Origin of the sequence: Polaromonas sp. (genome assembly GCF_030689685.1) — a bacterium.
In the GTDB taxonomy this organism is placed as follows: domain Bacteria; phylum Pseudomonadota; class Gammaproteobacteria; order Burkholderiales; family Burkholderiaceae_C; genus Polaromonas.
Genome location: NZ_JAUYEY010000063.1, coordinates 1 through 57,018, shown reverse-complemented (window position 1 = coordinate 57,018; position 57,018 = coordinate 1). Strand labels below are relative to the sequence as shown.

The 57,018-nt window shown below is 61.7% G+C and carries 49 protein-coding genes and 1 pseudogene; 27 read left to right on the top strand and 23 right to left on the bottom strand.

The features are described 5' to 3' along the window. Nucleotides 1-71 precede the first annotated feature (71 nt). The 10 genes from Q8O29_RS14965 to dapC form a co-directional block, all read right to left on the bottom strand. Nucleotides 72-812 carry an HNH endonuclease gene (locus Q8O29_RS14965; protein WP_305564151.1) on the bottom strand — a complete coding sequence of 247 codons (741 nt, stop codon included), beginning with the start codon at nt 810-812 and terminating at the stop codon, nt 72-74. Between the two features lie 45 nt (nt 813-857). Then, a complete protein-coding gene (locus Q8O29_RS14960; protein WP_305564149.1) occupies nt 858-1,268 on the bottom strand; it encodes a hypothetical protein in 411 nt (136 codons plus the stop codon). Continuing rightward, nucleotides 1,265-1,552, bottom strand: coding sequence for a hypothetical protein (locus Q8O29_RS14955; protein ID WP_305564147.1), 288 nt, complete (start codon nt 1,550-1,552; stop codon nt 1,265-1,267). The genes Q8O29_RS14960 and Q8O29_RS14955 overlap by 4 nt, the downstream gene beginning before the upstream one ends. Before the next feature lie 78 nt (nt 1,553-1,630). Then, nucleotides 1,631-2,134 (bottom strand): hypothetical protein, encoded by a 504-nt coding sequence (locus tag Q8O29_RS14950; RefSeq protein ID WP_305564145.1) that lies wholly within the window; start codon nt 2,132-2,134, stop codon nt 1,631-1,633. A gap of 62 nt (nt 2,135-2,196) precedes the next feature. Beyond that, nucleotides 2,197-4,218 carry an ABC-F family ATP-binding cassette domain-containing protein gene (locus Q8O29_RS14945; RefSeq protein WP_305564143.1) on the bottom strand — a complete coding sequence of 674 codons (2,022 nt, stop codon included), beginning with the start codon at nt 4,216-4,218 and terminating at the stop codon, nt 2,197-2,199. 54 nt (nt 4,219-4,272) lie between these two features. Then, a complete protein-coding gene (gene prmB / locus Q8O29_RS14940; RefSeq protein ID WP_305564157.1) occupies nt 4,273-5,106 on the bottom strand; it encodes a 50S ribosomal protein L3 N(5)-glutamine methyltransferase in 834 nt (277 codons plus the stop codon). Nucleotides 5,107-5,159: 53 nt separating this feature from the next. Next, nucleotides 5,160-6,353 (bottom strand): succinyl-diaminopimelate desuccinylase, encoded by a 1,194-nt coding sequence (dapE, locus tag Q8O29_RS14935; RefSeq protein WP_305564141.1) that lies wholly within the window; start codon nt 6,351-6,353, stop codon nt 5,160-5,162. Nucleotides 6,354-6,355: 2 nt separating this feature from the next. Further along, nucleotides 6,356-7,501, bottom strand: coding sequence for a PilT/PilU family type 4a pilus ATPase (locus Q8O29_RS14930; protein WP_305564139.1), 1,146 nt, complete (start codon nt 7,499-7,501; stop codon nt 6,356-6,358). Between the two features lie 45 nt (nt 7,502-7,546). Further along, nucleotides 7,547-8,374, bottom strand: a complete 828-nt coding sequence (gene dapD, locus Q8O29_RS14925) for a 2,3,4,5-tetrahydropyridine-2,6-dicarboxylate N-succinyltransferase (protein ID WP_305564137.1) — start codon at nt 8,372-8,374, stop codon at nt 7,547-7,549. A 9-nt stretch (nt 8,375-8,383) separates the two neighbouring features. Next, nucleotides 8,384-9,583, bottom strand: a complete 1,200-nt coding sequence (gene dapC, locus Q8O29_RS14920) for a succinyldiaminopimelate transaminase (protein ID WP_305564135.1) — start codon at nt 9,581-9,583, stop codon at nt 8,384-8,386. A gap of 345 nt (nt 9,584-9,928) precedes the next feature. On the opposite strand from dapC, the gene smc reads away from it, so the two are divergent. Genes smc through ligA form a run of 3 tightly spaced genes read left to right on the top strand, consistent with a single transcriptional unit; the run spans nt 9,929 to nt 16,817 of the window. Further along, nucleotides 9,929-13,471, top strand: coding sequence for a chromosome segregation protein SMC (gene smc, locus Q8O29_RS14915; protein WP_305564133.1), 3,543 nt, complete (start codon nt 9,929-9,931; stop codon nt 13,469-13,471). A gap of 13 nt (nt 13,472-13,484) precedes the next feature. Next, nucleotides 13,485-14,564, top strand: a complete 1,080-nt coding sequence (locus Q8O29_RS14910) for a cell division protein ZipA C-terminal FtsZ-binding domain-containing protein (protein WP_305564131.1) — start codon at nt 13,485-13,487, stop codon at nt 14,562-14,564. 18 nt (nt 14,565-14,582) lie between these two features. Continuing rightward, nucleotides 14,583-16,817 carry an NAD-dependent DNA ligase LigA gene (gene ligA / locus Q8O29_RS14905; RefSeq protein ID WP_305564130.1) on the top strand — a complete coding sequence of 745 codons (2,235 nt, stop codon included), beginning with the start codon at nt 14,583-14,585 and terminating at the stop codon, nt 16,815-16,817. Here ligA and Q8O29_RS14900 read toward each other — a convergent pair. Continuing rightward, nucleotides 16,814-17,272, bottom strand: coding sequence for a YbaN family protein (locus Q8O29_RS14900; RefSeq protein WP_305564128.1), 459 nt, complete (start codon nt 17,270-17,272; stop codon nt 16,814-16,816). The two genes, ligA and Q8O29_RS14900, sit on opposite strands and share 4 nt — an antisense overlap. Before the next feature lie 132 nt (nt 17,273-17,404). Here Q8O29_RS14900 and Q8O29_RS14895 point away from each other — a divergent pair, with 132 nt between their 5' ends. From Q8O29_RS14895 to def, 3 genes are read left to right on the top strand one after another with little or no spacing between them, the layout of a single operon-like run. Continuing rightward, complete coding sequence (locus Q8O29_RS14895; RefSeq protein WP_305564126.1) at nt 17,405-17,695, top strand: nucleotidyltransferase family protein; 291 nt, start codon at nt 17,405-17,407, stop codon at nt 17,693-17,695. After that, complete coding sequence (locus Q8O29_RS14890; RefSeq protein ID WP_305564124.1) at nt 17,679-18,047, top strand: DUF86 domain-containing protein; 369 nt, start codon at nt 17,679-17,681, stop codon at nt 18,045-18,047. The genes Q8O29_RS14895 and Q8O29_RS14890 overlap by 17 nt, the downstream gene beginning before the upstream one ends. After that, complete coding sequence (def, locus tag Q8O29_RS14885) at nt 18,044-18,583, top strand: peptide deformylase (protein ID WP_305564122.1); 540 nt, start codon at nt 18,044-18,046, stop codon at nt 18,581-18,583. The genes Q8O29_RS14890 and def overlap by 4 nt, the downstream gene beginning before the upstream one ends. A 4-nt stretch (nt 18,584-18,587) precedes the next feature. Here def and Q8O29_RS14880 read toward each other — a convergent pair whose 3' ends face one another. The 3 genes from Q8O29_RS14880 to map form a co-directional block, all read right to left on the bottom strand. After that, nucleotides 18,588-19,118, bottom strand: coding sequence for an OmpA family protein (locus Q8O29_RS14880; protein ID WP_305564120.1), 531 nt, complete (start codon nt 19,116-19,118; stop codon nt 18,588-18,590). A gap of 235 nt (nt 19,119-19,353) precedes the next feature. Then, on the bottom strand, nt 19,354-22,050 hold the full coding sequence (locus Q8O29_RS14875) for a [protein-PII] uridylyltransferase (RefSeq protein WP_305564118.1): 2,697 nt from the start codon (nt 22,048-22,050) through the stop codon (nt 19,354-19,356). 32 nt (nt 22,051-22,082) lie between these two features. Then, nucleotides 22,083-22,937 (bottom strand): type I methionyl aminopeptidase, encoded by an 855-nt coding sequence (gene map, locus Q8O29_RS14870; RefSeq protein ID WP_371134252.1) that lies wholly within the window; start codon nt 22,935-22,937, stop codon nt 22,083-22,085. 128 nt (nt 22,938-23,065) lie between these two features. On the opposite strand from map, the gene purL reads away from it, so the two are divergent. After that, nucleotides 23,066-27,253, top strand: a complete 4,188-nt coding sequence (purL, locus tag Q8O29_RS14865) for a phosphoribosylformylglycinamidine synthase (protein ID WP_305564114.1) — start codon at nt 23,066-23,068, stop codon at nt 27,251-27,253. 59 nt (nt 27,254-27,312) lie between these two features. Beyond that, nucleotides 27,313-28,284 (top strand): tripartite tricarboxylate transporter substrate binding protein, encoded by a 972-nt coding sequence (locus Q8O29_RS14860; RefSeq protein WP_305564112.1) that lies wholly within the window; start codon nt 27,313-27,315, stop codon nt 28,282-28,284. Between the two features lie 28 nt (nt 28,285-28,312). On the opposite strand, the gene Q8O29_RS14855 is transcribed toward Q8O29_RS14860, so the two are convergent. From Q8O29_RS14855 to Q8O29_RS14845, 3 genes are all read right to left on the bottom strand, one after another. Next, nucleotides 28,313-29,917, bottom strand: coding sequence for a gamma-glutamyltransferase family protein (locus Q8O29_RS14855; RefSeq protein WP_305564110.1), 1,605 nt, complete (start codon nt 29,915-29,917; stop codon nt 28,313-28,315). Nucleotides 29,918-30,030: 113 nt separating this feature from the next. Next, entirely contained in the window at nt 30,031-30,825 is a 795-nt protein-coding gene (locus tag Q8O29_RS14850) for an ABC transporter substrate-binding protein (RefSeq protein WP_305564108.1), read from the bottom strand. Beyond that, nucleotides 30,825-31,655, bottom strand: a complete 831-nt coding sequence (locus tag Q8O29_RS14845; protein ID WP_305564106.1) for a metal-dependent hydrolase — start codon at nt 31,653-31,655, stop codon at nt 30,825-30,827. The genes Q8O29_RS14850 and Q8O29_RS14845 overlap by 1 nt, the downstream gene beginning before the upstream one ends. A gap of 200 nt (nt 31,656-31,855) precedes the next feature. On the opposite strand from Q8O29_RS14845, the gene Q8O29_RS14840 reads away from it, so the two are divergent. Then, nucleotides 31,856-34,261, top strand: coding sequence for a catalase (locus Q8O29_RS14840; protein ID WP_305564105.1), 2,406 nt, complete (start codon nt 31,856-31,858; stop codon nt 34,259-34,261). A gap of 68 nt (nt 34,262-34,329) precedes the next feature. Here the strand turns inward: Q8O29_RS14840 and Q8O29_RS14835 are convergent, their stop codons facing one another. The 5 genes and pseudogenes from Q8O29_RS14835 to Q8O29_RS14815 form a co-directional block, all read right to left on the bottom strand. Next, nucleotides 34,330-35,115 carry a peptidylprolyl isomerase gene (locus Q8O29_RS14835; RefSeq protein ID WP_305564103.1) on the bottom strand — a complete coding sequence of 262 codons (786 nt, stop codon included), beginning with the start codon at nt 35,113-35,115 and terminating at the stop codon, nt 34,330-34,332. A gap of 68 nt (nt 35,116-35,183) precedes the next feature. After that, nucleotides 35,184-35,462 (bottom strand): annotated as a pseudogene (locus Q8O29_RS14830) (BolA family protein); the annotation flags it as partial. Between the two features lie 2 nt (nt 35,463-35,464). Continuing rightward, nucleotides 35,465-36,079: a septation protein A gene (locus Q8O29_RS14825; protein WP_305564101.1), complete on the bottom strand. Its 615-nt coding sequence runs from the start codon at nt 36,077-36,079 to the stop codon at nt 35,465-35,467. Between the two features lie 128 nt (nt 36,080-36,207). Further along, on the bottom strand, nt 36,208-36,633 hold the full coding sequence (msrB, locus tag Q8O29_RS14820) for a peptide-methionine (R)-S-oxide reductase MsrB (protein ID WP_305564099.1): 426 nt from the start codon (nt 36,631-36,633) through the stop codon (nt 36,208-36,210). 33 nt (nt 36,634-36,666) lie between these two features. Next, on the bottom strand, nt 36,667-38,145 hold the full coding sequence (locus Q8O29_RS14815) for a YdiU family protein (RefSeq protein ID WP_305564097.1): 1,479 nt from the start codon (nt 38,143-38,145) through the stop codon (nt 36,667-36,669). Nucleotides 38,146-38,352: 207 nt separating this feature from the next. Between Q8O29_RS14815 and Q8O29_RS14810 the strand changes: the two genes are divergently transcribed. From Q8O29_RS14810 to Q8O29_RS14730, 18 genes are all read left to right on the top strand, one after another. Beyond that, nucleotides 38,353-39,981 carry a 3-(methylthio)propionyl-CoA ligase gene (locus Q8O29_RS14810; protein WP_305564155.1) on the top strand — a complete coding sequence of 543 codons (1,629 nt, stop codon included), beginning with the start codon at nt 38,353-38,355 and terminating at the stop codon, nt 39,979-39,981. Nucleotides 39,982-40,138: 157 nt separating this feature from the next. Further along, entirely contained in the window at nt 40,139-41,371 is a 1,233-nt protein-coding gene (locus Q8O29_RS14805) for a branched-chain amino acid ABC transporter substrate-binding protein (protein WP_305564095.1), read from the top strand. An 88-nt stretch (nt 41,372-41,459) separates the two neighbouring features. Continuing rightward, the gene (locus Q8O29_RS14800; RefSeq protein WP_305564093.1) at nt 41,460-42,494 is read left to right on the top strand and encodes a branched-chain amino acid ABC transporter permease; all 1,035 of its coding nucleotides are present in this window, start codon (nt 41,460-41,462) and stop codon (nt 42,492-42,494) included. A 3-nt stretch (nt 42,495-42,497) separates the two neighbouring features. Further along, nucleotides 42,498-43,787: a branched-chain amino acid ABC transporter permease gene (locus tag Q8O29_RS14795; RefSeq protein WP_305564092.1), complete on the top strand. Its 1,290-nt coding sequence runs from the start codon at nt 42,498-42,500 to the stop codon at nt 43,785-43,787. Nucleotides 43,788-43,887: 100 nt separating this feature from the next. After that, nucleotides 43,888-44,658, top strand: a complete 771-nt coding sequence (locus Q8O29_RS14790) for an ABC transporter ATP-binding protein (protein WP_305564090.1) — start codon at nt 43,888-43,890, stop codon at nt 44,656-44,658. An 87-nt stretch (nt 44,659-44,745) separates the two neighbouring features. After that, the gene (locus Q8O29_RS14785; protein WP_305564088.1) at nt 44,746-45,441 is read left to right on the top strand and encodes an ABC transporter ATP-binding protein; all 696 of its coding nucleotides are present in this window, start codon (nt 44,746-44,748) and stop codon (nt 45,439-45,441) included. Between the two features lie 303 nt (nt 45,442-45,744). Next, nucleotides 45,745-47,844, top strand: a complete 2,100-nt coding sequence (locus Q8O29_RS14780) for a 3-hydroxyacyl-CoA dehydrogenase NAD-binding domain-containing protein (protein WP_305564086.1) — start codon at nt 45,745-45,747, stop codon at nt 47,842-47,844. 23 nt (nt 47,845-47,867) lie between these two features. Next, nucleotides 47,868-49,043, top strand: coding sequence for an acetyl-CoA C-acyltransferase (locus Q8O29_RS14775; protein ID WP_305564084.1), 1,176 nt, complete (start codon nt 47,868-47,870; stop codon nt 49,041-49,043). 17 nt (nt 49,044-49,060) lie between these two features. Beyond that, the gene (locus Q8O29_RS14770) at nt 49,061-49,561 is read left to right on the top strand and encodes a hypothetical protein (RefSeq protein ID WP_305564082.1); all 501 of its coding nucleotides are present in this window, start codon (nt 49,061-49,063) and stop codon (nt 49,559-49,561) included. Further along, a complete protein-coding gene (locus tag Q8O29_RS14765; RefSeq protein ID WP_305564080.1) occupies nt 49,554-49,772 on the top strand; it encodes a hypothetical protein in 219 nt (72 codons plus the stop codon). The genes Q8O29_RS14770 and Q8O29_RS14765 overlap by 8 nt, the downstream gene beginning before the upstream one ends. Before the next feature lie 269 nt (nt 49,773-50,041). Next, nucleotides 50,042-50,530: a GFA family protein gene (locus tag Q8O29_RS14760; protein WP_305564078.1), complete on the top strand. Its 489-nt coding sequence runs from the start codon at nt 50,042-50,044 to the stop codon at nt 50,528-50,530. A 117-nt stretch (nt 50,531-50,647) separates the two neighbouring features. After that, nucleotides 50,648-50,866 (top strand): DUF433 domain-containing protein, encoded by a 219-nt coding sequence (locus tag Q8O29_RS14755; RefSeq protein ID WP_305564076.1) that lies wholly within the window; start codon nt 50,648-50,650, stop codon nt 50,864-50,866. Then, on the top strand, nt 50,850-51,176 hold the full coding sequence (locus tag Q8O29_RS20405; protein ID WP_371134251.1) for a DUF5615 family PIN-like protein: 327 nt from the start codon (nt 50,850-50,852) through the stop codon (nt 51,174-51,176). The genes Q8O29_RS14755 and Q8O29_RS20405 overlap by 17 nt, the downstream gene beginning before the upstream one ends. Nucleotides 51,177-51,310: 134 nt before the next feature. Beyond that, entirely contained in the window at nt 51,311-51,991 is a 681-nt protein-coding gene (locus tag Q8O29_RS14750; RefSeq protein WP_305564074.1) for an SDR family oxidoreductase, read from the top strand. Nucleotides 51,992-51,996: 5 nt separating this feature from the next. Further along, nucleotides 51,997-52,488, top strand: a complete 492-nt coding sequence (locus tag Q8O29_RS14745; RefSeq protein WP_371134250.1) for a deaminase — start codon at nt 51,997-51,999, stop codon at nt 52,486-52,488. A 148-nt stretch (nt 52,489-52,636) separates the two neighbouring features. After that, nucleotides 52,637-53,614 carry an MDR family oxidoreductase gene (locus Q8O29_RS14740; protein WP_305564072.1) on the top strand — a complete coding sequence of 326 codons (978 nt, stop codon included), beginning with the start codon at nt 52,637-52,639 and terminating at the stop codon, nt 53,612-53,614. Nucleotides 53,615-53,648: 34 nt separating this feature from the next. Next, a complete protein-coding gene (locus tag Q8O29_RS14735) occupies nt 53,649-55,592 on the top strand; it encodes a propionate--CoA ligase (protein ID WP_305564070.1) in 1,944 nt (647 codons plus the stop codon). 462 nt (nt 55,593-56,054) lie between these two features. After that, the gene (locus Q8O29_RS14730) at nt 56,055-56,321 is read left to right on the top strand and encodes a hypothetical protein (protein WP_305564068.1); all 267 of its coding nucleotides are present in this window, start codon (nt 56,055-56,057) and stop codon (nt 56,319-56,321) included. 15 nt (nt 56,322-56,336) lie between these two features. Here Q8O29_RS14730 and Q8O29_RS14725 read toward each other — a convergent pair whose 3' ends face one another. Then, on the bottom strand, nt 56,337-56,906 hold the full coding sequence (locus Q8O29_RS14725) for a hypothetical protein (protein WP_305564066.1): 570 nt from the start codon (nt 56,904-56,906) through the stop codon (nt 56,337-56,339). Nucleotides 56,907-57,018: the final 112 nt, after the last annotated feature.

The window sequence follows — 57,018 nt, the reverse complement described above, 5'->3', positions numbered from 1 at the left end:
TTGGGATTGGATTGTGAGCTCCTTGATTACTTCATTTATGAAGTAGAAATGGAATTACTCCGACCTACTCACTACGCATCAGATAAAGGCCGAGCGCCCTTGCCTGAATTGCATTTGGCGCAGGCGGTAACGAGATTCGATATGTCATCGGTACCCCCCGCCGCTACTGGCAGTTTGTGATCGACTTCAAGCTCCGAATCACGGGCAGTTACGCCGCAGTACACACAGCGAAAATTATCATTGCTAAAAACCTTGAAGCGCAGTTTTGGCCCCAATGAGCCAATTCGGAGCTTTGTTTTCGTTTGTTTGGAGTTCCGGTTGATCGGCCAACCATAAACTGCAAATTCATGGCATTCGCAAAAATGTTTTGGCTCAATGACCATCCAAGTCCAGCGATGATCGTCTTTTGCTACGTTCTCTTTCTCTAGTATTTGATGCGCTTCAATGCGTGCGTCGTCATCTGGATAACTTCTTAAATCTGAACAAAACAAACCAAAAATACGAGCTGTAACTTCAGGACAAAAATTGGAAACACCGCGCAGCGATCCACTTTTTTTTGTGACCCAGGTGCCTACTGTTAAATCCATCGAAGAAAATACATCAGAGGTTTCCCATTGGGTGTTTAACCTTAACGCGACTTCGGGGGATAATTCTTGCGATGCGGCACCAAGCAATGCAGCATTGGTTTGACTAACGAAGTATCGAGGGCATTTGTCATTTGCCGCTATCGAGCAGTGATTCGAGACTCCTCGTTTTGTACTCTGACTTGAATACCAGTCTTCGTCGGGAAGTGTGAATTTGGAGGCTGTCATAGTGTAAATATTTTTCAAACTGAAAATAGATTTCAATTCGATGACTCACTCAGCCAACGCGCGAAACGCTGCCTGCACCGCCAGCACCAGCGATGCGTGAAGCGTGCCGAGCTTGGGTGTTTGACCGTGAGGCGTAGCAGGCGGCACGGAGAACCACTCGGTGGTGTAAGGCAGGTCTATGGCTTGCCTCAGGTCAAATTTGGTGTCGTAACTCAGCCCCGCTGCCTCAAAGGCGGCTGGATTGCGTTCGCGAAGTACAGCAAACTCGCCTCGGTGCAAGCTTGTGGTTTTCTGACTGGTGCCATAGGCTACTCGAACGTAAAAATGGGGTGCATCATCATCAAAAACAATCAGAATCAACGCGGGTCGCGGTTTGGGGTGTGGATTGACATCGTCCGGAAAGTGACACCAAACGATATCGCCAGCGGTGGGTTCTGCCCACCATAGAGGGGTCATGCGGGTTCTGTGTCGAACAGACTTGATCGCACCGAGCGCTTGCCGCCTTGCGGGATGCGCTTTTTGATTTGCCGTACCTGAGCGGCTGTTAACGAACCATCATCGGCTTCGTACTGAGGCAGCATTCTTACTGCGAGTTCGTGCAGAGCCCGGTGAATAGCCTGCGTTTCGTCCACGCCCAGCTGCTCGGCGAGGCGTTTGGCGGTGTCGCGAGTAATTCCGGTAGCACTATCGATCGTGCGGTAGCGGAAGGCGATCTGGTCAGATGGCGTGCGTGCAGTCATGGGGGGGGGCTTTGGTTAATAGATATCTTTAAGATATCTTATTGCGCTTGAGTGGTCAAGTCGAAATATCAAAAAACTTCAGCCCGTATACCCCAGCAACGGCACTTCCAGGTGTGCCTCCCGCGCGACGCGGATGCAGTCCTTCATGTGCTCCTCGCCGAGGTAACGAATCGCCGCATAACCGACAGCAGCCGAAACAATCTGGCCGGCAAAGGGCACGTATTTGGCGAGCTGTTTGGTGGTCAGGCGCATGCCGATTTTGGTGGCGGCCTTGATGACGAGGTCGCGGCTGATGAGTTTGCCTATCAGGACCGATCCGACCATGGTGACGGCCTTCTGCACCTGGTCGCGCTTTTTCGGCTCCAGCCTGTCGAGTTGCTGTGGGGTCAGGCCAAACTCCTTGTTGATCTCGGGGATCAGGCGGGAGAGCATGGCGGCATCCACCGCCCAATCAAGCCCCGGGACCGGGACGGCGCTGGCGGCGGCGGCCACCATGGCGCGTTTGTTCAGGAGTTTGCGGCTGCGGGCGACGGCGGCCAGCAGGGCTGCGTCGTCAGAGGCCATTTGAAGTGCGGTGGGCATGGCGCCACTTTAGCCCGAAATTCCGCACAGCGATGTAGGTGGGCGGCGCAAACCGCGCGCCCTCAGGCCGTGGCGGTTTCTATCTGATCGGTCAGTTCCAGCCAGCGTTCTTCGAGTGTGTCCAGCTCGCTGTCAATTGCTTTGAGGCGCTTGCCGGTCTGCGCCAGCTCAAGGGCGGCGGTCGTGCCAGCCAGTCCGGCCTGCAGCTTGTCGCGCTCGATGGTGAGGGTTTGCATCTGCTGGTCAATCTTTTCCAGCTCCTTGCGCAGCGGCTTGGTGCTGTCCGATTGTTGCTGGCGGCGCTGGGCATCACCTTTTTTGTCAGCTGGTTTCTTCGCGTCCAAAGTGGCTGAAGCCCCCGTCGGTTGTGCGCTGGCAGCGACTGATGTGCCAGCGTCTGCCGCTGCAGCGGGGGTGTTGCCGGCCTTCTTGGCTTCCTCGCGCTGGCGCTTGGCGTAGTCCAGCAGGTACTTCTGGTAATCGTCCAGGTCACCGTCAAACGGTGCCACACCGCCTTGCGACACCATCCAGAATTCGTCGCACACCGCACGCAGCAGCGCCCGGTCGTGGCTGACCAGCATGACCGTGCCTTCAAACTCGTTGAGCGCCATCGACAGCGCCTCGCGTGTGGCCAGGTCCAGGTGGTTGGTCGGCTCATCGAGCAGCAGCAGGTTGGGGCGCTGCCAGACGATCATGCACAGCACCAGCCGGGCTTTTTCGCCACCGCTCATGCTGCCGACCGATTGCTTGACCATGTCGCCACTGAAGTTGAAATTGCCCAGGAAGCTGCGCAGGTCCTGCTCGCGCGTCGGCTGATTGCCCATCTTGCCGGCGGCGGTGACTTCCTTGACCAGCCGGATCATGTGCTCCAGCGGGTTGTCGGCCGGGCGTAACACGTCGAGCTCCTGCTGGGCGAAGTAACCGATGTTCAGGCCTTTGCCTTCGGTCATCTCACCACTGATGGGGGTCAAGGCTCGCGCAATGGTTTTGACCAGGGTCGATTTGCCCTGGCCGTTGGCGCCCAGAATGCCGATGCGCTGGCCGGCCAGCACCGACTTGCTGACGTTTTGCACGATGGTGGTGGGTGGCGTGCCTTCAGGCGCGTCCTCCGGCGCCGGGTAGCCGAAGAAGGCGTTCTGCATCGACAACATCGGGTTGGGCAGGTTCGCGGGTTCCTTGAACTCGAAGGTGAAGTCGGCTTCGGCCAGCAACGGCGCGATTTTTTCCATGCGGTCCAGCGCCTTGACCCGGCTTTGCGCCTGTTTGGCCTTGCTGGCCTTGGCCTTGAAACGTGCAATGAATTTCTGCAGGTGGGCGATCTTGTCCTGCTGCTTGGAGTACGCGCCTTGCTGCAACGCCATCTGCTCGGCCCGCAGGTCCTCAAACTTGCTGTAGTTGCCGCCGTAACGCGTGAGTTTGGCGCGTTCGATGTGCACGGTGACATCGGTCACGGCGTCGAGGAACTCGCGGTCATGGCTGATGACCAGCATGGTGCCCTGGTAACGCTGCAGCCAGGCTTCCAGCCAGACCAGCGCGTCCAGATCCAGGTGATTGGTCGGCTCGTCCAGCAGCAGCAGGTCGGACGGGCACATCAGCGCGCGCGCCAGCTGCAGCCGCATGCGCCAGCCACCGGAAAAGCTGTTGACCGGATTCTCGAGCTCGCTGACCTTGAAACCCAGGCCGAGGATCAGGGCCTGGGCGCGTGCCTGCGCGTCGTGCGCGCCCGAGTCGTAGAGGTCCATATAGGCATGCGCCATGCGGTCGCCATCGCCGCTGGCCTCGGACGCATCCACCTCGGCCTGTGCGGCCAGCAGCACCACATCGCCCTCGACGACGTAGCTGGTGGCGCTTTGTTCGGTCTCGGGCATGTCCTGGGCGACCTGCGCCATGCGCCACTGGGCCGGGATGTAAAACTCGCCGCCGTCCTCGTGCAGGGTGCCGTTGAGCATGGCAAACAGCGAAGACTTGCCCGCGCCGTTGCGCCCCACCAGGCCGATTTTTTCACCGGGGTTCATGCTGACAGACGCGCTGTCGAGAATCACTTTGGCGCCGCGACGCAGCACCACGTTTTTAAGGGTAATCATTTAAAACAGACAAATTGTTCGGCATTCACAGCCGTGAAAGCCAGGACGCAGGTTTCAGGCCAGTTGCTGGCGCGTGAGAAGCAAGACCTGGTCAGGGCCTGCGCTGGTCTCAAACCACAGGGGTTCAAGCTCGGGAAAGGCGCGTTCAAAATTCCCGCGCTCGTTGCCGATTTCCAGCACCAATACCGCATTTTCGCTCATATGGGCGGCGGCGTTTAGAAAAAGGCTTCTGATGAAGTCCATGCCGTCCTCACCGCCGGCCAGTGCAAGGGCCGGTTCAGCCCTGAATTCGGCTGGCAGCGCGGCCATGGTGGCTGCATTGACATAGGGCGGATTGCACAGAATCAGATCATACGGACCGGGGCAAGCGGCCAGGCCGTCAGAGGCGATCAGGGTGATGCGCGATTGCAACGCATGGACGTCGATATTGATGCGCGCAACGGCCAGCGCGTCGCTGCTGATGTCGGCGGCATCCACCGCCACCTCAGGCCAGGCCATGGCGGCCAGAATGGCCAGGCTGCCATTTCCGGTGCACAAGTCCAGTACGCGGTGGGTGGCTTCGCTGAGCCAGGGGTCTATGCTTTCATCGACCAGCAGCTCGGCAATCAGCGAGCGCGGAATGATCACGCGTTCATCAACATAAAAAGGCACGCCCTGTAACCAGGCCTCGCGGGTCAGGTAGGCGGCAGGCCGGCGTGTGCTGATGCGTGCTTCCAGAAGTGTAGCTACCTGTGCAACATCGGCGGGGGCTACAGGCTGATTTTCCACTTCGTCAAGCTCGTCCAGCGGCAGACCCAGGCGCCACAGCACCAGCCAGGCGGCTTCGTCAAAGGCGGTGAGGGTGCCTTGGCCGAAGCCGTCGGCCTGGCTGAGTCCGGCGACTTCCATGCGGTCAGCCCAGTGTTCGACCAGGCCCAGAACCGTCACGGGCGCCGCATGGCTCACAGCGCCGCCAGGCGCGCCAGCACGCCTTTGTAGATGTTTTTGAGCGGGTCCAGCGAGCTGACCAGTACATGTTCATCAATCTTGTGGATAGACGCATTGATCGGGCCAAACTCGATCAATTGCGGACAAATGCTGGCGATAAAACGTCCGTCGCTGGTGCCGCCTGTGGTGGACAGTTCAGTCAACACGCCCGTTTCGGCCTTGATCGACTCGGTGATGGCCTGGACCAGTTCGCCGGGTGTGGTCAGAAAGGGCTGGCCGCCCAGTGTCCATTTCAGGGCGTAGTCCAGCTTGTGTTTCTGCAACACCGCTTCCAGCCGCGCTTTCAGGCTGTCAGCGGTTGATTCGGTCGAAAAGCGGAAGTTGAAATCCAGCACCAGCTCGCCCGGGATGATGTTGGACGCGCCAGTGCCACCGTGCACATTCGAGACCTGCCAGCTGGTGGCCGGGAAAAATTTGTTGCCTTTGTCCCATTCGGTGGCGACCAGCTCGGCCAGGGCCGGCGCCAAGTCATGAATCGGGTTTTTAGCCAGATGCGGGTAGGCAATGTGGCCCTGCAAACCCTTGACGGTCAGTTTGCCGCTCAGGGTACCGCGCCGGCCATTTTTGATCATGTCGCCGAGCTGGTCCACCGAGGTCGGCTCGCCGACGATGCAGTAGTCCAGCACCTCACCGCGCGCCTTCAACTGCTGCACGATGACGGCTGTGCCGTCCACCGACGGGCCTTCCTCGTCGCTGGTGATCAGGAAGGCGATGGACAAGTTGGGCTGCGGGTGGGTGGCCAGAAACTCCTCGACAGCGACCACCATGGCGGCAATTGAGGTTTTCATGTCGGCGGCGCCGCGCCCATACAACACACCAGCGCGATGGGTGGGCGAGAAGGGCGGGCTGGTCCACTGCTCCAGCGGGCCGGTCGGCACCACATCGGTGTGGCCGGCGAAGACGAGGGTCCGGGGCGCTATTAAATCAGGAGCTGCTTGGGCACGTCCCGTATGGGCTACAGGGCTAAAACCCTTAAATTTTGCCCACAGGTTGGTGACGCGAAAGTGGTCGGGCCCGCTGATGATGGTTTCGCAGTCAAAACCCAGGGCCAGCAGCCGGGCCGCGAGTATGGACTGGCAGCCCGCGTCGTCGGGGGTGACGGAAGCGCAGGAAATCAGTTGCTCGGCGAGGTGCAGCGTTCTCGACATGTCTAGTGCTTGACGTCCAGTGTGATTTCGGTGAACGAGGGCTCGTCATCCGGGTCGTCTTCCGGCTCCACCACCTTGGCCGCGTTGGCGAAGTCGTTCTCCAGGCGCCACATCAGGTTGGTTGGCGAGTCGGAATACAGCAGGCCTTCCTTGCGCGTCACGGAGCCGTCCACAATCAATCGGGCAATGTCCTGTTCAAAGGTTTGTGAGCCCTCGGCCATGGATTTTTCCATGGCTTCCTTGACGCCGGAAAAGTCGCCTTTTTCAATCAATTCAGAAATCAGCTTGGTGTTGAGCATGACCTCGACCGCCGGCGCCCGGCCGCCGGCCTGGGTGCGCAGCAGGCGCTGCGAGACGATGGCTTTCATGGCAGCGCCCAGGTCGCCCAGCAGGGTGTTGCGCACCTCGACCGGGTAAAAGCTCAGGATGCGGTTCAGCGCCTGGTAACTGTTGTTGGCGTGCATGGTGGCCAGGCACAGGTGGCCGGATTGCGCATAGGCAATCGCCGCAGACATGGTTTCGCGGTCGCGAATTTCGCCGATCAAAATCACATCGGGCGCCTGGCGCAGCGCGTTTTTCAGCGCCACCTGCAGCGACTGGGTGTCGCTGCCGACCTCGCGCTGGTTCACCACCGAGCGCTTGTTGGTGAACAAAAACTCCACCGGGTCTTCAATCGTCAAAATATGGCCGGGTGCAGTGGCGTTGCGGTGGTCCATCATGGCTGCCAGGGTGGTGCTTTTGCCGGCGCCGGTGGCGCCCACCATCAGCAGCAGGCCGCGTTTTTCCATGATCAGGCTGGCCAGTATGGGCGGTACCTTCAGGCTTTCCAGCGGCGGGATGTCCGTGGGTACAAAGCGGATCACAGCCGCATAGGTACTGCGCTGCCTGAAAGCGCTGATGCGGAAGTTGCCAACCCCAGCCACCGGAAAAGCCATGTTGAGCTCACCGAGTTCTTCCAGCTCCTCGATGCGCGCTGGCGGAAGCACCTCGGCCAGCAGGTTGCGCGGCGCGTCCGCGGGCAAAACCTGGTTGTTGATCGGAACGGCTTCGCCGTTGATCTTGATCAGCGCCGGTGAGTTGGCCGACAAGTAAACGTCGGAAGCCTTTTTCTCGGCCATCAACCGAAGAATTCTCTCCATTGTGCTCATGCTTGCGCCTTTCGCTGCCGGGGTAAGTGCTTCAGCCATCGCGGATCAATCGCGCAGCAAGTCGTTCAGGCTGGTCGTGGCACGAGTTTTGGCGTCCACTTTCTTGACGATGACCGCGCAATACAGGGAGTATTTGCCGCCGGCCTTGGGCAGGTTGCCCGAGACCACCACAGAACCCGCCGGTACGCGGCCATAAGTCACGGTGTCCGCTTCGCGGTCGTAAATCGGCGTGCTCTGGCCGATGTAGACACCCATGGAGATGACCGAGTTTTCCTCCACAATCACGCCCTCGACCACTTCGGAGCGGGCGCCTATGAAGCAGTTGTCTTCAATGATGGTGGGATTCGCCTGCAGCGGCTCCAGCACACCGCCCAGGCCGACACCGCCGGACAGGTGCACGTTTTTGCCGACCTGGGCGCAGCTGCCCACCGTGGCCCAGGCATCGACCATGCTGCCTTCATCCACATAAGCGCCGATGTTCACATAACTGGGCATCAGGATCGCACCCTTGGCGATGTAGCTGCCACGCCGTGCCACGGCGGGCGGCACCACGCGCACACCGCTGGCTTTCATCTCCTGCTCGCTCAGGTGTGAAAACTTCGTGGGCACCTTGTCAAAAAAGCCAAGGTCGCCGGCACGCATCAGCACGTTGTCTTTCAGGCGAAAGCTCAGCAACACGGCTTTCTTGATCCACTGGTGGGTGGTCCACTGACCCACACCCTGGCGCGTGGCGACACGCAGGCGGCCGCCATTGAGCTCGGAAATCGTGTGCTCCACCGCGTCCTGGATTTCTTTCGATGCGGCTTGCGGCGACAGATTCGCGCGGTCCTCCCAGGCGGCGTTGATGATGCTTTGCAGTTGGTCTTGGTTCATTTTGGAAGATCAGGTGGATTGGATAAATTGAACAATTCTCTGGGCGGCCTCAACACATTCAGCGGTTTCGGCCACCAGCGCCATGCGGATACGGCCAGCGCCCGGGTTGTGGCCCTGGGCGTCTCTGGCGAGGTAGCTGCCGGGCAACACCACCACATTGTAAAAGCCAAGCAACTCGCACGAAAACGCGGCGTCGTCGCCGTGGAAACGTTCGGGAATTCCGGCCCACAGGTAAAAGCCGGCGTCGGGCAAGGCCACGTCCATCACGGCGGCCAGCAGGGGCGTCACCTGGGCAAACTTGGCGCGGTACAGGGCGCGGTTATCCAGCACATGTTGCTCGTCGTTCCAGGCGGCGATGCTGGCGCTTTGTACCACCGGGCTCATTGCACTGCCGTGGTAGGTGCGGTAAAGCAAAAAAGGTTTGATCAGGGCCGCGTCGCCAGCCACAAAGCCGCTGCGCAGGCCCGGAACATTGCTGCGTTTGGACAGGCTGGTCAGCGCGATCAGGTTTTTGAAGTCCTGGCGGCCGAGTTGCGCGGCGGCTTGCAGCGAGCCCAGTGGCGGCTCGTCCCGGAAATAGATCTCGCTGTAACACTCGTCCGAGGCGATAACGAAGCCATACTGGTCGCTGAGCTCGAACAGCAACTTCCATTCATCCAGTCCCATCACCGCGCCGGTCGGGTTGCCGGGGGAGCAGACAAACAGCAGCTGTGTTTTTGCCCAGACCGCCTGCGGCACGGCGGCCCAGTCCACCGCAAAGTTGCGCGCCGGGTCGCTGGGCGCAAACCAGATTTTTGTGCCAGCGAGCAGCGCTGCACCCTCGTAAATTTGATAAAACGGATTCGGGCAAACCACGGTGGCGCCGTCCCGCGTGGGATCAATCACCGTCTGCGCCAACGCAAACAAAGCTTCGCGTGAGCCGTTGACTGGCAGGATTTGCGTCAGCGGATCCAGCGCCAGGCTGTAGCGGCGTTGTAGCCAGTCTGCCATCGCCTGGCGCAGTTTTGGCTCGCCAGCGGTGGCTGGGTAGCTGGCCAGCCCGGACAGGCTGGCATTGAGCGCGGTCTTGATCAGCTCGGGTGTGGCATGTTTGGGCTCGCCGATACCCAAGCTGATCGGGCGGAAGGCCGGGTTGGGGGTGATGCCGGCGTGTAGCTGGCGCAGCCGCTCGAAAGGGTAGGGCTGCAGGCGTTTCAACAGGGGATTCATCGCCCGGATTATCCGGTGTCGCGCGACAGGTTGGCCTGGCATTGCCAAGTCGTCCATCAATTGCTCCTGAAATGATAGCTGCTCACGCCTGCCACACAAGGGCTGGAAGCCGATTTGATGCATGACCCTCAGGCTACAGGCGGTTTTGCTTCCCGCCCGGCAGCAAGCCACACGCCAGCTTTGAACAAAGACACCCTTTTTTACAGCGGACTGCGCCCCGCGCTCGGGTAACATTGCGCTCTTGTGGGTTGCCTGCCGCGAGTGAGGTGTGTCAGAAAAGCGCCATACAAATCAACAGCTTAGCTTCGGAAGTTTCCCAGCACCAAGAAAAAAACAGGGTCCGCCGTGCGTCTCAATTCGATCAAGCTATCCGGGTTCAAGTCGTTTGCTGAACCCACCAATTTTGTCTTGCCGGGCCAACTGGTCGGTGTGGTCGGTCCCAACGGCTGCGGCAAGTCCAACATCATGGATGCCGTGCGCTGGGTGCTTGGTGAAAGCCGCGCCTCCGAGCTGCGCGGCGAGTCCATGCAGGACGTTATTTTCAACGGCACCAATTTGCGCAAACCGGCCAGCCGCTCCAGTGTTGAGCTGGTGTTCGACAACGCCGACCACCGCGCCGGCGGCCAGTGGGGCCAGTTTGCTGAAATCGCCGTCAAGCGCGTGCTGACGCGCGACGGCACCAGCAGTTACTACATCAACAACCAGCCGGTGCGCCGCCGCGACGTGCAGGACGTGTTCCTCGGTACCGGCCTGGGGCCACGTGCCTACGCCATCATCGGCCAGGGCACGATCAGCCGCATCATCGAATCCAAGCCCGAAGAGCTGCGCCTGTTCCTCGAGGAAGCCGCCGGCGTCTCCAAATACAAGGAGCGTCGGCGTGAAACCGCCAACCGCCTGAGCGACACGCGCGAGAACCTGACCCGCGTCGAGGACATCCTGCGCGAACTCAATGCCAACCTCGAAAAGCTCGAGAAGCAAGCCGAGGTCGCGCTGCGCTACAACACGCTGCACGCCGATGCCACACTCAAGCAACATCAGTTGTGGTTTTTGAAGCGTGCCGAAAGCGAGGCTGATCAGGCCAAGGTGAAAGCCGACGCGGAAAAATCGGTCAACGATCTCGAAAGCCGCATTGCTGATTTGCGCCACATCGAGGCCGACCTGGAGACCATTCGCCAGGCGCATTACGCCGCCGGCGACCAGGTCAACCAGGCCCAGGGCAAGCTGTACGAAGCCAGCGCCGAAGTCGGGCGCCTGGAGGCCGAAATCCGTTTTGTGGTCGAAGGCCGGCAGCGCGTCGAGCAGCGTCTGCAGCAGCTCAAGGAGCAGACCGCGCAATGGGCCGCCCGCAAGGATGACGCGGCGCTGGAAACCGAAAACCTCGCCGTCCAGGCGCTGCAGGCTGAAGAGCAGTCGGAATTGCTGGCCGCGCAAAGCGAAGACCAGGCCGGCCAGTTGCCGGCCCTTGAAGAAGCGCTGCGCGCCGCGCAGTCCAAAGCCAATGAGCAACGCAGCAGCGTCGGCCAGGTGCAGCAGCAGATCCAGGTGCTGGCCGCCGACCAGCGCAACATCGAGGAGCAGTCGCGTGCCCTGGGCCTGCGCCACGAGCGCCTGAGTGCCGACAAGAATGCGCTCAATGCGCCTGACGAAGCGCGCCTGGCCAAGCTCAACACCCAGTTCAGCGCGGCGCAGGAAAACCAGGAAGTGGTCGAGGCGCGTCTACACGAACTGACCGACAGCGTGCCGCAACTCGACGAAGACCGGCGCACCAAGCAACAGGGCGTGAACACCGAATCGGCGAAACAGGCCGAGCTGTCGGCGCGTTTGGAAGCGCTCAAGGCCCTGCAGGAAAAGGTCAAGACCGACGGCAAGCTCAAGCCCTGGCTGGCCAAACACGGCCTGGACGGGCTGCAGGGCCTGTGGAGCCGCATCCACATTGAGCAGGGCTGGGAAAACGCCCTCGAAGCCGCCCTGAGAGAGCGGCTCGGCGCGCTGGAGGTTTCGCGTCTCGACATGGTGCGCGGCTTTGCCGGCACCGATGGTCGCAGTGACAGTGAAGGGCCGCCGGCCAAACTCTCGTTTTATTCACCACCTTCAGCCGCAGCGCCGGCTCCGGCGTCTCGCACCAGCCTCAAACCGCTCGCCAATTTACTGCGCCTCAATGATGCCAGCCAGTCCGCGCTGCTGGGCGACTGGCTGCATGGCTGCCTGACCGCCGCCAGCCTGGACGAAGCCCTGGCCGCGCGCCAGCAATTGCAGGCTGGCGAGGTGATTTTTGTCCAGACCGGCCATGCCGTGACGCAGCACAGCGTGAGTTTCTACGCGCAGGACTCAGAACAGGCCGGCCTGCTCGCGCGCGCGCAGGAAATTGAAAACCTGGAGAAACAACTGCGCGGCCAGGCGCTGATCAGCGACGAGGCACGCAGTGCCCTGATCCGCGCCGAAGCGGCCTATGCCGATGCCGCTCAGCGTCAGGCGACGGCGCGCCGCGAAGCCGCCGAAGGCCAGAGCCGCACGCACGAGCTGCAGGTCGAGGTCTTGCGCCTGACGCAACTGGCAGAACAGACCCGCGCCCGCAGCGAACAGATCAACGCCGACCTCGGCGAGATCGATGCCCAAATGGCTGAGTTGCAGGAACGCAAGGTCACGGCCGAGGCGCGGTTTGAAGAACTCGACATGCAACTGGCCGACAGCCAGGAGCGCCACGCCCAGCTCGACGACCGCGTGATCGAGGCTGAGCGCAAACTGAACGAATCGCGCGAGCAGCAACGCGCGCTGGAGCGTCAATCACAGGAGGCGCAGTTTGCGCTGCGCAGCCTGGCTTCGCGCCGTGACGAACTCACGCGCTCCATAGACATCGCCGCGCAGCAGGCCGCGTCGATTTCCAGCGAAGAAGAACGCGCCAAAGAGGAGCTGTCGCGCCTGAGTGACGTCGCCGCCAAGGCTGGCCTGCAGGATGCGCTGGCCGTGAAGCTGGAGCGCGAGGCCGATCTGGGCGCCAAACGCAGCCAGTACGACGACCTGACCACCAAGCTGCGGGCAAGTGATGAAAGGCGACTCGCACTGGAGCGCGAGCTTGACCCGCTGCGCCAGCGCATCACCGAATTCCAGCTCAAGGAACAGGCCGCGCGTCTGGGCTTCGAGCAGTATGCGCAGTTGCTGACCGATGCACAGGCGGATCTGGCTGCGGTCGAGCAGTCGATTCAGACCGGCAATGTGCGCCTGACCGGGCTGCAGGGCGAGATTGACCGCATCAACCGCGAGATCCAGTCACTGGGCGCCGTGAACCTGGCCGCCCTCGACGAGCTGGCCAGCGCGCGCGAACGCAAACAGTTCCTCGACGCACAGTCGGCTGACCTGAACGAAGCCATGAACACGCTGGAAGACGCGATCAAGAAGATCGACGCAGAAACGCGTGAGCTGTTGTCATCGACCTTCGAGACGGTGAATCGCCATTTCGGCGAGATGTTCCCGCGCCTGTTTGGCGGCGGCAACGCCAAACTGATGATGACCGGCGAGGAAATTCTGGACACCGGCGTTCAGGTGCTGGCCCAGCCGCCGGGCAAGAAAAACCAGACCATCCATTTGCTGTCGGGTGGCGAAAAGGCGCTCACGGCAATTGCGCTGGTGTTTGCAATTTTCCAGCTCAACCCCGCGCCGTTCTGCCTGCTCGACGAGGTCGACGCGCCGCTGGACGACGCCAACACAGAGCGTTATGCCAAGCTGGTGACCAGCATGAGCAAGGAAACGCAGTTCCTGTTCATCAGCCACAACAAAATCGCCATGGAAATGGCCGAACAACTGATTGGCGTGACCATGCAGGAGCAGGGCGTCTCGCGCATCGTCGCCGTGGACATGGAAGCGGCGCTTGGTTTCGCGGAGGCCGCATGAGTACGGAGAAAGAATGAGCACACTCCAGATCAGTTTGGCGATCATTGGCGGCCTGCTATTGGCCATCGTGGTGGCCCACAGCGCCTGGTCGGCGCGTAAAAACCTGCCCATGCAACCCTCGCCCGACCCGGTGGTCCCGGCCATTGAACCCGCCGGTGGCGACCTGCCGCCCCATGGCCAGGAGACCCAGCCCGCGCGCCTGGAACCCGGCTTCGATACCGACTCCAGCCTTGATGCCCTGACGGCGCTGACCGTGCCCGAGAAAAAACCAGGCCTGGACGCGCTGATCGACGTGATCGCGCCCATCGTCATTGATTCGGTGGTGTCCGGCGAGGCGGCACTGGCCGCCATGCCCGGCTCGCGCCGCGCTGGCAGCAAACCGTTTGCGGTGGAGGGCCTGAGCCTGGCCAGCGGCGCCTGGGAAACCCCGGCCGCCGGCCAGCGTTACAGCGCCTTCCAGGCCGGCGTGCAACTGGCCAACCGAACTGGCGCGCTGAACCAGATCGAGTTTTCAGAATTTGTCATGAAGGCGCAGGCCTTTGCCGATGCGATTGACGGCCAGCCCGAGTTCCCCGACATGATGGACGAAGTGGCGCGCGCGCGCGAACTCGACAACTTTGCCAGCGCCCATGATGCGCAATTGGGCTTCACCCTGCGCGCCAAACACACGGCCTGGAGCCCCGGTTATGTGCAGCAAAACGCGGCCAAACTCGGTTTTGTGGCCGGTTCCATTCCGGGCCGCATGGTGCTGCCGGCCAGCCAGTCCGGCCAGCACGCGCCACCGGTTTTGGGCCTGTCTTTCGACACCCAGGCCGCCATGGCCGAAGACCCGGAACAGACTGCATTGCGCGAATTGACGCTGTCGCTGGACGTGCCGCAGGTGCTGCGCGCCGAGCAACCCTTTGTGCGCATGTGCGAAGCGGCGATTGCGCTCGCCGCCAGCATGGACGGCGTGATCATCGACGACCAGGGCCAACCGATCCGGCCAGAAGCCATGGAAGCCATTCACGCGGACCTGGAGCAGCTCTACAACACCCTGGAAGAGCGCGACATGCCGGCCGGCTCGGCGCTGGGCCGGCGGCTGTTTGCCTGAACCTGCTTTTTCTTCGCCATGGCCACCCCTGACCTGTTTGCGTCGCCCGGGCCGTCGCCTGCCGACCGTATCTCCGAGTTGCGCACCGAACTGCACCAACACGCCCACCGTTATTACGTGCTGGACGAGCCCAGCATTCCCGACGCCGACTACGACCGGCTGTTTCAGGAGTTGCAGGCGCTGGAGGCTGCGCATCCGGAGCTGAGCAGTCCGGATTCGCCAACCGTGCGTGTAGGCGGCAAGCCCCTGGACCAGTTCGCCAGCGTGCGCCATGCCGTGCCCATGCTCAGCATACGCACCGAGACCGACACCGAGGCGACCGGTGCGCACAACTTTGACAGCCGTGTGCGCAAGGAACTGGGTCTGGCCGAGTCCGATCCACCGGTGGAATACGTGGCCGAATTGAAATTCGATGGCCTGGCGATGAGCCTGCGTTATGAGAACGGTTTACTGGTGCAGGCGGCAACACGTGGCGACGGCGAAGTCGGCGAGGACGTGACGCAGAACATCCGCACCATCCGGCAGATCCCGTTGCGCCTGCTCCCTCACCCCAACCCTCTCCCGGGGGGAGAGGTGGCGGGACGGGTAGAGGCTAACGCGGGGGGAGAGGTGGCGGGACGGAGAGAGGCTAACGCGGAAGAGGTCACACCGACTTCCTCCCTCTCCCCCTGGGAGAGGGCAGGGGTGAGGGCTCCCCCAGCAGTTCTCGAAGTGCGTGGCGAGGTTTACATGCGGCGTGACGACTTCGAATCACTCAACGAAAAGCAGCGCGAAAAGATCGCCCAAGGCGCCAAAAACGAAAAAACCTTCGTTAATCCGCGCAACGCCGCCGCTGGTGCAGTGCGGCAGCTGGACCCGGGTATTGCCGCCCAACGCCCCTTGAGCTTTTTTACTTATGGTGTCGGCGAAGTCACGCCACAAGAGGAGGGCGGTCCGCAGTTCGAGACCCACTTCCAGTTGCTGCTGACCCTCAAATCATGGGGTTTTCCGGTCGCAGCCTATACCCAGACTGCGCAAGGTGCTCCTGAATTAATAGCGTTTCACGAAAAGATAGCACGGGAGCGCGACCAGTTGCCCTACGACATCGACGGCGTGGTCTATAAGGTCAACAGCCTGGCCCTGCAGAAAAAACTCGGATTTGTCACGCGCGAGCCGCGCTGGGCCGTGGCGCACAAATACCCGGCGCAGGAGCAAATCACCACCGTGCTGGCCATCGATGTGCAGGTCGGCCGCACCGGCAAACTCACACCAGTGGCCAAGCTGGCGCCGGTGTTTGTCGGCGGCGTGACCGTGACCAATGCCACGCTGCACAACGAGGACGAGGCCAGGCGCAAGGATGTGCGGGTTGGCGACACGGTGATCGTCCGGCGTGCCGGCGACGTGATTCCCGAAGTGGTCAGCGTGCTGGCCGACAAACGCGTGACAGACGCGCCGCAGTTCACCATGCCGCGTAGCTGCCCGGTCTGCGGCTCGGACGCAGTGCGGGAGGAGGGCGAAGCCGACTACCGCTGCACCGGTGGCCTGTTCTGCGGCGCCCAGCGCAAGGAGGCCATCCTGCACTACGCACACCGCCGCGCCGTTGAGGTCGACGGCCTGGGTGACAAACTGGTCGAGCAAATGGTCGATGCCAACATCATCCGCACACTGCCAGACCTCTACAAGCTGGGGCTGACGGCGCTGGCCGGGCTGGAGCGCATGGCCGACAAGTCAGCGCAAAACCTGCTGCAGGCGCTGGAAAAATCCAAATCCACCACTTTGCCGCGTTTCCTGTTCGGCCTGGGCATACGCCACGTGGGCGAGGCCACCGCCAAGGAGCTGGCGCGCCACTTCGGCAAGCTCGATGCGATCATGGACGCCAGCGAAGAGCAACTGCTCGAAGTCAGTGATGTGGGCCCCATCGTGGCCACCAGCCTGCGTACTTTCTTCGATCAGCCGCACAACCGTGAAGTGGTCGAGCAGTTGCGCGCCTGTGGCGTGTCGTGGGTCGAAGGCAAGCCGGCCGCACGCGCGCCCCAACCGCTGTCGGGCAAGACTTTTGTCATCACCGGCACCCTGCCGACGCTGAGCCGCGACGAGGCCAAAGACAAGGTGGAAGCCGCCGGCGGCAAGGTGGCCGGCTCGGTCAGCAGGAAAACCGATTATGTTGTGGCGGGCACCGAGGCCGGCAGCAAGCTGACCAAGGCGCAGGAGCTGGGCATCGCCGTGATTGATGAAACCGGTTTGCTGCTGTTGCTCGAAGCGCCTGCGGGCTAACAGCGTTCAGGCGGGGGTACGCCAGCCTCGGGCATCTTCTCCGGCCGCCGCCACAGCCACACCAGTACACAGGCCATGACGGCAATCACCGCCAGCGCCATCCAGCGTTTTGGCAAAGTCAGCAGCATGAACACCGCACTGGCGCCCATGGTCAGGGTGGTCAGCCATTTGGCGCGCCGGCGCACCACGCCGCCGCGCCGCCATTCGCTCAGCATCGGTCCGAAGCTGGGGTGGCCCTCCAGCCAGGCCAGCAGCCTGGGTGAACTGCGGGCGGCGGCCCAGGCCGACAGCAAGATGAAGGGCACGGTCGGCAACACCGGCAGGAACAGGCCGACAATGCCCAGCAACAGGCTGGTGACCGCCAGAGCGATCAGCAGCCAGCGTACCGGCGCGGTGAGCGCCGCAGGCGGTGCGGCGGCTGGGAGCGCGGGCGCGAGATCGGGTTGGTCGGCCATGCCTTATTTTGCCGTGTGGCGAGTCCGGGTTCTGTAAGCTTGCGGTTTTGGCATTCCTCTCGGGCTGGCGCTGAACGTTGTGGTGATTGATAAGTCCACCTTGCTGGATTGCCGAGACGGTAAACTGCGGCCATGAATCGTCAAACAGCACTCAGGCTTCTCACAGAGCACAAGTCCCGTTTGGTCAGCCAATTCGGTGTGACCAAGCTCGCTTTGTTTGGCTCAACAGCCCGAAATTCAGCCACAGATCAAAGTGATGTCGATGTTCTTGTCGCATTCGATGGTCCAGCAACTTCGGCTCGCTATTTCGGCGTGCAGTTCTACCTCGAAGACCTGTTGGCCTGCCCTGTTGATCTGGTCACGGAGAAAGCGCTTCGAGCCGAGTTTCGACCCTTTGTGGAGCGGGATGCTGTTCATGTCTGAGGCCACGCCAGACCGGGAATGGCGCTTTTGTATCAACGATATGCTCGGTTTCTGCGCCCGCGTGCAAACTTTTACGGCTGGACTCGATCAGGCCGGCTTTGTAGCCGATGCCTTGCGCTTTGATGCCACGGTTCGCAACCTTGAGTTGATTGGCGAGGCGGCCACCCATATCCCCGAATCTGTTCGTACTTCATTGCCGAATATTCCGTGGCGCATGATCATCGCAACGCGCAATCGACTCATTCACGGTTACCTGGGTATCGACAATGACACACTCTGGAGTATTGTCGAAACTGACGTTCCGGCATTGCTTGTCAATCTACAGGCGCTGAAAGCGGAATGGGTGGTATGACCATCCGCGAAATTCTCAAAATGGGCGATCCGCGCCTGCTGCGCATCGCCCCGCCCGCGACCGAATTCGACACCGACGAAATACATATGCTGGTGTCCGACATGTTCGACACCATGCGCTCGGTCAACGGCGCCGGCTTGGCCGCGCCGCAGATCGGCGTGGACCTGCAACTGGTGATTTTCGGCACCGATGCCGTCAATCCGCGTTACCCGGACGCGCCGCTGGTGCCGCGTACCGTGCTGCTCAACCCGGTGATCACGCCGCTGTCGGACGATGAGGAGGACGGCTGGGAAGGCTGCCTGTCGGTGCCCGGCCTGCGCGGGCTGGTGCCGCGTTATTCACGCATCCGTTACACCGGCTTCGACCCCTATGGCGACCCGATAGACCGCACGGTGGACGGCTTTCACGCCCGGGTGGTGCAACACGAATGTGACCACCTGATCGGCAAGCTTTATCCGATGCGTATCCGCGACTTCACGCAGTTCGGTTTTACCGAGGTGCTGTTCCCGGGACTGGACGCGTCCGAAGACGATTGAAACTTCAGCCGCCCTGCGACGCCGGGAGGTCGGCCGGCAGGCGTGCCTTGCCGCCGGGACCCAACACCGAGCGCCACCAGTCGGCGGAGCCTTCCGGCGGCAGCGGCGCGGTGTTCACGGCATGGGCGTCCAGGTAGTCCAGCGTGACGCGGCGCCGATACTGCGCGACCTCCTCACCAGCCAGCTCGATCAGCGGCCGGGCAGCCCCCTGGCTTTGGATCAGCAGCTGTTTCGGCCCGGCGCCGGCCTTGAGCAGCGCTGAGCGCACGGCGATGGCGCGGCGGTCGCCCATTAGCCAGAAGAACCGGTGGCTGCCGGTGCCGTAGCTGTGGCCGGAGACCAGCACGACCTGATCGGGCCGGGTGGCCAGCCAGGCCGCATGGGTGACCAGCAGGTCCCCATACATCTCGGGCACCAGCCAGTTGTCGGGTTCAAAAAAGACCTGGCGGGCCAGCGGCCGCCCGTCATCGTCGCATTCACCGGAGACAAGCAGTTGCTGCTCGCGGGTTAAAAGGGTTTGTGTCTGGGCATGCACGGCAGTCTCCTTGAGCTTGGATGTTCGTTGCCGGACTGCGCGCATCGTTTTAAGCGTCAGTCCCGGATTCGTTCATTGTCTGCCTCGGACAGCCAGGTACAAGAGCCGAACAGCTTGTTCCATGTAACTTTAAGAAAACGTCTTAACTTATTGATATTTATAAGTAAAAATCGATAAACAAGTGCCCGATGACTTGACATGGCAAGAACAACAACCCGGTTTCCGGGCTGCGCTGTCAGGCCGCCAGCGCTTCCAGGATTTCGGTCTCGATGGCGATCTGCGCCTTGTTTTGCTGCAGCTCCGGACCGTCGATCAGGAAGGTGTCTTCCACGCGTTCGCCCAGGGTGGTGACTTTGGCGAGCTGCAGGTTGATGCGGTGGTGCGCCAGTACGCGGGCAATCGAGTACAGCAGGCCGACCCGGTCGCTGGCCGAGACGCTGAGCAGCCAGCGCTGGCCCTTGTCGTCGGGCCGCAGGTCAACCCGCGGTGCAATCGGGAAACTCTTGACTCGGCGCGACACCCGGCCTTTGCCGGGTGGCGGCAGCGGCTTGTTTTCTTCAATCGTGCGGTCCAGGTCGGCCTCGACCATGGCCACCAGTTCGCGGTAGTGCTCGGCCAGGGTCGGGCTCACCACCTGGAAGGTGTCCAGCGCATAACCAGGCGAGCCTTTGTGGGGTTTTGCCGTGTGCACCTTGGCGTCCAGGATGCTCAGGCCCGCTTCCTCGAAATAGCCGCAGATGCGGGCAAACAGGTCGGGCGCGTCGGGCGTGTAGACCAGCACCTGCATGCCTTCGCCGGCGGCCGAGCGGCGCGCCCGCACTACGCATGTGGCCGTGCCGACGTGGCGCGACAGGTGGCGCGCATGCCAGGCGATGTCGCCGGCCTCGTGGCGCATGAAGTAACTGACGTCCAGCGTGTCCCACAGTGCCTTGTGCGCCTCAAACGGCTCGGCATGCAGGGCCAGCATGGCGAGCGCCTCGCGTTTACGGGACTCGACCTCGGCGTCCGCATCGGGCGCGCGGCCGCCCAGCACGCGCAAGGTGTAGCGGTAGAGGTCTTCGAGCAGCTTGCCTTTCCAGGCGTTCCACACCTTGGGACTGGTGCCTCGGATGTCGGCCACCGTCAGCAGGTAGAGCGCCGTCAGATAACGCTCATTGCCGACACGTTTGGCAAAGGCTGCAATGACTTCCGGGTCGCTCAGGTCTTCCTTCTGGGCGATGCGACTCATGGTCAGGTGTTCGCCGACCAGGAATTCAATCAGTTTCGCGTCTTCGGCAGGGATGCCGTGCTGGCGGCAGAACACCCGCACGTCCAGGCAGCCAAGCTCGGAATGGTCGCCGCCTCGGCCTTTGGCGATGTCATGGAACAGCGCGGCGATGTACAGAATCCATGGCTTGTCCCAGCCGGCAGCAAGTTGCGAGCAGGACGGGTACTCGTGCGCGTGTTCCGCCATGAAGAAGCGCCGCACATTGCGCAGCACCATCAAAATGTGCTGGTCCACCGTGTAAACGTGAAACAGATCGTGCTGCATCTGACCGACGATCTTGCGGAACACCCACAGGTAGCGGCCCAGCACCGAGGTCTGGTTCATCAGGCGCATGGCGTGGGTGATGCCCGAGGGCTGCTGCAGGATCTGCCGGAAGGTATCACGGTTGACCGGGTCGCTGCGAAAGCCGGCGTTCATGATGCTGCGCGTGTTGTACAGCGCGCGCAAGGTGCGGGCCGACAGGCCCTGGATGCCGGGCGTGGTCTGGAACAGCAAAAAGGTTTCCAGGATGGCGTGCGGCTCGCGCTGGTACAGGTCGTCGCTGGCCACCTCGATCATGCCGCCCTTGTCGAAAAAGCGTTCGTTGATGACCAGCATCGGCGCGTTGTGCGGGTTGATCCGCTCCTCGATGTTGAGCAGCAGAATCTGGTTGAGCTGGGTCACCGCCTTGGCCGCCCAGTAATAACGCTTCATCAGCGCTTCGCTGGCCCGCACCATGGGCCGTTTCGCCGACGGGCCGCCCCTAGGCGAAACAGCCCCCTCGGGGGGCAGCGAGGACACGCCAGTGCCGAGCGTGGGGGCACTGTGATAACCGAAGGATTCGGCGACAGCGGTCTGCAGGTCGAACACCAGCCGATCTTCGCGCCGACCAGAAATCAAGTGCAGGCGCGCGCGGATCAGGCTCAGCAGGGCCTCATTGGCCTTGATCTGGCGCACTTCGAAGGCGGTTGCCATGCCGTTGCGGGCCAGTTCGTCCCATGTCTTGCCCAGGCCGGCGGCACTGGCCACCCACAGCACCAGTTGCAGGTCGCGCAGGCCGCCTGGGGACTCCTTGCAATTGGGCTCCAGCGCGTAGGGCGTGTTTTCGAACTTGTTGTGGCGCTGGCGCATCTCCAGCGTTTTGGCCACAAAAAAGGCCTGCGGGCTCATCGCGGTGTCGAGCTGGGCGACCAGGGCCGCAAAAATCTTGGTGGAGCCGGCCACCAGGCGCGCCTCCAGCAGCGAGGTTTGCACTGTCACGTCTTTGGCGGCTTCCTCGACGCAGCCTGAAACCGTGCGCACGCTGGAGCCGATCTCCAGGCCGCTGTCCCAGCAGGCGCCTATAAAACTTTCGATCCTGCTTTTGAGCGCCGGGTTGCCGTCCACCTGCGAGTCGTCGCGCAGCAGCAGCAGCACATCAACATCCGAATTGGGGAACAGCTCGCCACGGCCGAAACCGCCGACAGCTACCAGTGCGCAACCGGGCGGGAAGTCGGCGCCTTGCCAGAGTTGGCGCAGGGTCGCGTCGGTGTGCCGTGCCAGCCGGCGCAGCAGGCTGTGGATGCCGCGTGTGGCGGAGCCGCTGCCGGCCAGCGAGGCCAGCAGCGCGTTTTTGCCGGCGCGGTATTGCTCGCGCAAAGCGGCCGCTTCGGTCAGTGCAGGCGAGGAAGGCAGCGCGGACAGCATCTGCGGGCGGCGGGATGCGGCGATGCGCCGGCTCAGACCGCCAGGTCGGCCGTGGCGGGCGCGGAGGCGGCGTGGTACGCCGCGACAAAGTCCGGCGTGGCCGGGCTGCCAGCCGACAGGGTCAGCACCTCGTAGCCGGTCGGGGTCACCAGCACCGTGTGTTCCCACTGGGCCGACAGCGAATGGTCGCGCGTGACGATGGTCCAGCCGTCTTTTTCGGCACCGTCCTTGATGTCGCGTTTGCCGGCGTTGATCATGGGCTCGATGGTGAAGGTCATGCCGGGCTTGAGCGCTTCGAGCGTGCCCGGGCGGCCGTAATGCAGCACCTGGGGCTCTTCATGAAAACGCTGGCCGATGCCGTGGCCGCAGAACTCGCGCACCACTGAAAAGCCCTGCTTCTCGGCAAAGGTCTGGATCGCAAAACCGATGTCGCCCAGCCGCACGCCCGGCTTGACGCGCATGATGCCCTGCCACATGGCTTCGAAGGTGACCCGGCACAGGCGTTTGGCGGCGATGGAGACCTCGCCGATCATGTACATGCGGCTGTTGTCGCCGTACCAGCCTTCTTTGGTGATCACGGTGACATCGATGTTCATGATGTCGCCCTTTTTGAGCGGCTTGTCGTTCGGGATGCCATGGCAGACCACGTGGTTCAGTGAGGTGCATAGTGAGGCGGGGTAGGGCGGGTAGCCCGGCGGCTGGTAGCCCAGGGTGGCCGAGACCGTGCCCTGCACCTTGACCATGTAGTCGTTGGCCAGCTTGTCGATCTCGCGCGTGGTGACGCCAGCTTTGATGAAAGGGGTGAGGTAGTCCAGCACCTCGGACGCCAGTTTGCACGCAACGCGCATGCCTTCAATGCCCGCTGCATCTTTGTACGTAATACTCATGCTGCGATTATCCCACTTGGACATTGCGGGGGCAGGGCGCGCCGGCATCGCTGATAAAATTCAGGGTTAACGAGCACCCCCGGCAAGCGCCAGCCCGCTCTGCCGACAACCACAAGGCCACCGCCACCGTGACCCTGCACCTGACGACTTTCGAGGGCGATGCCCACGGCATCAGCGCCCTGAGCGACTTCCGCGTCCAGCAACTGCTTCCCCGCCTGCAAGCCATAGAACCCAAAATCAGCGGCATCAGCGCCCGTTTTGTGCACCTGGTGGCCACCGAGGCCCCGCTGGGCGAGGCGCTCAAGGCGCGCCTGGCCGCGCTGCTCAGGTATGGCAAACCCGCTGCGGCGGCCGGCGCGGACAGCCTGCGGTTCATCGTTTCGCCGCGTTTCGGCACGGTCTCGCCCTGGGCCTCCAAGGCCACCGACATCGCCCACAACTGCGGACTGGCGGTTAAACGCATTGAGCGCATCACTGAGTACAACGTGAGCCTCGCCTCCGGGTTCTTCAGCAAGGGCGCACTCGATGCGGCCCAGCGCGGTCAGGTTGCGGCGCTGCTGCACGACCGCATGACAGAAAGTGTGATGGACGACCGGGCGCAGGCCGCCGGCCTGTTCACCGAGTTGCAGGGGGCGGCCCTGCAGACGATTGACGTGCTGGCTGGCGGCAAGGCGGCGCTGGAAGCCGCCAACAGCGAGTTCGGCCTGGCGCTGGCGCTTGACGAGATCGATTACCTGGTGAACGCCTTCACCCAGCTCAAGCGCAACCCGACCGACGTCGAGCTGATGATGTTCGCCCAGGCCAACAGTGAACACTGCCGCCACAAGATTTTCAATGCCGACTTCACCATCGACGGCGTGGCCCAGGACAAAAGCCTGTTCGGCATGATCCGCAATACTGAAAAGCTGCACCCGCAGCACACGGTGGTGGCCTACTCCGACAATGCCTCCGTCATGGAAGGCCTGCCAGTCCAGAAGTTTTATGCCAAATCGGCCTCCAGCCCATACGCAGCGGGCGCAAGCAGCTATCAAAGTTATAGCGCCTCGGAGGACGTGCTGACACATGTACTGATGAAGGTCGAGACCCACAACCACCCGACGGCGATCTCGCCTTTCCCCGGCGCCTCTACCGGCGCCGGCGGCGAGATTCGTGACGAGGGCGCGACCGGGCGTGGCTCCAAACCCAAGGCCGGTCTGACCGGCTTCACCGTGTCGCGCCTGTGGGGCGGCGCTTTCGGCAAACCCGAACATATCGCCAGCCCGCTGCAGATCATGACCGAGGGCCCGCTGGGCGGCGCCGCCTTCAACAACGAGTTCGGCCGGCCCAATCTGTCCGGTTACTTTCGCGAATACGAACAAACCGTGGGCGGCCAGCGCTGGGGTTACCACAAGCCCATCATGATCGCCGGCGGCGTCGGCACCATCGACGCACGCCTGACCCAAAAAATCCTGTTCCCGGCCGGCACGCTGCTGATCCAGCTCGGCGGCCCCGGCATGCGCATCGGCATGGGCGGCAGCGCGGCCAGCTCCATGGCCTCGGGCGCCAACGCGGCCCAGCTCGACTTCGATTCGGTGCAGCGCGGCAACCCCGAGATCGAACGGCGTGCGCAGGAAGTCATCAACCAGTGCGCCCAGCTTGGCAGCGTCAACCCGATTCTGGCGATCCACGATGTCGGCGCCGGCGGCCTGTCCAACGCCTTCCCCGAGCTGGTCAACGACGCCGGGCGCGGCGCGCGTTTCGACTTGCGCGCCGTGCCGCTGGAAGAGAGTGGGCTTTCGCCGAAGGAAATCTGGAGCAACGAAAGCCAGGAACGCTACGTGATGGCGATTGCGCCGGAGTCGCTGGCGCAATTCACCGCGTTTTGTGAGCGCGAGCGTTGTCCGTTTGCGGTGATTGGCGTGGCGACTGAAAAGCCGCAGCTTGTAGTGTCAGATGCCGGGGAGCCCCTCACCCCAACCCTCTCCCCAGAGGGGCGAGGGAGCAACGCGGTATTCCTCCCTCTCCCCCTGGGAGAGGGCAGAGGTGAGGGCCTCCCCGCTTCCATCCCCGTAAATATGCCGATGAACGTGCTGCTGGGCAAACCGCCCAAGATGCACCGCGACGTCAAGTCGGTACAGAACCAAATCAAACCGATCAACCTGACCGGCGTGGACCTGCAAAAAAGCGCGATTGCCGTGCTGAGCCACCCGACCGTCGCGTCCAAACGTTTCCTGATCACGATTGGCGACCGCACCGTCGGTGGCCTGACGCACCGGGACCAGATGGTCGGCCCCTGGCAGGTGCCGGTGGCCGACTGCGCCGTAACCCTGGCCGATTACGCCGGTTTTGCCGGCGAAGCCATGAGCATGGGTGAACGCACGCCGCTGGCGGCCGTGGGCTCGGGTGGAGCCGCCGCCTCCGGCCGCATGGCGGTGGCCGAGGCCATCACCAATTTGCTGGCCGCACCCATCGAGCTGCCGCGTGTCAAGCTGTCCGCCAACTGGATGGCGGCTTGCGGTGAACCCGGCCAGGACGCTGCGCTGTACGCAACCGTGAAAGCCGTCGGCATGGAACTGTGCCCGGCGCTCGGCGTGTCGATCCCGGTCGGCAAGGATTCGCTGTCCATGCGCACAGTCTGGTCCGAAAACGGCGCCAGCAAAAAGGTCACTTCGCCGGTGTCGCTGATCGTCAGCGCCTTTGCGACGCTGCCCGACGTACGCGGCACCTTGACCCCGCAGCTCGACGCGCTTGAAGCCGACAGCACGCTGATCCTGATCGACCTGGGCAAGGGTCAAAACCGCATGGGCGGCTCCATCCTGGCGCAGACGCTGGAACTCGAAGACGGCGAGGTGCCGGACCTCGACGAGCCGCAAGACCTGGTGAACCTGGTCAACGCCATCAACGACTTGCGCCGCCAGGGTCGGCTGCTGGCCTACCACGACCGCAGCGACGGCGGGCTGTTCGCCAGCGTCTGCGAAATGGCGTTTGCCGGCCATGTGGGTGTCTCCCTCAACATCGACATGTTGCTGCTCGAAGGCGACGGCATCTCAGACAGCCGCATGGACAGCGGCGACAGCAAGAACTGGGCGTCGCAGGTCGGCGCGCGCCGCGAAGAACTGACCTTGAAGGCGCTGTTCAACGAGGAAATCGGCGCGGTGATCCAGGTGCGTACCAAGATGCGCAACGAAGTCATGTTGACCCTGCGCGAGCATGGCCTGTCCAGGTTCAGCCACTTCATCGGCAAGACCCGGCCCCCACACGCTTCGCTGGAGGTCGGGAAGGGCGAGGTCCAGGTCTGGCGCGACACCAAAGCCGTTTTCAGCGCCAAGCTGCAGGACTTGCACCAGGTCTGGGACAGCGTGAGCTGGAAGATCAACCAGCAGCGCGACAACCCGGCCTGCGCCGATGCCGAACATGCGGCCGCTGGCGACCCGCTGGACCCCGGTTTGCATGTGTATTCGCCGCCGCCCCTCACCCCAACCCTCTCCCCAGAGGGGCGAGGGAGCCATTCAGTCTTGCCCCCTCTCCCCCTGGGAGAGGGCAGGGGTGAGGGCTCCCCGGCACTGATGTTGTCGCGCCCGAAAGTGGCCATCCTGCGCGAGCAGGGCGTCAACTCGCATATCGAGATGGCCTACGCCTTCACCCAGGCCGGTTTCGAGGCCTTTGATGTGCACATGACCGACCTGCAGACCGGCCGCGCGCAATTGGCGGATTTCAGTGGCGTGGTCGCCTGCGGCGGCTTCAGCTACGGCGACACGCTGGGCGCCGGCATTGGCTGGGCCCGCTCCATCACCTTCAACCCGGCCCTGTCGGCGCAGTTCCAGGCCTTCTTTGGCCGCACCGATACCTTCGGCTTGGGCGTGTGCAACGGCTGCCAGATGTTTGCCGAGTTGGCCGACATCATTCCGGGCGCCGAAGCCTGGCCGCGTTTCACCACCAATTGCAGCGAGAGATTCGAGGCGCGCCTGAGTCAGGTAGAGGTTCTGGATTCCCCCAGCCTGTTCTTTACGGGCATGGTCGGCCACCGGCTGCCGATTGCCGTGGCGCATGGCGAGGGTTATGCCAACTTTGCGCACCGGGGCGATGCGGCCAAAGCGATTGCCACCATGCGATTCACCGACAACCACGGACAGGCGACGGAGCAATACCCGGCCAACCCCAATGGCAGCGCCGGCGGCTTGACGGCGGTAACCACCGCCGATGGCCGCTTCACAGCCATGATGCCGCACCCTGAGCGCGTATTCCGCAACATCCAGATGAGCTGGACGCCGCTGGACAAGTCCGGGCCGAGTCCATGGATGCAGCTCTGGCGCAACGCGCGCCGCTGGGTGGGGTGAGGGCTGGGATGGGTTAGCATGCTATTCATTCCAGTCAATTTCTAACGGGACGGTCAACGATGAAGCGATATTTACTGAGCGTGCTTGTGGGTCTGGGCACTGTCTTCATCGGTGTCGGGGCAAACGCCCAAACCTACCCGGTCAAACCTGTGCGCCTGGTCGTACCGTTCCCGGCCGGCGGCGCCACCGACATCCTGGCGCGCACCATCAGCCAGAAGGCGTCGGAAAAACTGGGCCAGCAAATCGTCATCGACAACCGGCCCGGCGCGGGTGGCACCATCGGCTCCGACCATGTGGCCAAGTCCGCGCCGGACGGCTACACCTTGCTGATCGCCACCGGCAGTACGCATTCGATCGGCCCCATCATCAATCCGAAAATCCCGTACAACGTCGAGCGGGATTTTTTGCCGATAGTGTATGTCGCGCAGACCAGCAGCGTGCTGGTGGTGCCGGCCAGCCTGCCGGTCAAGAACCTGGCCGAGTTCATTGCCCTGGCCAAGTCCAAGCCCGGTCAGCTCAATTACGGCTCCAGCGGCAACGGCACCAACAGCCACCTTAGCAGTGAGTTGTTCAAGGCGCAGGCGGGCGTGTTCATCACCCACATTCCCTACCGCGGCACCGGCCTGGTCTTCAATGACATGATGTCCGGCCAGGTCCACATGCTGATGGACAACTATGTGACCTCCCAGAGCAACATCAAGGAGGGCAAGCTGCGCGTGCTGGGTGTGACCACGCCGCAGCGCGTACCTTTCCTGCCCGACGTGCCAACGCTGTCCGAGCAGGGCCTCAAGGGTTTCGACGTGAGCAACTGGTTTGGCATCTATGCGCCCAAGGGCGCGGGTGCCGACATCGTCAACCGCGTCAATGCCGCCTTCAATCAGGCGCTGCAGGAGCCAGAGATGCAAAAGCGGCTTGCCACCTTGGGCGCCACACCTACTGGCGGCACACCCGAGCAGATGGGCAAGATGGTGGCAGCCGACACCGCCAGGTGGGCCAAGCTGATTCGCGACCGCAAGATCGTCGTCGAATAATCAGTGCTGCCGCGATCAAACCGGCAGCTCACATGCCGACGGGGTAGCCGTCCTTGCGATGGTCCGACGCCGCGATGTAGCCGTTTTGCGTGGTCATCGCCATCTGCGCACAGCCGAACTCGGTGTTGAAGCGCGGCGCCACCGTGATCTGATGGCCGCGCGCGCGCAGCCCGGCTACGGCTTCCGGCGAAAAATTCCATTCCACCGCCACCGAGCTGTTGTCGTCCATCACGCGCCAGCGCGGCGCATCGCTGGCGGCCTGGGGGTTCTGGCCGTAGTCGGCAATGCGGCTGGTGACCTGCAGATGGCCCTGTGCCTGCATCGAGCCACCCATCAGCCCAAAGCTCATGAGGGGCACACCGTCGCGGGTCAAAAAGCCGGGAATGATGGTGTGGAAGGGCCGCTTGCCCGGTGCCACCTGGTTGGGGTGGCCAGGCTGGAGGGTAAAGCCCCAACCCCGGTTGTGCAGGGCGATGCCGGTGTGGGGCACCACCACGCCGGAACCGAAACCCTTGAAGTTGGACTGGATGAAAGACACCATCATGCCGCGCTCGTCGGCGGCGGTCAGATAAACCGTGCCGCCGCTGTGCGGTGAGCCGGCACGGGCTGGCGCGGCGCGGTCGGGGTTGATGAGTTTGGCGCGCGCAGCCAGGTAGGAGCTGCTCAGCAAATCGGCAGCCGATACGGCGAGCATGGCATTGGGGTCGGCGACGAACTCCTGCAGGTCGGCAAATGCCAGCTTCATGGCTTCGATCTGCAGGTGCTGCGACAGTGCCGAGTCCACGCCGGCCGCCTTCAGGTCGAAGTGCTGCAGCATGCCGAGTGCCATGAGGGCGCCTATGCCCTGGCCGTTGGGTCCGATCTCGTGCAGCTTGAGATCGCGGTAAGACACCGAGATCGGTTCCACCCACTCGGCCTGATGCGCTGCCAAATCATCCTCATCCATCAGGCCACCGGTGTTGCGCGCGTGGTCGGCGATGGCCTTGCCCAGCTCGCCGCGGTAGAAGTCATCGCCTTTGCTGGCGGCAATGCGTTCCAGGGTGCGGGCCTGACCGGGACAAATGAACTGCTCACCCGGCAGGGGCGCACGTCCGTCGGGGGCGAAGGCCTCCCGGTAGCCGGGCTGCGGCAAGAGCTCCGCCACCTGGGCCTGCCACTGCCGGTGCACGGTGGGCGACACCATGTAGCCGTGGCGGGCGTAACGCAGCGCCGGCTCGAACAGCTCGGCAAACGGCACGCTGCCGAAGCGGTCGAACAGCGCGCGCCAGGCTGAGACCGTGCCGGGTACGGTGACCGAGTCCCAGCCGCGTTGTGGCATGGCTGTATAACGAGAAAAATGCTCTGGCGTCCAGCGCCGCGGCGCCCGCCCGGAGGCATTGAGGCCGTGCATGCGCCGGCCGTCCCAGATGATGGCAAAGGCATCGCCGCCTAAGCCGTTCATGCAGGGCTCCACCACCGTCAGCGTGATGGCCGTGGCCAGTGCGGCATCGACCGCATTGCCGCCGCGCGCCAGCATCAGCAGCCCGGCGGCCGACGCCAGTGGTTGGGAGGTGCTGACCACGTTGCGCGCGAGCAGCGGCATGCGCTGGGAGGTGTAGGGGAAATCCCAGAAAGCGGAGGTATCAGATGTCATGAGGGGCAGATGGAAGGAAAGTGGCTGGGCCACGAAGAAAAAAGAGCCGGCGCCCTGGCCCGGCTGGCCTATGTTCAGACACTGGGAACGTGTGTTTCTGAAGGCAGGGCGCTTCAGCGTTGAGGGCCGGCAACCGCCGCGCCTTCGATCTTATGCCGCGCCAGTGCTTCGGCCACAAAACCCGAGGCCTTCATTTCTTCCACAAAAGCCGTCACATAACGCGCGCCGGCCTCGCGGCCCTTGGGCAGGCCCATGGCCTGCTGGATCACCATGAAGCGGCCATCCAGCAGACGCAGGCCCGGCAGGCGCCTGGCGTCTGCCTGAAGCTGCTGCTTCACGCCGGCGGCCACCTCGATGTTTTGCGCGAGAAAGGTGTCGGTGACTGCGGGTGAGGTCGGCGCTTTCACGAGTTTGGCGTTTTTCAATTCGCGCGTGAGGTAGAGGTCGTAGGCGCTGCCATTGCCGACGACGATGCGGTTGCCGGGACGGTCCACCTCGGCGTTGCTTTTGATCGGCGAGCTGTTTTTGACCAGGTAGGCGCCTTCAATGATGACGTAGGGCGGGGTCTGCGCCATGCCGGCGCCGCGCACCGGGTCAATGGCGACGAAACCAATGTCCACCTGCGCCGCGGTCACCGCTTCGACCACCTTGCCGGCAGCCTGGAAGGTGACCAGTTCGACCGGCACGCCGAGGCGCCGCCCCAGTTCGCGTGCCAGGTCCACGGACACGCCGCGTGCTTCGCCGGTGGCCGCATCTTTGGTCGCCAGGATGGGATTGCCGAAGTTGATGGCGGCGCGCAGCTTGCCGGTGGGGGCCAGCTCGGCGACGGGGGGCGGCGAAGACGTGGCGCAGGCTGCGAGCGTGGCGACCAGTCCCAGGCAGAGGAGGGGGTGGATCAGGAAACGCATCAGAAGTCGAATTTCTGGCCAGGCTCGCCGACCAGCATTCGGGCGGTGCCGGGGGCCGTGCCCAGGGCGGTCTGGAATTCAGCCGGCGTGCCGCGCAATACGGGGGTGGTGCCGTAGTGGATAGGCAGTGCAAATTTCGGTTTGATCATGTCGCGCACTGCCATGGCGGCGTCCTTGGGGTTCATCACGAAGTGGCCGCCGATGGGGATCAGCACCAGGTCGGGACGGTACATGTCGCCGAACACGCCGGTATCACCCATGTGCCAGATCTTGAAGCCGTTTTCCATCTCGAGGATGAAGCCGACCGGCTCGCCGCCGACATGCACCTCATCTTTGCCGGTGGCCGGGTTTTTATAGGCCAGCTCAGACGAATGTTCGGCACGCACGGCAGTGATTTTCACGCCCGTGGGCCCGAAGGGCATGATGGTGCCGCCCTTGCCGAAACGCGGCGCCAGTTCCGCCGGCAGGATGCCCAGGGTGCTGACGGTCTGGTTCATACCGGCGGGACCGTACATTGGGGCTTTGTGCATCAGCGCCAGCGCGGGCGCATCGGCAAAGTGGTCGAAGTGCGCATGGGTGACCAGGATCAGGTCTACCTTGCCCAGAGCGTCAAGCGTCTTGAAGTTGGCGGGTGTTTTGGGGTTGGAGACGAGCCAGGGGTCGATCATGATGACCTTGCCGGTTGGTGTGGTGATGCGGGTGGCAGCTTGACCCAGCCACAACACCTCGGTTTTTCCATTCTGGGCAAACGCCACCGTCGCGCTGCACAAAGCGGCTGTAGCGAGCAGACCGCGCAACAGGCGGGCGGTGAGGGCCAAGGGCTGGGACATGGTGAACTCCTGGTTTGGTTGGTATGCCATCTATTGGAGCGGTTGACTGTATATCCGTCAACCGGGGAAGTGCAGGAGAGCATTGGAAAGGCTTCACCGATTCCCGCCTTTCGCGTCGGCGGCGTCCTACATGCCGTGCACTGCCGGCCTCCTAGCGTGAGCGTTGGTAATTTTGCCGCCGTCCCACTCCTCAAAAATCCATGCCCAAAACACCCAAACCCAATGTGGCCGCAAAAGCTGCCGCCCGAAACACCGACAGCGGCCCCTCCGGGCAGGCGGACCATGACCACAACGATCTGCCGTCCCGCAAAATGGCCGAGGTTCAGGCGCTGGCGCAAGCCATGCCTCACAACGTGAACAAGCCGATGGAACACGGCTTTGACAACGCCATCCATCCGCAGCGCGGCGCCACCGTCGACTCGCCGTCGCGGCTGGCCACTGGCAGCACCCTGTCGGAAAAAAACGGCACCGAAAAAACAGGCAGCACCGCCCTGGAGGGCCTGAACGCCACCATCGAACCGCTGGACCGCGTGCGCGTGGATGCGGGCGGCCAGGTGCTCACCACCAACCAGGGTGTAGCCATCGCCGACAACCAGAATTCACTGAAGTTTGGGCTGCGCGGACCGGCCTTGCTGGAGGACTTCGTCCTTCGCGAAAAACTCACGCATTTTGACCATGAGCGCATTCCTGAACGCATCGTCCATGCGCGCGGCTCCGGCGCGCACGGCTATTTCGAGTGTTACGAGCCGCTGCCCCAATACACCAAGGCCGCGCCTTTCAAGGAAGCCGGCAAGATCACGCCGGTGTTTGTGCGTTTCTCGACGGTGGCGGGCGAGCGCGGCTCCAAGGACACGGCGCGCGATGTGCGCGGCTTCGCAGTGAAGTTCTACACCGACGAGGGCAATTGGGACCTGGTGGGCAACAACATGCCGGTTTTTTTCATCCAGGATGCGATGAAGTTTCCGGATCTGGTGCACGCCGTCAAGCCTGAACCGCACAATGGGATGCCGCAGGCCGGCAGCGCCCACGACACCTTCTGGGACTTTATTTCGCTGATGCCGGAATCCACCCACATGATGATGTGGGCCATGTCGGACCGGGCCATCCCGCGCAGCTACGCCACCATGCAGGGCTTTGGCGTGCACAGCTACCGGCTGGTCAACGAGGCGGGCGAGTCGGTGTTCGTCAAGTTCCATTGGGAACCCAAATACGGCACGCACTCCCTTGTCTGGGACGAAGCGGTGAAAATTTCCGGCGCTGACCCTGACTTCCATCGCCGCGACCTGTGGGAGCGCATCGAGTCCGGCGCCTTTCCCGAGTGGGAGCTGGGCTTGCAGATATTCAACGAGGAGCAGGCTGAGAACTTCAGGTTCGACATTCTGGACGCGACCAAGATCATCCCGGAAGAACTGGTTCCGGTGCAGAAGGTCGGCCGCATGGTGCTTAACCGCAACCCCGACAATTTCTTCGCGGAAACCGAGCAGGTGGCGTTTTGCACCGCGCATGTGGTGCCCGGCATCGATTTCTCCAACGATCCGCTGCTGGCCGGCCGCATCCACTCTTATGTGGACACGCAGATATCCCGGCTGGGTGGGCCCAATTTCCATGAAATTCCGATCAACGCGCCGATTGCACCCGTGCACAACAACCAGCGCGACGGCATGCATCGACAGGCCATCCACCGCGGCCGCGTTTCCTATGAACCGAATTCCCTGGGAGGCGGCTGTCCCTTCCAGGCCGGGGCGGCGCAGGGCTTTGTGACCGTTGCTGCGGGCCTGCAAGCCAAGGAAGAACAAGCCAAGGTACGCGGCAAACCTGAAAAGTTTGCTGATCATTACACCCAGGCTGCGCTGTTTTACGAGAGTCAGACACCTGTTGAGCAAGCGCACATCGCCGCGGCTTTCCGCTTCGAACTCAGCAAGGTGACGGTACCGGCGATCCGTGAGCGCATGGTGGCATCGCTGCGCAATGCGTCCGAAGCCCTCGCGCGCAAGGTGGCTGACGGCCTGGGCATGGACCCGATGCCGGCACCGCTGCCACGCGCGCTGGCCAAGCCGGAGCGGGCCGAAGTCTCCAAATCGCCTACGCTGTCGCTGCTGGCAAGGCCCGGCGATGGTTCGCTCAAGGGTCGCAAGGTCGCGATCCTGGTCGCGCCGGGCATAGTTGGTACATCTGTCGCGGCCGTTCAGGAGGCCTTGCTGGCGAAGGGTGCGGTCCCGCGCCTGGTCGCGCCGCGCATCGGACCGTTGGCAACGGACGAAGGCGCCATGCTGGATGCCGACGCTTCGCTGGAAAACGAGCCCGGCTTCCTCTTCGATGCCCTGGTGCTGCCGGACGGTGAGGCAGCCGTGGCCGCCTTGGGCCAGGATGGGCACACCATGGAATTCATCAAGGACCAGTACCGCCACTGCAAGACCATCCTGGTGCTGGGCGCGTCTAAAGCCTTGATCGACAAGGCTGGCGTGCCTGCGGAACTGCCCGATGGCCAGCCCGATCCGGGCCTGTTGTTCGCGGCCGGTGACGCAGGGCAGGCGCTGGTCGCTTTCATCAAGGCCGTTGGCGGCCCCCGCCACGCTGCACGCGAAACCGATCCACCTCGGGTGTGATTCTGCAAGCGCATGAAAAAAGCGGCCTTCGGGCCGCTTTTTTGTGAGAAAACTTGTCTAGGCGGGGTTTATTCCACCTTGGCTTTGTCGCGCAGGCCTTGCTGGAAGGCAGCGAGTTTTTGCTGCTGCATCTGCTGGGCGATTTGAGGCTTGAGTTCTTCAAACGGCGGCAATTTGGCGGTGCGGATGTCATCGACACGGATGACGTGGTAGCCGAACTGGGTTTTCACCGGTACGTCGGTGAGTTGACCCTTGTTGAGCTTGGCCATGGCCTCGGCAAACTCGGGCACATAGCTGCTCGGGTTGGCCCAGTCCAGATCGCCGCCGTTGGCACCGGAGCCGGGGTCTTTGGACTGCTTCTTGGCGATGTCTTCAAACTTGCCGCCCTTTTTCAAGCTGGTAACGATGGCCTTGGCTTCGTCTTCCTTTTCAACCAGGATGTGGCGCGCCTTGTATTCCTTGCCGCCGTTGGTTGCCACAAATTTGTCGTACTCGCCCTTGAGATCGGCGTCGGTCACCGGGTTTTTCTTCTGGTAGTCGGCAAACAGCTCGCGGATCAGGATGGCCTGTCGCGCCAGTTCCATCTGGGTCTTGAAGTCGTCGGTGGTCGACAGGCCAAGTTTTTCGGCTTCCTGCATGAAGACTTCGCGGGCAATCACTTCCTCGCGAATCTGGCCCTGCATCTCGGGTGTGACCGGGCGGCCAGAACGCGACAGTTGCAGTGCCAGCGCATCCACGCGGGCTTTGGGCACGGCCTTGCCGTTGACGATGGCGACGTTCTGCGCGAGGGCGCTGCCCGCACCGACAGTCATCAGGGCGCTCAGGGCGCCAGCAAATAAAAGGTGTTTTTTCATGAGTTTCCTAGGGTAATCGGGTTGGTTGTCGCATCCCGCTCGGCGGAAGGCGAAAAATCAGGTGTTTCGATGATCTCGATGGCCAGTGCGTGCAGGCCCTCATCAATGAAATTTTGCAGTGCATCATACACAAGCCGGTGGCGTGCCACGCGGCTCTTGCCTGCGAAGGCGGGGCAGGCAATACGCACGCGGAAATGGCTGCCAAACCCTTGCGCATTTGCACCGGAATGGCCCACATGGGCAGCACTTTCGTCGATCACTTCCAGATGGATGGGACTCAGGCGGGCGCGCAATTTTTCCTCGATACGAACGGCGTGGACGGGTTGCGGCGCGACGGTCAGCGGCATCATCACGCCTTGACGTGTTTGTTCAGGAACACCGCCTGTGCCATGACGAAGAGGAGCATCAGCCCCAGGCCGCCAAACAGTTTGAAGTTCACCCAGGTTGCGGTTGAAAAGCTAAAGGCCACCCAGAGATTGAGCAAGCCCATGAGCGCGAAAAAAGCTATCCAGCTGTAGTTGACCTTGCGCCACACGTCATTGGGCAGGCTCAACTGCGAGCCCATCAGTTTCTGGATGCCATTTTTCTTGAACACCAGTTGGCCGACCAGCAGCGCGCCGCCCATGACCCAGTACAGCACGGTGGGTTTCCATTTGATGAAAGCCTCGCTGTGGAAATAAATAGTCGCGCCGCCCAGCAGCGTCACCAGCCCGAGGCTGATCCACAGCATGGCGTCTATCTTGCGGCCGCGTGCGACCAGCCAGAGGATCTGGGCCAGCGTCGCCAGGATCACCACCACGGTGGCCAGCAACACAGGTGCCTCGGCGGTGCCGACCACGCCGCCGGACACCATGAAGCCCAGCCACTCGGTGGCGGTGCGCGCAGCCCATTCCGTGTTGCCTTCGGCGTACTTGAACATACCGAAGAACAGGATGATGGGAAGGAAGTCGAAGAGAATTTTCATAAGGTGATTATCGGTGGCAAAAACTGGAGCAAACCTCGCCTCGTTGCGTGCTGCTTTTCAAGCAGGGGCCGCAGAACCGGCTTTGCCGGGCCGCAGGCGCAGCGGCCCCCTCGGGGGGGGGCAGGGAGCTACACGAAGTGAGGGACCGTGGGGGCCTTAAATTCAAGAGAAGCCGAGTTCATGCAATAACGCAGGCCGGTATGGGTAGGGCCGTCGGGAAAAACATGGCCCAGATGCGCGCCACACTGGCTGCACACGGTTTCGGTACGAGTCATGCCATGGCTGCGGTCGACAATGTCGGTAATAGCTCCTGGCGCGGCCTCGGAAAAACTGGGCCAGCCGCATCCGGCATCGAACTTGGTGCTGGCGTTGAACAGCTCGTTGCCACAACACATGCAGTGGTAGCTGCCGTCGGCCCATACCGACTCATATTTGCCGGTGAAGGGGCGCTCGGTGGCAGCGTGTCGCGTGACTTCAAAGGCACCGCGCTCTGCGCCCTTTTCGGCCAGCAAGGCTTTCCACTCGGCGTCTGTTTTCTGGATTGTCACGGTCATGGCGCTACCTTTTAAGATTGCCTTTAATCTTGCTTACGAACTGCAGCTGATTTCAATGGATGTCGCCCAGTCAGGAGGGAAACCGGCGAATGTTTCCTGGCCCGGATGTTCTTCAAATGGAGCCTGCAGCAGCTTCAGCAAGGTATCGACTCCGGAAAAGTCCTGAAGTTTCGCAGCCCGAATGGCTTGTTCACCCAGGTGGTTGCGGAACACGTATTTTGGGTTGGTTTTAAGCATCAAATCAGCCCGTAGCCCATGATCCACGGGCTCTAGCCGCTCTGAATATTGTAGCGCCCAGGCATCGAAGTCCGTGCGATCCAGAAACAGGTCACGCACTGGCTCATTGCCAGCGCCGGGCGCAAAACCGCCCAGGCGACGCCAAAAAATGCTGTAGTCCACTTTGTCGGCGGCCAGCAGTTGGAAGATGCCCTCGATCAGCGCCTTGTCTTCCGGCAGCGCGTCGGGCAGGCCCAGCTTGGCGCGCATGCGGCCCTCCAACGCCTGCGGAAACACTGTTTTATAGGACTCCAGGGCGGCAAGCGCCTGCGCCTGCGCGTCCATCAGCGGCAGCAGCGCTTGGCCGAGGCAGAACAGGTTCCAGTAAGCGATGTTGGGTTGCTTGTTGTAGGCGTAGCGGCCCTGGGTGTCGGAGTGGTTGCAGATGTGGCCGGGGTCGAAGGCATCGAGAAACTGGAAAGGGCCATAGTCAATGGTCAAACCCAGGATGCTCATGTTGTCGGTGTTCATCACCCCGTGGCAAAAGCCGACGGCCTGCCAGGCGGCCACCATGGTCGCCGTGCGTTCGCTGACCGCCTGCAGCAAGGCCGCATAGGGCTGGGCGGCGACGCGGCACGCGGGGTAGAAGTTGTCGATGACAAAATCCGCCAGGATTTTGAGCTGATCGTGCTGATCGTTGTAGCTGAAATGCTCGAAGTGCCCAAAACGGATAAAACTGGGTGCGGTGCGGGTGACCACGGCTGCGGTTTCAATCTCTTCACGCCGGACCTTGGCGCTTGATCCCGTTACACACAGCGCGCGCGTTGTGGGGATGCCCAGGCCATGCATGGCCTCAGAACACAGGTATTCGCGGATGGAGCTGCGGAGCACCGCGCGGCCGTCACCCATGCGGGAGTAGGGCGTCAGGCCCGCGCCCTTGAGCTGGATTTCCCGGGGTCCGGCGCCGGTTTGCAGTTCCCCGAGTAGGATGGCACGGCCGTCACCGAGTTGCCCGGCCCACTGGCCGAACTGGTGGCCGCTATACACGCTGGCTAACGGCTGCAAACCCTGTGCCACTTTGTTGCCGGTGAACAGCTCCAGCGATTCCTGCGATGAGAACCACGGCTCCAGCAGCCCCAGTTCGCGCGCGAGCGCCTCGTTACGACCGATCCAGTAGGGGGTTTGCAGTGGCGTGGGCTGGAGCGCGGTGAAAAAATCCGGTCCCAGCGCCGCGAAACGGTTGTTCCATGCCGGGCCAGGGATGGCCGCAGGGGGGGCGTTGATGACTGCGTTCATCCGGACATTGTCCTATGCGGCCAACAGCCCCGTGCCTGCGGGGTTAAAGGCCGATTCGGGTCAAACCGGCCGATGCGGGGTTTGACCTTGCGCCAAGTCCGAATGGAGGAAGTCACGGGTATGGCGCGGGCAGCTTGGGCGTTACCATGCAGCCACGACGTTGTCGCAGGACAGCGATTTTTTACAGGACAAAAAGGAAATATGACCATGTTGGGTTTGATGCAAAACCAGCCGCTGCTGATTTCATCGCTGATCGATTTTGCGGAGCGCCACCACGGCGATGCGGAGGTTGTGTCGCGCCGTGTGGAGGGTGATATCCACCGCTACACCTACCGTGACGTGGCACGCCGCTCGCGCCAGGTGGCCAAGGCGCTGGATGCGCTGAAGCTGCAGTTCAGTGACCGCATTGCCACCCTGGCCTGGAACGGCTACCGGCACCTTGAGCTGTATTTCGGCGTCAGCGGCTCCGGCCGCGTGCTGCACACCCTGAATCCGCGCCTGCATCCCGACCTGGTGTCCTGGATTGCCAACCACGCCGAAGACCAGGTGCTGTTTTTTGACATGTCTTTTTTGCCGCTGGTCCAGGCCTTTCATGCGAAGTGCACAACCATCAAACACTACATCGCACTGTGTGATGCCGACAAGCTGCCGGCTGACAGTGGCATCCCGAACCTGAGCAGTTACGAAGCCTGGCTGACCCCACATTCTGCCGACTATAGCTGGCCCAGTTTCGATGAGAACTCGGCGTCGAGCATGTGTTACACCAGTGGCACCACCGGCAATCCGAAAGCGGCGCTCTACAGCCACCGCTCGACCATCCTGCATGCCTATGCGGCGGCGCTGCCGGACGTGATGTGCCTGAGCGCACGCGACTCCATCCTTCCCGTGGTTCCGATGTTCCACGTCAACGCCTGGGGCATTCCGTACTCGGCCGCGCTCACCGGCGCCAAGCTGGTGTTTCCCGGTCCGGGCCTGGACGGCAAGTCGGTGTACGAGCTGATCGAGAACGAAAAGGTGACCTACGCCGCCGGTGTGCCCACGGTCTGGCAGATGATGCTGGGACATATGAAGCCGGTTGGCCTGAAATTTTCCACCCTCAAGCGCACCGTGATTGGTGGCTCGGCCTGTCCGCCGGCCATGATCCATGCTTTCCAGGAAGACTACGGCGTTGAAGTGCTGCACGCCTGGGGCATGACCGAAATGTCACCGCTCGGAACGCTCTGCACCCTGAAGAACAAACACCTGGGCATGTCGAAAGACGAGCAGATGAAGATCCGGCTCAAGCAGGGGCGGGCCATCTATGGCGTGGACATGAAAATCGTCGGCGAGGACGGCAAGGAGCTGGTCTGGGACGGCAAGGCGTATGGCGACCTGCATGTCAAAGGTCCGTGGATCGTTGGCGAGTACTTCAAGGGCGAGGGCGGCAACCCGCTGATCGACGGCTGGTTTCCGACCGGCGATGTGGCCACCATCGACCCCGATGGCTATATGCAGATCACCGACCGCAGCAAGGATGTGATCAAGTCCGGCGGCGAGTGGATCAGCTCCATCGACATTGAGAACATCGCCGTGGCACATCCCGCCGTAGCCATGGCAGCCTGCATCGGCGTGCGCCACCCGAAGTGGGACGAGCGTCCCATCATCGCCGTGGTGAAAAAGCCCGGCGCCGAGGTCACGCGAGAGGAGCTGATCAAGTTCTACGAAGGTAAAACCGCCAAATGGCAGATTCCGGACGATGTGGTGTTTGTGGATGCGATTCCGCTGGGCGCCACCGGAAAAATGCTCAAGACGCGGCTGCGCGAACAGCTCAAGGATTACACCTTGCCCGGCGTGTAGGTCACAGCGACATTCCGCTTGGCGGAATGTCGAATCCACCGGTTTGCTCCTGCCTTGTCGCCTGCGCGATAGCCGGGCGTTTTTTTACGGGCAATCCCCTACGCTGCAGCGCACAAAAACTTGTACTCTGCCTTTATCAGTTAACTAGGAGACATTGATGAAATTGACCATGAAAATTGTTGCAGCATCGGCCATCATGATGGCCGCTGGCATGTCCTTTGCCCAAAAGGGCGAAACCGTCAAATTGGTCAGAATTGACCCCCTGACCGGGCTGCTTGGGCCGGTGGGCGTCAGCCAGGCCAAGGGCTACCAGTTTTTCGCTGAAAAATTCAGTGGCGCGGGCAACCCGGCCGGCGTGAAGTTTGAGTTCTCCACCATCGACAACAAACTCAGCCCGGCGGAAAGCCTCAACGCGCTCAAGGCTGCGATTGACCAGGGTGCGCGTTACATCATCCAGGGCAATGGTTCCTCGGTGGCCCTGGCCTTGAGCGACGCCGTCGCCAAACACAATGAGCGCAACCCCGGCAAGGAGGTCATATACCTCAACGACTCGGCCGTGGATCCCGACCTGACCAACAGCAAGTGCAATTATTGGCACTTCCGCTTTGACGCAGACACGTCGATGAAGATGGAGGCCATGTCCAGCTTCATCGCCACGCAGCCTGACATCAAGAAAGTCTATTTCCTGAACCAAAACTACTCGCACGGTCATCAGGTCGTGAAATTCGGCAAGGAAGCCCTGGCCCGCAAGCGCCCGGACATTCAGGTCGTGGGCGAAGACCTGCATCCGCTGGCGCAAACGCGTGACTTTGCACCGTACATCGCCAAGATCAAGGCTTCTGGCGCCGACACCGTGATTACCGGCAACTGGGGGTCCGACCTGTCGCTGCTGATCAAGGCCGCCAACGAGAACGGCTACAACGGTAAGTTCTTCACCTACTACGCTGGCGTCACAGGCACGCCAACGGCCCTGGGTCAGAACGGTGCTGGACGCGTCTATCAGATTGCCTACAACCACTACAACATGGGTGGGCAGATGGAAAAATGGATGAAGGAGTTCAACGCCAAGTACAACGATGACTTCTACACCGGCTCGACCATCCGTATCTTCGAGATGCTGGGTGCCGCCATGGCCAAGGCCAAATCCACCGACCCGGTGAAGGTGGCGGCCGCCATGGAAGGTCTGAAGGTCAAGAGCTTCAACGGCGAAGTCGAAATGCGCAAGTCGGACCATCAACTGCAGCAGCCGCTGTACATGTCGGTATGGCAAAAGGCAGATGCCAAGAACCCCTACAGCCCCGAAAAAACCGGCATGACCCTGGCGATGCTCAAGGAATATCCAAACTACGTGTCGAGCACGCCGACCAGCTGCCAGATGAAGCGTCCGTAATCTCTGACGCCTGAAGACTGCAGACAGAGCCCGAGCGGGTCGCCGTATCGGGCTCTTTTACTTTTACCGACGAGGAAGGTCACGCTGAATGGAGTTTTTCATCATCTCGATGCTGAACGGGCTGAGCTACGGGCTCTTGCTGTTCATGCTCAGTTCGGGACTCACGCTGATTTTCAGCATGATGGGGGTCCTGAATTTCGCCCACGCCAGCTTTTACATGCTGGGCGCGTATGTGGGCTACACCGTGGCCCAATTCGTTGGATTCTGGCCGGCTTTGCTGATCGCCCCTCTGGTCGTCGGCGGACTGGGCGCGTTGTTTGAGCGCCAGTGTTTGCGCAAGGTGCACAAGTTTGGTCATGTCCCTGAACTTCTGATCACCTTCGGGCTGTCTTACGTGATCGTGGAACTTGTTCAACTGATTTGGGGCCGCATCGCGGTGGAATTCCGTCCACCAGAGCTCCTCCAGGGACCGGCTTTCACACTGATCAATGATTCGGTCAAGGGCTTGAGCCTCTTCTGGGGCGCCGCACCCACCGCGCTGTGCAGCACGGCAGACGCGGCGGTGCGCATTGTCTGCTCTCCGTTCCCTGCCACCCGTGGCTTCATGATGTTGGTGGCCGTGATCATGTTGGCTTCGGTCTGGCTGCTGCTGACCCGTACCCGCATCGGCCTGGTGATCCAGGCCGCGCTGACTCACCCGGAGGCTGTAGAGTCCTTGGGCCACAACGTGCCACGCGTGTTCATGCTGGTGTTCGGCGCCGGTTCGGCCTTGGCAGGCCTCGCCGGGGTGATCGGTGGCAGCACCTTCCTGACGGAGCCGGCCATGGCCGCCACCGTGGGTTCCGTCATCTTCGTCGTGGTGGTGGTGGGCGGCATGGGCTCGCTGTCTGGGGCGTTTGTGGCCTCCCTGCTGATCGGCGTCATTCAGACTTTTGCCGTGGCCTTCGACTATTCGTTGGCAACCCTGGCCGAGCAGATCGGTTTGCCGCTCAGCGCTGCTGTGGCCAACAACTCCTATATCAAACTCACGTTGTCGCAGGTGGCGCCTATCCTTCCCTATTTGTTTTTGGTGCTCATCCTGATCTTCAGGCCGCGCGGCCTGCTCGGCAAGCGGGAGAGCTGACCCATGAAAACCCACTATCAATTCGCGCCGCTCAACATCGGGCGCTGGCTAACCTGGGGCCTGTTCGCACTGCTTCTTGTGGTCGCGCCAATGGTGTTTGGCAGCGGCCTGAGCTTGACCGTGTTGTCCCAGATGGGCATTGCCATCATTGCCTGCCTGTCCTACAACATTCTGTTGGGGCAGGGCGGCATGCTGAGCTTCGGGCATGCGGTCTATACCGGCCTGGGCTCCTTCCTCGCCATCCACGCGCTTAACAGTGTCGGCAACGGCTCGCTGCCTCTACCGGTGTCCCTCGTGCCGCTGGTGGGCGGCCTGGCTGGTGTCGGCTTTGCAGTGTTGTTCGGGTATGTCACCACGCGCAAATCGGGCACCACCTTTGCCATGATCACGTTGGGGCTGGGTGAACTGGTCTTCGCACTGTCGCTGATGATTCCGGAATTTTTTGGCGGTGAGGGCGGCGTATCGGGCAACCGGGTCACCGGCAAAGCCGTGATGGGTGTCAATTTCGGCCCGCAGATTCAGGTTTATTACCTGATCGCCTGCTACACCTTTGTTGCTGTCGGCCTGATGTTTGCCTTTACCCGCACACCGTTGGGCCGCATGCTCAACGCCGTACGGGACAACCCCGAGCGGGTCGAGTTTGTGGGGTATGACACCCAAAAAGTGCGGTACATGGCATTCATCATTGCCGGTTTTTTTGCCGGCATCTCCGGTGGCTTGGCAGCGCTGAATTTCGAGATTGTCACGGCCGAGGTTGTGGGTGCCGCCCGCTCGGGCGGGTATTTGTTGTTCACCTTCCTGGGCGGTGCCACCTTTTTCTTCGGTCCCATCATAGGCGGCATCCTGATGGTGCTGGCAACGGTGTTGCTGTCCGAGTTCACCAATGCCTGGCTGCTCTACCTGGGTCTGGTGTTCCTGTTCATGGTGATGTATGCGCCCGGCGGCATCGCGAGCCTGATCATGATGAACCTGCGCGTGGCAGCCTTCGGCAAACTCCGTCAACTGTGGGTCAGCTACCTGGCCCTGACGGTCACCGTGCTGGTCTTGCTGGTGGGCGCTGGCGCGATGATAGAGATGGTCTACCACATGCAACTCAACACCACGCTGGGCTCGCAGCTCAAGTTTCTGGGCGTCACGCTCGACGTTAAAAACTTCAATAGCTGGTTCGGTTCGGCGTTTGTGATGCTGACCGGACTGGGCCTGTTTGAAGTCACGCGTCGGCAGTTCCTGGTCCAGTGGGGCGGTATCCAGGAGTACATTGAAAAAGAAATCAAGCGCAGGGAGGCCCTATGAGCCCCCACGCTTGTCACTGCGTGAGCCTTCGGCGTTGCGCTGCCCCTCTCACAGGAGGAAGGGGCCACATTTTCCTTGGAACGGCCCGGTGGAAAACAATATGACTTATGCACTTGAATTGAGAGATCTGCGCAAGAGCTTCGGCAAGACCGAGATCATCCGCGGCGTCAACCTGGCCGTCAATGCGGGCGAGCGTATCGGCATCATTGGTCCGAACGGCGCCGGTAAATCCACGCTGTTCAACCTGATCAGCGGGCGCTTTGAGCCCAGCAGCGGTGACGTGCTGCTCGGTGGCCAGCGCATCAACGGTAAAAAACCGTTCGAGATCAACCGGCTGGGCTTGTCGCGCAGCTTCCAGATCACCAACATCTTTCCCAAGCTCAGTGTTTTCGAAAACCTGCGCTGCGGTGTGCTCTGGAGTCTGGGCTACAAATACACCTTCCTGAAGTTTCTTGCCGACCTGGACGACGCGAATGACCGCGCCGACGCGCTCATGAAAATGATCAAGCTCGACAAAAAGCGTGACGTGCTGGCCATGAACCTGACTTATGCGGAGCAACGCGCGCTGGAGATCGGCATCACCATCGCCGGAGGCGCCGGCGTCATCCTGCTCGACGAGCCCACGGCAGGCATGAGCCGAAGCGAAACCAGCCGTTTCATCAACCTGATCAAGGAAGTGACTGTGGGCAAGACCCTGCTGACGGTGGAACACGACATGGGCGTGGTGTTCGGCCTGGCCGACCGCATCGCCGTCGTGGTGTACGGCGAGGTCTTGGCCTTCGACACGCCGGACGCGGTGCGCGCCAACCCGCGCGTGCAAGAGGCCTACCTGGGCTCGCATGTCGCTGATGCCCAGACAGAAAATCATTGATATGACCCCCACGCTCCTCACTTTGTGTACTTCGCTGCCCCCGGAAGGGGCTAAAGGCCCGCTAGGGGCGGCCCGCCGGAGCCTTTCATGCTGAAAATCGAAAATCTTCACGCCTACTACGGCAAGAGCCATGTGTTGCATGGCGTTCATTTCGACGTCCAGCCCGGTGAAATCGTGGCCCTGCTGGGGCGCAACGGTTCGGGCCGGTCCACCACCGCCAAGGCCATCATGGGCCTGGTCGATTGCCAGGGCGACATTCAGTGGAAAGGCAAGCAAATCGCTGGCCTCAAGGCCTACGAGGTTGCACACCTGGGCATCGGTTATGTACCCGAGAACCGTGACATTTTTCCAACCTTGACTGTGCACCAGAACCTGATGCTCGGGCAAAAAGGCAAGGCCAAAGGCAGCCGCTGGTCGTTTGAGGACATGTACCAGATGTTTCCGCGCCTCAGGGAAAGGCAGCATAACGAGGCCGGTGTGCTGTCCGGTGGCGAGCAGCAGATGCTGACCCTGTGCCGCGCGCTGATGGGCGATCCCGACCTGATCATCATCGACGAGCCCACCGAAGGGCTGGCGCCCAAAATTGTCGAACTGGTGGGGCAGTACCTGCAGACGCTCAAGGCCAAAGGCATCTCCGTGCTGCTGATTGAGCAGAAACTGACGATTGCCATGGCAATTTCCGACCGCGCGCTGGTCATGGGCCACGGCAGCATCGTGTTCCAGGGCACGCCCGACAGCCTGCGCGCCGATGCCTATATCCGCAAGGAATGGCTGGAAGTCTGAGAGACTGTGAGTCTTTCTACTGCGCGGCCCGATCTGGCTCCTGCGGTGCGCACCGTACCCTTGTACGGCTCCGCTCCTCGAAACCACTCTCGGCCCTGCTCGCTACGAAATCTTCACAGCCTCTGGGCAGGGACCGCAAGCCTGGTTTTGTCGCGGCAGGGACAATGCAGGCGACCCCCAGGGTTGCACTGCAACATAAGCTCTCTACAATAAGAAAAGAACGGTCGTACTATTTTTGTCAGTCCGGCCCCGTCAGGGCTTCAGCGATCAGTGGCTGAAAATCACGCAACAAAGGAAACACACATGACAGCGAAATACGAAGTCCACGGCAGTGTGGCGGTCATCACGCTCGAGAACCCACCCGTCAACGGCCTGGGTTACACCACCCGTGTAGGCATCACGGACGGCCTGCAGAAGGCCCATGCCGATTCCACCATCAAATCGATTGTGCTGACCGGTGCCGGCAAAGCCTTTTCCGGTGGGGCGGACATCAAAGAATTCGGCTCCCCCAAAGCACTGGCAGAACCCAATTTGCTCAGCGTCATTCTGGCGCTGGAAAACTCGTCCAAGCCTGTGGTGGCAGCGGTGCATTCGGTATGTATGGGCGGCGGCCTGGAGCTGGCATTGGGTTGCCATTACCGCATCGCCGCCCCTGGCTGCAATGTGGCCTTGCCTGAAGTCAAACTCGGGCTGATCCCCGGAGCCGGCGGCACGCAGCGCCTGCCGCGCGCATTGGGCGTGGAGCCCGCACTCAACATGATTGTCAGCGGGGATCCCGTCAAGAGCGAACTGCTGGCCCAGATCCCCGGCCAGAAACTGTTTGACAAGATGGCAGCCTCTGCGGAGTCGCTGGCCGAGGAAGCGGTGGCCTATGCGCAAGCGGTGTCCGACACCCGGCCTCTGCCACTGGTCCGCAACCTGCCATGCAGGCACCCGAACGGCGATGCTTACTTTCAGTTTGCGCGCAACATGGTCAAGGGGATGGCGAAAAACTTCCCGGCACCGGGCAAGTGTGTGGACGCCATCGAATCTGCGACCAAGAAAAAATTCGACGACGGCATGGCCTTTGAGCGCGAGATATTCACTGCCCTGATGTTCACGCCCGAAAGCCGCGCCCTGCGTCACATCTTCATGGCCGAGCGTGCCGCTTCCAAAGTTCCGGATGTGCCGCAAGACACGCCGCAGCGCAACATTCAGTCCATCGCCGTCATCGGCGCTGGCACCATGGGCGGCGGCATTGCCATGAACTTCCTGAGCGCCGGTATTCCCGTCAAGATGCTGGAGATGAAGCAGGAAGCCCTGGACAAGGGCATTGCCATCATTCGCAAGAACTACGAAGCCCAGGTCAAGAAGGGCAAGCTCAAGCAGGACAAATACGATCAGCGCATGAGCCTCTTGAGCACCACGCTGAGCTACGACGACCTGAAAGATGCCGACATGGTGATTGAGGCCGTCTTCGAGGAAATGGGCGTCAAGGAGAAAGTCTTCAAGGAACTGGACCGGGTGATGAAACCCGGCGCCATTCTGGCTTCCAACACCTCCACACTGGACATGAACAAGATCGCGGCCTTCACCAAGCGTCCGCAGGACGTGGTGGGCATGCATTTTTTCAGCCCCGCCAACATCATGAAACTGCTGGAAGTGGTGCGCGGCGAAAAAACCGCCAAGGACGTGCTCGCCACCGTGATGGCTGCAGCCAAAAAGATCAAGAAAACCGCCGTTGTGTCTGGCGTGTGTGATGGCTTTATCGGCAACCGCATGATCGAGCAGTACGGACGGCAAGGCGGCTTTCTGCTGGACGAAGGCTGCACCCCCGCGCAGGTGGACAAGGCCATGGAGAAATTCGGCATGGCCATGGGCCCGTTCCGCATGGGCGACCTGGCCGGCAACGACATTGGCTGGGCCATCCGCAAGCGCCGCTACCAGGAAAAGCCGGGCATGAAATACAGCAAAACTGCAGATTTGCTGTGCGAGAAGGGCCGTTTCGGCCAGAAAACCGGCGCTGGCTGGTACGACTATGTGCCTGGCAAGCGCGATGCGATCCCGAACGCCGAGGTGGTCAAGATGATAGAAGACCACCGCGCCTCGCTGGGCATCACGCCGCGCAAGATTTCGGACGAAGAAATTGTCCAGCGCCTGGTGTATGCACTGGTCAACGAAGCGGCACACATTCTGGAAGAGGGCATTGCGTCCAAAGCCAGCGACATCGACATGGTTTACCTGATGGGTTACGGTTTCCCGATCTACCGTGGCGGCCCCATGAACTACGCCGACCAGGTCGGCCTGTTCAATGTGGTGCAAAGCATGCAGCGCTTTGCCCAGAACCCGCTGGACGACGCGGCATTCTGGAAGCCCGCACCGCTGCTGGCCAAGCTGGCCGCCGAAGGCAAGACCTTCAACTAACCCCCCATTTTCCGGAGATTCACATGACCTCAGCCGTAATCGTTTCCACCGCCCGCACCCCCCTGGCCAAAAGCTGGAAGGGCTCTTTCAACATGACCCATGGCGCCACCCTGGGCGGCCACGCCGTCGAACACGCGATCAAACGCGCCGGTATCGAAGCCGGTGAGGTGGATGATGTGATCATGGGCTGCGCCAACCCCGAAGGTGCTACCGGCGCCAACATCGCGCGCCAGGCCGCCTTGCGCGCTGGCTGCCCAGTCACGGTGTCGGGCGTCACTGTCAACCGCTTCTGTTCGTCAGGCCTACAGACCATTGCCCTGGCCGCACAGCGCGTCATCGCTGGTGAAGCCGACATCTATGTGGCCGGTGGCGTTGAAAGCATCTCGTGCGTGCAGCAGGAGATGAACACCCACATGCTGGCCGATTCCTGGCTGGTCAAGAACAAGCCCGAGATTTACTGGAACATGCTACAGACGGCCGAGCAGGTGGCCAAGCGCTACGGAATCGGTCGTGAGCAGATGGACGAATACGGCGCAGCCAGCCAGCAGAAGGCCACCGCCGCGCTGGCGGCTGGTTTGTTTGATGCCGAGATTGCACCGATTACCGTCACCATGGGTGTGGCTGATGCCGTGATGGGCCTGACCACCAAACAGGTGACGGTCAGCAAGGACGAAGGCATTCGCGAAGGCACCACCAAGGAAGGCATCAGCGGCATCAAGCCGGCCATTCCCGGTGGTGTGATCTCGGCCGGCAATGCGAGTCAGTTCTCCGACGGCGGCGGCGCAGTGGTGGTGATGAACGAAACCGTGGCCGAGAAAAAAGGCCTGAAACCGCTGGGCCGTTTCCTCGGTTTTGCAGTGGCGGGATGTGAGCCGGACGAAATGGGCATTGGCCCGGTGTACGCCATCCCCAAGGTGCTGGCGCGACTGGGCCTCAAAGTCAGCGACATCGACCTGTGGGAACTCAACGAAGCGTTTGCGGTGCAGGTGATTTATTGCCGCGACAAGCTGGGCATCCCGATGGACAAACTCAACGTCAACGGCGGCGCGATTGCGGTCGGCCACCCCTACGGCGTCAGCGGCCAGCGGCTGACCGGCCACGCATTGATCGAAGGCAAGCGCCGTGGCGCCAAACGGGTTTGCGTGACCATGTGTATTGGCGGCGGCATGGGCGCTGCGGGTATATTTGAGGTTCTGTAACTCAACAAAGCAAACCCTTGAAGACTGTAGAACTGTTAAGCACACTTGTTCAACAGTCTGTTGACTTTGTTCTGGTTGGCGGAATGGCTGTGCAGCTTCACGGTTATATGCGCATGACTTATGACGTTGATCTTGTATTGGCCATGAATGACGGCAATCTAACAAGGTTCATCGATGTCGCTAAAGAGCTTGGTCTGGCTCCAGTTATTCCTGTACCTATTGACTCGCTCAAGAATGCCGCCCTGATTGACAAATGGCACCGAGAAAAAGGAATGCTCGCTTTCGCGCTGCGCGAGCCAGGTCTTGCGGGGAGCGTGATTGATGTTTTAGTCAGACCTGATGTCAGTTACGAACGGCTGATCGCTGATGCGGTGAACGGTGAGTTGTTCGGAAGACAAGTGAAAGTAGCTTGCATTGATCACTTGCTTGAAATGAAGCGCATTGCCAATCGCCCCAAAGATCAGCTTGATATTGCCGCGCTGGAAAAAATCAAGCGTGGAGAGGACCCTAATGCCTGACTTACAAACACCTTTCGCTCTGCCTCAGTCAATTCCGCAAAACGTGATGCTGGCAGTATTAAACCGCTGCGACGAAACACGGGAATTCATGATTGAAATGTGGCGAGCCAATCCAAATCTCGCCAAGCAAGGCGGTGCCAAGGTTGCCATGCTGTTGTCCCGACCCATGAATACTTCGGGAACGCAAGATGAGATTGCGCCAAACAGTTGATTTTCTGCTTTACGACTGGCTAGCTGCCGAGAGGTTGAACCAGCGCTCGCGCTTTATCGGCACCATGTCACGTTGAACTAAACCGCTACGCGGTGGCTGGTCCGCACAGGCCACCACCGCGTAGCGGTTTAGTTCAACTGGTTGTTCGTCACGGACACACAGCACCAGGTCGCCGCTTTGCGGCGCATGCTGCGTGCCGGACAGCGCCGACGTTAGGCATCGCAAACCACTCTCGCAGACTCTTGCGCATTTACTGGAAGGAAGTGGACATGACCGAAGGACTCGAAGGTGGCTGCCTCTGCGGAAAGGTTCGGTTCCGAACCACTCAAGCGCCACTGCGTACGTTCGCTTGCCACTGCACCTTTTGCCAGCGAGTGACAGGGTCTTCTTACTACGCCGAGTCGATGTTCCCAATGAATGCCGTGGTACTTAACGCCGGGGCGTTGAGCAGCTATGAGCACATCTCGGACGGAAGCAAGAAGAAGGTCTTCGTTCACTTCTGCCCCAACTGTGGCACTACTATCTCGCTCACCTTTGAGCGCTGGCCTGAGATTCGAGGAATCTCGCGCGGCTGCTACGACGATCCGAACGCGGTCGAAGTTTCCAGCCACATCTGGACTCAGTCTGCACAAACGGGGACGGCTCTGCCTAAGGGCGTCGAGTGCTTTGCCGAAGCTCGAGTAACTCTCGAAGGACAGGCGGAACCATCCACACGGCATACGGCGCCTGTCATGGCACGTGCGAAAAGCGATGCCTAACGAATAAGGTCAGATCGTGATCGCGAAGCGAGCCACGATCTGACCTTATTCGTTATGCCCCACTTGAGTAGGGCACCTCGCCTGGTAGCGAGTAAACTGTCCGAATAGGAGGTCGTCATGGACACATCTCTCATTAGTCGAAACCCAGAAATAATGAGTGGAGCGCTTTGCTTCACGGGTACCCGTGTTCTCGTCAAGAACCTCTTTGACTACCTTGAGGGTGCATCTTCTCTCGAGGACTTTCTCGAAGATTTCCCCTCAATTTCCCGTGAAAAGGCGGTGGCTGTACTTGAGGCGGCAAGAGAGCGTCTGTCTGCCGATGCGCTTACTGCTTGACGAGTCGATACCCGTAAAGTTGCGTCGCTCGTTGCCAAACCACGACGTTCGAACGGTCGTCGAGATGGGTTGGTCTGGGGTAAAGAACGGCAAACTGCTTGCGCTCGCAGCTGACGAATTCGACGCATTTGTTACCGTAGACAAAAATTTACCGTACCAGCAGAACCTGACTACGCTTCCCGTTGCTGTGATCGTGTTGGATGCAATGTCAAATGAACTGTCCGCCCTACTGCCTTTGTTGCCATCGCTTGAGCAAGCGCTCCTACCGCTGAAGCCTCGAACGTATTCGCTGGTGACCCGTGTGGCATAACAGGTTGCTCGTCGCGGACATGCAGCAGCAGGATGCCCCTTCGCGGCGCTTGCCGCATGCCGGACAGCGCCAACGTTGAAGCGTCAAAAGTTGCATGTCTCAGCGAGACTGCGCCCACTGTGTAAGGCTCACTCATGAATCACATCCTTTCAGGCAAGCGCATCCTTGTCACGCAGGCGACCTCCTTCATGGGCCCGGCTCTTTGCGAGGTACTTGCGCAACACGGTGCGATTGTCATTGCCAATACCGATCCACTCGCCGAAGTCGGGGCAGCAGAGGCCATGGTCAAGGCGGCGGGCGTGGTAGACGTGTTGGTGGCCAATCTTGCCATCGCGGCGCCAAGCTCACTGGTAACAGAGGCGTCCGAGTCCGAGTGGCGAGACACTTTTGCAGCGCTGGTCGATCCCTTGCCGAGGCTGTTCCGCGCGGCACTGCCGCAAATGATTGAGCGCCGGGCAGGAAAGATTCTGCTCATCGGCAGTGCCTCGGCGTTGCGCGGCTTGAAGCGTACTTCCACCTATGCAGCGGCACGCGGCGCGCAGCTTGCCTATGTCCAGTCCGTGGGCATCGAAGTGGCGCCCCACAACGTTCAGGTCAATGCCATCGCGCAGAACTTCGTAGAGAACCCCACGTACTTCCCTGCCGAAGTTCAGGCCAATCCTCGTTTTCAAGAAAGACTCAAGCGAGAGGTGCCGTTAGGGCGGCTGGTAAGCGCCCAAGAAGACGCGGCGTTTGCCGCCTATCTTTGCAGCGAGGCTGCCAATTGTTTCGTTGGCCAGGTGTTTCCTGTGTGTGGCGGGTGGGTGGCGCGGTAGCGCGAATGATGGCTAACCGGCTTTACTTGAGGCGTTACGAGCAACCGCCTGCCATAGTCACCATGCCTGGCCGCCGCGCCCTGATGGCACAGGCCTTCGCAGGCACTGCGGCGCTGTGCATGATCAGGTCTCCGGCATTTGCCGCGCTGAAACACCCTGATCCCAAATGGCATACGGCCGCTGTTCAAATGCGACAACTGGCTGAGGCCTGGGGCGACCAAAGCTATGGCGCTGTATTGGTTGCAGGTGGTGTTGTTGTCGGTGAGGGGCCCAGTCGTGTGCTTAAAGACAAGAACCCAGACGCACATGCCGAGCGTGTAGCCATCCTCGACGCGCAGCGCCGCCTTGGCCGCGAGAATCTTGCGGGCAGTGTCCTCTACTCGACAAGTCGTCCGTGTCCGGCCTGCGAGGCCGCAGCGTCACGTGCGGGAGTAAGTCGCATGTACTTCGGCCATGCCCTGGAGGACGCAGGTTCACCGCTGGGGCGCACTCCTTGAAGCCTGCCCCCGCCCTGACAGCGCGCCCACCCCAGGCCACCAGGGCCGCATGAATCCGGGGCACTGATATCACAGGCCAATGTCAGCCTGCCGCAAGTCTGTCATCCATAATTATGAATTCAGATTTAGAGCCAACCGGAGACAACACGTGTTCAAAGCCCTGCAACTCAACAAGACCGACGCCGGCTTTTCAGCGGCCGTGGTGTCACTTGACGAAGCCGATTTGCCGGCGGGCGATGTGCTGGCGCAAATCGACTATTCAACGCTGAACTTCAAGGACGGGCTGGCCATTACCAACAAGGGGCCGGTGGTGCGTAGCTGGCCCATGGTGGCGGGCATTGACGGTGCCGGCACGGTGCTCGAGTCCACACACCCGGCGTGGCATGCTGGCGACCCATTCATTCACAACGGCTGGGGCCTGGGCGAAACCCGCTGGGGCCTGTTGGCCGGGCGGGCGCGCCTGCAGGGCGACTGGCTGGTCCGGCTGCCGGCGGCTTTTACCACCCGCCAGGCGATGGCCATTGGCACTGCGGGTTACACCGCCATGCTGTGTGTGCTGGCGCTGGAACGGCATGGCTTGAAGCCTGGCGATGGCGAGGTATTGGTGACCGGCGCGACTGGCGGGGTGGGCAGTGTGGCGGTCGCGCTGCTGGGCAAGTTGGGCTACCGCGTGGTGGCTGCAACCGGCAAGGCCGACGAAGAAAGTTACTTGAAACAGCTCGGCGCCAGCGTGGTGATGGACCGGGCCGAGCTGTCGGCGCCCGGCAAGCCCTTGCAGAAAGAGCGTTGGGCGGCGGTGGTGGATGCGGTCGGCTCGCACACGCTGGTCAATGCCTGCGCGCAGACGCGTTACGGCGGCGTGGTGGCCGCTTGCGGGCTGGCGCAAGGCGCGGATTTTCCGGCAACTGTGATGCCCTTCATCCTGCGCGGTGTGACGCTGGCCGGTATTGACAGCGTGATGGCGCCGCTGGCGCGCCGCCAGGCCGCCTGGGAGCGGCTCGCCACTGATCTGGACCCGGCCAAGCTCGAAGCCATCGTCGAAGAAGTGCCCTTGGGGCAGGCCGCAGAAAAGGCGGCGGACTTGATGGCCGGCAAGGTGCGCGGCCGCATCGTGGTCAAAATCTGAGTTGCAAAGCAAAAACAATCCCGGAGACAGACCCATGACCCCTTACGCCGACTTTTACCGCCGCTCTATTGATGAGCCCGATGCCTTCTGGACCGAGCAGGCCCGACTGATTGATTGGCAGCAGCCCTTCACGCGCGTCTGCAACTTTGACAAGCCGCCGTTTGTGCACTGGTTCGAGGGCGGCAAGACCAACCTCTGTCACAACGCGGTGGACCGGCACCTGAAGGACAGGCCCGACCAGGCCGCGCTGATTTACGTCTCGACCGAAACCGGCACCGAGAAAACTTATTCATTTGCCGAGCTGCACCGCGAGGTACAGCGCATGGCAGCAAGCCTGCAGGCGCTGGGCGTGCAAAAGGGCGACCGCGTGCTGATCTACATGCCCATGGTGGCCGAGGCGGCGTTTGCGATGCTGGCCTGCGCGCGCCTGGGTGCGATCCACTGCGTGGTCTTCGGTGGTTTTGCCAGTGGCTCGCTGGCCTCGCGCATCGATGATGCGACGCCCAAGGTGATTGTCAGCGCCGATGCCGGTTCGCGCGGCGGCAAGATCGTGCCCTACAAGCCGCTGCTCGACGAGGCCATTCGCATCTCCAGCCACAAGCCGCAGGCGGTGCTGCTGACGGATCGCGGGTTGGCGCCCATGCCAATCGTCGCTGGGCGCGACCAGCTATGGACGGATCTTCGTGCTGCCCACATCGATGCGCAGGTGCCCTGCGAATGGCTGGATTCGACCGACATCAGCTACACCATCTACACCAGCGGCACCACCGGCAAACCCAAGGGCGTGCAGCGCGACACTGGTGGTTACGCGGTGGCGCTGGCGGCCAGCATGAAACACATCTTCGACGGTCGCGCCGGCGAGACTTATTTTTCGACCAGCGACATTGGCTGGGTGGTGGGCCACAGCTACATTGTTTACGGCCCGCTGATTGCCGGCATGGCAACGCTGATGTACGAGGGCCTGCCGACCCAGGGTCTGGACCAGCAGCCCGACGGCGGCATCTGGTGGCGGCTGGTCGAAAAGTACAAGGTGACGGCGATGTTCAGCGCGCCGACGGCGGTGCGGGTGTTGAAGAAGCAGGACCCGGCGCTGCTAAAGAAATATGACCTGTCCAGCCTGCGCGCTTTGTTCCTGGCGGGCGAACCGCTGGACGAGCCGACCGCGCGCTGGATCAGCGAAGGCTTGAGAGTGCCCATCATCGACAACTACTGGCAGACCGAGACCGGCTGGCCGTTGCTCACGGTGGCCAACGGCGTGGAAAAAACACACAGCAAATTTGGCAGCCCGGGCATCCCGATGTACGGCTACCGCGTCAAGCTGTTGCACGAATCAACCGGTGAGGAACTGACGCAACCCAATGAAAAAGGCGTGGTGGTGCTCGAAGGCCCGACACCTCCGGGCTTCATGCAAACCATCTGGAAAGACGACGCGCGCTTCGTCAACACCTACTGGATCGCGATGCCCGGCAAGATGAAAGACGGGAAACAGCAACCTGACCGGTTGCTGTACAGCACCTTCGACTGGGGCATTCGCGACGAAGACGGGTATTACTTCATCCTCGGCCGCACCGACGACGTGATCAACGTGGCCGGCCACCGGCTCGGCACGCGCGAGATCGAGGAGAGCATCTCCGGCCACGCTGGTGTGGCCGAGGTGGCCGTGGTCGGCGTGGCCGACTCACTCAAGGGCCAGGTGGCCATGGCCTTTGTCGTGCCGAAAGACGGCAGTGTGCTGGCCGACAGCACCGCCGCGCTCAAGCTCGAAGGCGAGATCATGAAACGTGTGGACGGTGATCTGGGCGCGCTGGCGCGGCCCTCTCGTGTGCGTTTTGTGTCGCTGCTGCCCAAGACCCGCAGCGGCAAGCTGCTGCGGCGCGCGATTCAGGCGGTGTGTGAAGGCCGCGACGCCGGCGACCTGACCACCCTGGATGACCCGGCTGCGTTGCAGCAGATCCGGGACCGGGTACAGGCTGGCTGAATCCAGGTGGGTCAGACTTTTACAAGTAAAAATGCCCGTCAGCCCATATCTGGTGGGCATAGACAGCTATCAAAACAGGAGCATCTTCGGGGCGCAGGGCAGGCGCGAAAGCGCAGAGCACCAGCGCTTCAGCGGGAAGGCCGGCCTGATTGCGGGTGATGCCTGGGGTACTTGCTGGGGTACTTGCTGGGGTAGGGCTTGCTGGCCTGCAGGTGTGCGGCAACCTGAGCAGTGCATTGTTCAACCCGGTGGCCGCACCGGATGCCGGATGGACAAATACGTCGGTCAGGGTGTACTCAAAAGGCCCATGGGCTTCTTGCCAGTACCAGCCTGGATGCTGGACCTGCACCGGCGCTACTCGGCGCGCGGCAATGGTCGGCCGCCACCCGGGCGAGCCAAAAGTCAGGTCCAGCCAGATGTCGAGCCGGTCCAGACGGATGCGCGCAGCGCGGGGTGCGACCCGTGCTGGCGTTTTCGGGGCCGTTTCCGCAGGGCGGTGTGCTGGTCTGGGGTGGGGCGCATGTGGCGCCCGGACTGTGGCTCAGGTATGCGCGCTTTGGGCGCATCATCGTCCAGCGCAACCTGGCCAGTTGGGAGCGCCTGTTTGCGCTGATGAATCTCGGCAATGCGCCCTTGAGGGCTGCCATGGGTAAGGCGGGACTGCGCCAGGCTGAACACGTGCACGGCGCAGTTGCAACACGGGCCGCGCTGGAGGCCTACCTGGTCTGACCTTGCGCAGCGGGCCTATTTCTGGAAAACGGCCGCGCCGGTAATCAGACCCGAACCCAGGTCTTTGGCATAGGTCAGGCCAGCCAGGCCGGCCTTGGTGCCAATGAGCGCGCCCCTGATGTCAGATCCGCTGAAAGTGGCGGATGTCGTTGTCACCGTGATGGTCTCAGTGATTGGGGTGCCAGGCGCGAACGATGTGGTGAAGGATGCATTGACCACATAATTCACCGAAGAGAAGTTGACCGTCAAACTTGCGGCGGTAAGTGTGCCGGCAACGCCGCCCTTGATGGGCGCGGTGTTCCCGGCGAGGGTATAGGTGGCACTGGCACTGGCGGACCTCAAGGCAGCTATCTCTGTAGACGAGGTGGGGCGACCCGCAATGTAATGCACGTGGTTGAGCATCACCGTGCCCAGATATTCCCGCTGGCCCGCCACCCAGGTTCCCCATCCGATGAAATTGGCGTCACTGACATTGCCGATGGACTTGAAGTCGGACACCGGCCCCGGCGTGCCGGTTTCAGACCATTTGGAGAAACCGCCCGCCACATTGTTGTCCTGATCTTGCCCCCGAAAAACGTACTCCATAGCTGATGGTCAAATTCAGACATTGGAGATTACGAAATGAGCAAGAGAAAAGACGGACAAGCCCGGGGCAAATACACCCTGGAATTCAAACTGGAGGCGGTGCGCCTGGTCA

What these genes read in the sequence shown, in the direction of transcription:
- Q8O29_RS14965 (WP_305564151.1), bottom strand. Translation starts at nt 812, where the DNA reads ATGACAGCCTCCAAATTCACACTTCCCGACGAAGACTGGTATTCAAGT.
- Q8O29_RS14960 (WP_305564149.1), bottom strand. Translation starts at nt 1,268, where the DNA reads ATGACCCCTCTATGGTGGGCAGAACCCACCGCTGGCGATATCGTTTGG.
- Q8O29_RS14955 (WP_305564147.1), bottom strand. Translation starts at nt 1,552, where the DNA reads ATGACTGCACGCACGCCATCTGACCAGATCGCCTTCCGCTACCGCACG.
- Q8O29_RS14950 (WP_305564145.1), bottom strand. Translation starts at nt 2,134, where the DNA reads ATGCCCACCGCACTTCAAATGGCCTCTGACGACGCAGCCCTGCTGGCC.
- Q8O29_RS14945 (WP_305564143.1), bottom strand. Translation starts at nt 4,218, where the DNA reads ATGATTACCCTTAAAAACGTGGTGCTGCGTCGCGGCGCCAAAGTGATT.
- prmB (WP_305564157.1), bottom strand. Translation starts at nt 5,106, where the DNA reads ATGGAAGTCGCCGGACTCAGCCAGGCCGACGGCTTCGGCCAAGGCACC.
- dapE (WP_305564141.1), bottom strand. Translation starts at nt 6,353, where the DNA reads ATGTCGAGAACGCTGCACCTCGCCGAGCAACTGATTTCCTGCGCTTCC.
- Q8O29_RS14930 (WP_305564139.1), bottom strand. Translation starts at nt 7,501, where the DNA reads ATGAGCACAATGGAGAGAATTCTTCGGTTGATGGCCGAGAAAAAGGCT.
- dapD (WP_305564137.1), bottom strand. Translation starts at nt 8,374, where the DNA reads ATGAACCAAGACCAACTGCAAAGCATCATCAACGCCGCCTGGGAGGAC.
- dapC (WP_305564135.1), bottom strand. Translation starts at nt 9,583, where the DNA reads ATGAATCCCCTGTTGAAACGCCTGCAGCCCTACCCTTTCGAGCGGCTG.
- Q8O29_RS14910 (WP_305564131.1), top strand. Translation starts at nt 13,485, where the DNA reads ATGAGCACACTCCAGATCAGTTTGGCGATCATTGGCGGCCTGCTATTG.
- ligA (WP_305564130.1), top strand. Translation starts at nt 14,583, where the DNA reads ATGGCCACCCCTGACCTGTTTGCGTCGCCCGGGCCGTCGCCTGCCGAC.
- Q8O29_RS14900 (WP_305564128.1), bottom strand. Translation starts at nt 17,272, where the DNA reads ATGGCCGACCAACCCGATCTCGCGCCCGCGCTCCCAGCCGCCGCACCG.
- Q8O29_RS14895 (WP_305564126.1), top strand. Translation starts at nt 17,405, where the DNA reads ATGAATCGTCAAACAGCACTCAGGCTTCTCACAGAGCACAAGTCCCGT.
- Q8O29_RS14890 (WP_305564124.1), top strand. Translation starts at nt 17,679, where the DNA reads ATGCTGTTCATGTCTGAGGCCACGCCAGACCGGGAATGGCGCTTTTGT.
- def (WP_305564122.1), top strand. Translation starts at nt 18,044, where the DNA reads ATGACCATCCGCGAAATTCTCAAAATGGGCGATCCGCGCCTGCTGCGC.
- Q8O29_RS14875 (WP_305564118.1), bottom strand. Translation starts at nt 22,050, where the DNA reads ATGCTGTCCGCGCTGCCTTCCTCGCCTGCACTGACCGAAGCGGCCGCT.
- map (WP_371134252.1), bottom strand. Translation starts at nt 22,937, where the DNA reads ATGAGTATTACGTACAAAGATGCAGCGGGCATTGAAGGCATGCGCGTT.
- Q8O29_RS14860 (WP_305564112.1), top strand. Translation starts at nt 27,313, where the DNA reads ATGAAGCGATATTTACTGAGCGTGCTTGTGGGTCTGGGCACTGTCTTC.
- Q8O29_RS14855 (WP_305564110.1), bottom strand. Translation starts at nt 29,917, where the DNA reads ATGACATCTGATACCTCCGCTTTCTGGGATTTCCCCTACACCTCCCAG.
- Q8O29_RS14850 (WP_305564108.1), bottom strand. Translation starts at nt 30,825, where the DNA reads ATGCGTTTCCTGATCCACCCCCTCCTCTGCCTGGGACTGGTCGCCACG.
- Q8O29_RS14845 (WP_305564106.1), bottom strand. Translation starts at nt 31,655, where the DNA reads ATGTCCCAGCCCTTGGCCCTCACCGCCCGCCTGTTGCGCGGTCTGCTC.
- Q8O29_RS14840 (WP_305564105.1), top strand. Translation starts at nt 31,856, where the DNA reads ATGCCCAAAACACCCAAACCCAATGTGGCCGCAAAAGCTGCCGCCCGA.
- Q8O29_RS14835 (WP_305564103.1), bottom strand. Translation starts at nt 35,115, where the DNA reads ATGAAAAAACACCTTTTATTTGCTGGCGCCCTGAGCGCCCTGATGACT.
- Q8O29_RS14825 (WP_305564101.1), bottom strand. Translation starts at nt 36,079, where the DNA reads ATGAAAATTCTCTTCGACTTCCTTCCCATCATCCTGTTCTTCGGTATG.
- msrB (WP_305564099.1), bottom strand. Translation starts at nt 36,633, where the DNA reads ATGACCGTGACAATCCAGAAAACAGACGCCGAGTGGAAAGCCTTGCTG.
- Q8O29_RS14815 (WP_305564097.1), bottom strand. Translation starts at nt 38,145, where the DNA reads ATGAACGCAGTCATCAACGCCCCCCCTGCGGCCATCCCTGGCCCGGCA.
- Q8O29_RS14810 (WP_305564155.1), top strand. Translation starts at nt 38,353, where the DNA reads ATGTTGGGTTTGATGCAAAACCAGCCGCTGCTGATTTCATCGCTGATC.
- Q8O29_RS14805 (WP_305564095.1), top strand. Translation starts at nt 40,139, where the DNA reads ATGAAATTGACCATGAAAATTGTTGCAGCATCGGCCATCATGATGGCC.
- Q8O29_RS14800 (WP_305564093.1), top strand. Translation starts at nt 41,460, where the DNA reads ATGGAGTTTTTCATCATCTCGATGCTGAACGGGCTGAGCTACGGGCTC.
- Q8O29_RS14795 (WP_305564092.1), top strand. Translation starts at nt 42,498, where the DNA reads ATGAAAACCCACTATCAATTCGCGCCGCTCAACATCGGGCGCTGGCTA.
- Q8O29_RS14790 (WP_305564090.1), top strand. Translation starts at nt 43,888, where the DNA reads ATGACTTATGCACTTGAATTGAGAGATCTGCGCAAGAGCTTCGGCAAG.
- Q8O29_RS14785 (WP_305564088.1), top strand. Translation starts at nt 44,746, where the DNA reads ATGCTGAAAATCGAAAATCTTCACGCCTACTACGGCAAGAGCCATGTG.
- Q8O29_RS14780 (WP_305564086.1), top strand. Translation starts at nt 45,745, where the DNA reads ATGACAGCGAAATACGAAGTCCACGGCAGTGTGGCGGTCATCACGCTC.
- Q8O29_RS14775 (WP_305564084.1), top strand. Translation starts at nt 47,868, where the DNA reads ATGACCTCAGCCGTAATCGTTTCCACCGCCCGCACCCCCCTGGCCAAA.
- Q8O29_RS14765 (WP_305564080.1), top strand. Translation starts at nt 49,554, where the DNA reads ATGCCTGACTTACAAACACCTTTCGCTCTGCCTCAGTCAATTCCGCAA.
- Q8O29_RS14760 (WP_305564078.1), top strand. Translation starts at nt 50,042, where the DNA reads ATGACCGAAGGACTCGAAGGTGGCTGCCTCTGCGGAAAGGTTCGGTTC.
- Q8O29_RS14755 (WP_305564076.1), top strand. Translation starts at nt 50,648, where the DNA reads ATGGACACATCTCTCATTAGTCGAAACCCAGAAATAATGAGTGGAGCG.
- Q8O29_RS20405 (WP_371134251.1), top strand. Translation starts at nt 50,850, where the DNA reads ATGCGCTTACTGCTTGACGAGTCGATACCCGTAAAGTTGCGTCGCTCG.
- Q8O29_RS14750 (WP_305564074.1), top strand. Translation starts at nt 51,311, where the DNA reads ATGAATCACATCCTTTCAGGCAAGCGCATCCTTGTCACGCAGGCGACC.
- Q8O29_RS14745 (WP_371134250.1), top strand. Translation starts at nt 51,997, where the DNA reads ATGATGGCTAACCGGCTTTACTTGAGGCGTTACGAGCAACCGCCTGCC.
- Q8O29_RS14735 (WP_305564070.1), top strand. Translation starts at nt 53,649, where the DNA reads ATGACCCCTTACGCCGACTTTTACCGCCGCTCTATTGATGAGCCCGAT.
- Q8O29_RS14725 (WP_305564066.1), bottom strand. Translation starts at nt 56,906, where the DNA reads ATGGAGTACGTTTTTCGGGGGCAAGATCAGGACAACAATGTGGCGGGC.